The following is a 57,143-nucleotide window of genomic DNA, read 5'->3' on the forward strand; positions in this document are numbered from 1 at the left end:
CGAAGACCAGGGCGCGCATCAGGCGCCGTCCCTCGTTGTCTTCACCGAAGTAGCCCACGGACCACGGTTCGAAGCAGACCAGGCCCATATCGGTGATGCCCCGCTTGGCGAGGGCCGCCTGGACCTCGGGGTTCTTCCGGCAGCTCTCTTCACCCTCGGCGAACTCGTCCAGCATGAAGGGAGGATGAATGTTGGCAGCTAACTGCGTCCACTTCGAGACGATGCCCGAGTCAAGGTCGACAATCGCTTCGTAGGAACGTCCCTCGGCACGGTTGACGAGAACTGCATCTGCCTCGCGCACCGTCTTAGCGCCGGTCCTGAGCAGTTCCTTGTCAGGCTCGCGCAGCTCAATACTGATGAAACGGAACGTTTCTGCCGCGGCCGGGCCATCCTTCAGGATTGAAGCCGCACGGGAAATCTCGGCCCGGGACAGCGGATCGAGAGCGTGTGCTACCCCTACCCCTACCTCGGTGTGGATTTCAGTGTTCAGAGTCATGGTTTTCTCCTTGGTTCTTTCTTCAAAATGAAGGTCCCTGTGGGATGACGGCCGAAGTGCCCCGTAAACCGGCCTGGAAGAAGCCGAGCTGTCCTCGCTGTCGCAGACCAGCAGGTTCCTGGTCTGCCGGAGGGATCGTCTGCAACCCGACATCCTCTATCTAGCTAGAGGATCAACCGAGCTCAGCTCCGAGCCCCGCTGGTGTGATGCCGCTCACGTACATTCCGTCCGTGTAGAAAAAACTACGTCACTGAATTCATTTAGGCGAGCCTTTCGTGAAAATTTACTTGAGAAATTCGAGGTCGCATTTTCCCATCTCCGTTAACATGCTGGAAACATTCAGAAACACGCGCTCGACCATTTGCAATGGGAAATTCGAGGCCACATTTTCCCATTGCAGTTAACATGCTAGAAACATTCAGAGAAATGTTCACGATCGTCATTGGCGGCCGGGAATGCTAAGGTTTTGCACCTCGGGCCGATGACTTGCGTCCCACATAAGCAAGGCGAGCCTGCCCGATGGAGGGAAAGTTGGTACGCAGTGTCTGCCCGCGGTGATCGCTTCATCACTCCCCGCTCTCCGGTGGAGGGCCTGAGCCGCCGGAAACTTTCCTTCTTGCCGGTCTTCGCGCAGGCAGTAGCCGCCGTGGCGCCCGCCGGTGCAATGTCCGTCATTCCGGCTCTTGTCTTTCCGGGTCTTGTCTTTGGATCCTCTGGACCGAATCTTGTGCTGACATTCGGGGCAGCCATGGCGGTCATGGTCCTGGTTTCCTTCTGTCTGAGACCGATGGCACAGCGCATGGCTGCCGTCAGCGGCCTCTACAGCTACACGGCCAAGGGACTTGGCCAACGGACGGCGATTACCGTCGGCTGGTCGGCCATATTCGGGTACGGCCTCGTGGCCATGGGGAGTCTGCTGGTTGTTGGCACCTATGTCGCTGAGCTGTTCATCAATCTTGGCGTCCCCCTCGCGGATCCCAAGATTTTCGCGGTGCTGGTGATTCTTGGCGCTGCAGGCGCCGCCTGTTTCCTCATGGTTCGGGGGATCCGGATATCCGCGTGGTCCACGTTGTTGATGGAATCCATTTCAATTGGAATCCTCGCCGTCCTCATGGTTGTCTACTTCGCCTTCAACGCGCCGAAGGCCAGTCTCGGGAGTGTGTTTGCCTGGAACGGAAATTTTGATGCGTTATCGATCGGGATCGTCGTGGCCGTAAGTGCCTTTGTCGGCTTCGAAAGCCCCACCACACTGGGAGGCGAGGCGTACAAACCCTTCGTCAGCGTCCCACGGGCCATCACGTGGACCCCCATCCTGGCGGGCGTGCTTTATCTTCTTGCCGCTACCGCCCAGGAGGTAGCCCTCAAAGAGGCACCGTTAGGCATTACAGCCAGCTCCACTCCGTTGTCTGACCTGTTTTCCCAGACTTCCCCGGTGTTCGCCGCCGTCCTTGACCTGGGAATCGCAGCATCGTGGTTTGCGTGCGCGATCGCATCTGTGAACGCCCTTGCCCGGATATTTTTCTGTATGGGCAGAGAAGGCGTTGCGCCGCGAATATTCGGCCGGACCCATCCCGTCTTTCGAACCCCGTCGATGTCAATCATGGTCGTAATGCCGGTAGTTGCCATCGTGCCCATCGCGGTCATCATCTCCGGTGCCAGTCCTGGGCAGGGCCTTGCGCACCTCTTCACGCTGGGCGCCTACGGATACCTCGGGTCCTATATTCTTGCCAGCGCGTCCCTGCCGTTCTTCCTGCGCCGGATAGGGGAGGACACTTACGCCAGCTGGATACTGGGAGCAGCAACCTCCCTGGTCCTCGGTGCGGTGCTCTGGACGGCGGCGACGGTATCGATTCGAACAGGCAACCTGCAGACGTTCATCTACGGCGGTGTGCTCCTCGCCAGCGTCATTTACGCCATGTTCCTGCACCTCCGGTTTCCTGAGCGTCTGGCGTCCGTGGGCATCTACGACGAGACCCGGGGATTGGACCTGTTTCATGGCAGGCCCATCCCATGAACTACAGGCCCGCACACTTCAGACCCAGCACAGCGTCAAACTCGCTCAGGATCTTGGAGATCGTGGCACGGTTCGGCACCGGGACAACGGCAAAAGAGATCACCGACGCCCTGCAAATGCCCCCGGCAACCGCCTACCGGATACTGAATGCGCTCGTCGGGGACGAATATCTGGCCCGCACATCTGACCTCCGCGGATTCGCACTCGGACACGCGATTTCAGGCCTGATTACCGCTGCGACCCCGCCAACCGTTCCCACCGCAGCCCGCACCGCAATAGCAGAGTTCCGGAGCGGAAACCGTTTCGCCGTGCACCTCATCATGTTCCGGAACGCTTCCCTCAGAATCGCCGATGAAGATCCGGATTATCCGCTCCAATCGGCATTCGAAATGCTCCGGTATCCACACGCCTCCGCCGCAGGGAAACTGATGCTCGCTGAACTCGGCGATTCGGCCTCCCCACTCCCGAGAGGGCCGCTGGTGAAGCTGACACAGCACACCATCACAGAAATTGGTCCACTGGAAGAGCAACTCGCGGAAATAAGGCTTAAAGGGCAGGCCTCGGAAATCAACGAGCTAGAACCAGGATCCGCCAGCCTCGCACTTCCAGTAAGAATGCCCAATGGGACCGTCGGCGCAGCCCTCTGCCTCGCCGGCCCGGCAGAACGGTTCGCCGCTATCTGCGAACATGCGGAAGCAGCCCGCGAACTGACGTCACGACTCGCACCTTTCCTGTTCTGATCGCGTCCGACGCCCCCATTAGGCTCACCCGCCGACTTCGCCCCCAGAACTCCCGAGACGGTTTAATTGGGGCGGGCAGCTCAGCCGAACAGTACGGCTGCCTCGTCGTAGCGGTGCTGCGGAACCGACTTCAGCTTGCCCAGGGCCTCCTCGAAGCCCACCTGTTCGATCTCCGTGCCCTTCAGGGCAACCATAGTGCCCCAGAAGCCTTCCACCACAGAGTCGATGGCCGCCATGCCCAGCCGGGTTGCCAGGACGCGGTCGAACGCGGACGGAACGCCGCCCCGCTGGATGTGGCCCAGGATGGTCGCACGGGTTTCGAGGCCGGTCCGGGCTTCCAGTTCCGGGGCCAACTGGTCCGCGATCCCACCGAGCCGGGGACGGCCAAAGGTATCCAGCCCGCGCTCGGAGTGGGGGGATTCCATGTGCTCCGGAACAAACCCTTCGGCCACCACTACCAGCGGTGCGCGGCCACGGGCGTGGGCTTCCTTCACCCACTGGGTAATCTGCTCGATGCTGACACTCTGCTCCGGGATGAGGATGGCGTGGGCGCCGGCCGCCATGCCGGCGTGCAATGCGATCCAGCCCACGTGACGGCCCATCACCTCGACGATCATGCACCGGTGGTGCGATTCTCCGGTAGTGCGAAGCCGGTCGATCGCTTCCGTGGCGATCTGCACCGCGGTGTCGAAGCCGAAGGTGTAGTCCGTGGCGTCAAGGTCGTTGTCCACAGTCTTCGGGACGCCCACGATCTTCAACCCGGCGTCGGTCAGGCGTTTGGCCGCAGCCAACGTTCCCTCACCGCCGATCGCGATGATCGCGTCGATGCCCAAACGGTCCATATGCGCCCTGATGACCTCAGGGCCGCCGCCGTTTTCGAAGGGGTTGGTGCGGGAGGTGCCCAGAATGGTGCCACCCTGCTTGGCGATACCACGGACCATGATGCGTGGAATATCGATGATGTCCCCCTCCACAACACCCCGCCAACCGTCAAGGAAACCCACAAATTCGTGACCGTGGATGGCAATGCCCTTCAACACGGCGCCGCGGATAACGGCGTTTAATCCGGGGCAGTCGCCGCCGCTGGTGAGAATTCCAATTTTCATGTTTCGGCTCAAATCATAAGAAAGGGTTTACAGGCAGGGCGCCACGCTGCCACGACTCAGGCCCGGGGTGTACCCCCGGGTCTGAATCGGCAGATTTCCCGCGGTCAGGCCGCGAAGATGACAAAGAACTTTCTGATCCGTTCTTGGATATCCCAGGTTCCCTGCCACCCGATGGGGAAGACGGCGGCAGTCCCGGCCTCCAGGGTGACGGGATCACGGCCGTCCTCAGTGACCACCATCCGGCCTTCAAGGACGTTAATCACCTCACCGCGCTCCAGGAACTCCCACCGGGAGAGGCCTGGTGCGGCTTCCCAGACTCCGGAGACGATGCGCGAGTCATCGCTGGTGAAGGGAACGGACATCCTCACTGCAATGTCGTCGCTCAGCACGTCGGCAAAGGGCGGGCCAAGCCAGGACTTTTCCAGGTCCTCTTCAAAAAGTTCGCTGGGCTGGAAAGTAATGCTCATCTGGATCTACCTTTCTTCTTCCACCCGCCCGTAACGTCTCCGGCGGGCTGGCGGTGATGGCCGCGGCTCGATTGAGCAGCGGTTGATCTATCCCACGGCGGCAAGCACCGACATGGCCTCCTCAACGACATCCGTGGCGTGGAAGACCGGCCGGTTCACGCCGGCCATCTCTTCCATGACCCGGACTACCTGGCAGCTGTAGCCGAACTCGTTGTCGTACCAGACGTAGAGGACCAGGTTCTTGCCGTTGGAGATGGTTGAGAGTCCGTCGACGATGCCGGCGCGGCGCGAGCCCACGAAGTCCGTGGAAACCACTTCGGGCGAATCGATGTAATCGATCTGCCTGCGCAGGTCCGAGTGCAGCGACATCTCGCGGAGGTAGTTATTGATCTCGTCCTTGGTGGTGCCGTTTTCGAGGCTGAGGTTCAGGATGGCCAGGGAGACGTCAGGGGTGGGGACGCGGATGGAGCTGCCTGTGAGCTTTCCGAGCAGCTCGGGCAGGGCCTTGGCTACGGCTTTGGCGGCGCCGGTTTCGGTGATCACCATGTTCAGCGCGGCGGAGCGGCCGCGGCGGTCGCCGTTGTGGAAGTTGTCGATCAGGTTCTGGTCGTTGGTGAAGGAGTGGACGGTCTCCACGTGGCCGTGGATTACACCGAACTTGTCGTTGATGGCCTTCAGGACCGGCGTGATGGCGTTGGTGGTGCAGGACGCTGCGGACACGATCTGGTCCGTGTCCTCGATGGTGCGGTGGTTGATGCCGTGCACAATGTTTTTGAGTTCGCCCTTGCCCGGTGCCGTGAGGAGAACGCGGGCAACGCCCTTGCTCTGCAGGTGCTGCGNGCCGGTGTTGTCCACCAGCAGGGCGTTGTGGATGCCGTAGGCGGTGTAGTCGATGGTGGCGGGATTGTCCGAGTAGATGACCTGGATCTGGACGCCGTTCGCGGTGATGGTGTTGGCAGCCTCGTTGATCCGGATAGTGCCCTGGAACGGACCGTGGACCGAGTCTCGGCGCAGAAGGCTGGCGCGCTTGGTGAGGTCGTTGTCCGAACCCTTGCGCACCACGATGGCACGCAGCCGCAGGCCGTGCCCGCCACCGGCCTTTTCGATCAGGAGGCGGGCCAGGAGCCGGCCGATCCGGCCAAAGCCGTAGAGCACGACGTCGGTGCTGCTGCGGTCATCAGCGCCGCGCCTGCCCACAATGCCGGCGAGTTCCGTGCGGAGGAAGTCCTCGAGGGTGGCACCGTTCCCCTTTTCCTTAAATTTTTGGTTCAGGAGGGCGATGTCGATCGCGGCCGGGCCGAGCTCCAGCTGCGCCAAGGTGTTCAGCAGCGGGGCAGTCTCCTCCAGGAGCAATTCGTCCTTATCAACCCGGCGCGCGAAACGGTGTGCCTTGAGGATGTTCATGGTGGACTTGTTGACCAGGCTCCGGCCATGAATGCTGGTCACCACGTTGTTATCGCGGTACAGCCGGCCGATCACCGGAATCATGGCCTCGGCGAGAGCCTCCCGGACCATCCACGTGTTAAGACTAGAATCTGAGGTCTGTAGCATCGGGCTGCCTTTCCAAAATGCGTCGGGTCTGATTGAGCTTCAGCTCCTGGGATGCTCCAGGGGCTGCAGGGATGTGACGGCTCCTTGCCCAGGTGCCGCCTTGCTGTTTTGGCCCGATGAGATCCTGACCGGATGTCCAAAAAAACTCCCTCATACCTTCACTGCTCCTCCAGAGGTGGGCCTAGCATCCATCGTCCGTTCATTTGCGGGTAGGGGAAACGCTAATTCGGGATGGTTAAAACAACCCGTTTGAGTAGGCCGTTGCTTGGATAGCCCCGTCCGAGAGCAACTGGAGTTATGTAAGGAAGCCGCCCGGTAAGACCGGGGCGGTCAGGCCGCCGTCGCGCATCACGGCGACGGCGTCGGTCAGCGGAACGAACTCCGTGTCGTGCGTGACCATCACCGTGGCCACCTGGAACTCGTCGGTGACCCGGCGCAGCAGCCCCACGATCGACGCGCTGCGCGCGTGGTCCAGCGCCGCCGTCGGCTCGTCCACCAGCAGCACTTTCGGACTGCCCATCAGGGCCCGGGCAATGTTCACCCGCTGCCGCTGGCCGCCCGAGAGCTGGTGCGGACGCTTGTCCGCGGACGCAGCCAGCCCCACCAGATCCAGGAGTTCCACGGCGCGCGAACGCGCGGCCTTCAGCGGCTTGCCGCGCAGGTGGTGGCCAATTATCAGCTGCTCGACGGCGGTCAGGGACGCCAGGAGGTTGGGCTGCTGGAAGATGATGCCCACCTTCTCCCGGCGCAGCGCGGTCAGTTCCTTCTCCTGCAGGCCCGCCGTCTTGGTCCCGTCAATCACCACGTCGCCGCTGCTGGGCCGGACCAGGGTGGCGGCGACGGCCAGGAGGCTGGATTTGCCCGAGCCGGACGGGCCCACGAGCGAGACCATCCTGCCCGCTGCGACCTGGAGGCTGACGCTGTCCAGGGCCTTGATGGTTCCGCCTCCGTCCGGGTATTCGAGGGTGACGTTGGTGAGGGTCAGCGGGTGGGCGAGGGTGGAGCCGGCAGTTGGTGTGGGGATTAGTACAGGTGTGACAGACATGGGAACTACCTTTCGGGAGGGGTGAAGGACAGGAGCTAGTTGCCGCCGAGGGCGATCAGCGGATCGACGGTGGTCACCCGGCGGACTGCCAGCGCGGCGCCCGCCAGGCCCAAGGCCACAATTCCCAGCACGGGCAGCAGCGTGGTGGCCGGCGTGACCAGGAAGGGCGCGGCCTGGGCTGCGGCGAACCCGCACGCAACTCCGATTGCCCCACCCAGGCCAGCGCCGACCAAGAGCACAATGGCGGCCTGGGTCATGGCATCGCGCAACACGTAGCCGCCTGACGCGCCCATGGCCTTGAGGACGGCGATATCGCGGGTGCGCTGCACCGTCCAGACCGTCAGGAACGCCACGATTACCAGCGCCGAAATCCCGTAGAGGAACGCCTGCATCAGCATCAGCGATCCGTTTTCGCTCTTGAAGGAACCCAGCGCCTGGAACGAACCGGTGCGGCTGGTGCTGACCGTGCGCGCCATCGCGTTAGCAGCCGTCTCGTTCACCACCGCCCCGTACTGGTAGGTGACGGCGACGACGGTCGCCACCGGCATGCTCCCCGGCGCGCTGCCCGCGGCCGGCGTCAGGTGCGCCACCTCGGCCCAGGTGGGCAGCGCCGTCCACACCACGCCGGTGTGCGAATACCACTGGTCATCGACGACGGCGGTGACGGTCAACTCGGCGCCACCTACCGTGGCCGTGTCTCCGACCTCGAGCGAGAGATCCGCGGCGACGGTGGTGCCGACCACCACCGACCCTGCCCGGACCGGCGACGGCGCCAGCAGCCCATCCGCGGCAACGCCGAACACCGCTACGTTAGTGGTGCCGCCATCGCCGCCTTGGAGCCGGGACTGGGTGATGCCCAGGGCCTCGGCCCGGGCCACCCCCGCGACGTGCCTCCAGCTGTCCACCTGTGCGGCCGTCACTTCGCTTTCAGTGAAGGACGCCGTGGGCTGGTTGGTGCCGGGTGCGCCAAAAACTATGCTGTCCACCGGCCTGGCCTCAGTACCGGACCCGGACCCGGCACCGAGCTTCCCGACGGCCGATGTGGACTGGTCGCCCAGGCCTGCGGTGAGTCCGGAGAGCAGCACCAGCAGCAGCGTCACCAGGGCCACCACGCCGCCCATCAGGGCGAACCGTCCTTTGGCGAACCGGATATCGCGAATAGCGAGAAACACGTTGTACTTCCTTCAGTCGGGGTGGATTCCTTCTGAATCCACTCTCCGGCGCATCGGCCCAACCCACATCGGGGACATGGTTGAGCCGGGCAGGACAAAGGGCTGACCGGGCGATCAACCTTTTGGTTGATCCGCACGCCTCGGCGGCACATAAGCTGATGAAATGCCTGCCGCGCAACCACAGACCACCCCGTCGGGGGCTGCCATCCTGCGGTTCCTGCGGGTGACGCTTCATGTCAGTTTTGCCGTGCTGCTGCTGGTCGCCATCCTGCGGCTCCACTTGGCGGCGGGTGCGGACGGCGTGGACGGCGCCACCGGAGTCACTCAGCCCGAAACCCCAGCAGGGACAGCGGCCGGCCAGCGCATCGCCTGGTCCGCACTCGCCCTTGCCCTGGCCGCCGCCTATCTCGCCGGCACCGTCCTGGAAAAGCGCTTCGCCGCCGGCCGTTCCAGCTTCAACCCGCACCCCTACGCCGCCCCGTGGCTGGGCCTTGTCACGGTGCTGTGGGGCGTCCTCCTGGCGGGAAGCGCCGAGTTCTCCTGGGTCGCCTTTCCGCTCTTCTTCCTCCACCTGCATGTGCTCCCGCGCCGGATTGCGCTGTTCACCATCGCCGCAATGACGGCCGCCGTGGTTGCCTCGCAGTGGGTGGCCAGCGGCCTGCCGTCGCCCACCCTGCCCATGGGCCTGGGACCGGGGCTGGGTGCCGTCTTCGCTGTGGTCACCGGCCTGGCTTACCGGGCCCTCTACCAGGAGAGCGAGGCGCAGCGGCTGGCCGCGGACGAACTCCGGCGCACCCGCGCAGAACTTGCCAAAACCCAGCACGAGGCAGGAGTTCTGGCTGAGCGGGAGCGACTGGCCCGCGAAATCCATGACACCCTCGCGCAGGGCCTGTCCAGCATCGTCCTGGTGGCGCGGGCGGCAGAGAAGTCCCTGGCCGGAGGCGATCTTGCCACCGCCGCCGAGCGGTTCGCACTCGTGCAGCAGACGGCGTCGGAAAACCTTGCGGAGGCCCGCACCTTTGTCCGCGGGCTCACCTCGCCCCAGCTCCACGAGTCATCCCTCCCGGAAAGCCTGCAGCGGCTCTGCGGCGAGACCGAAACCCTGGCCGCCGCGCGCGGCGACGGACTCCGCTGCCGCTTCGAGCTGGTGGGCGACCCGGCGGAGCTGCCGCCGCAGTACAGCGTCACCCTGCTCCGGGCCGCCCAGGCTAGCCTGGCCAACGTCAGGCTCCACGCCAAGGCGAGCACCGCCGTCGTCACCCTCGCGTTCCTCGGGGACGAGGTCACCCTGGACGTGTACGACGACGGCACGGGCTTTGTGCCCGAAGCGACGGGTCCCGGGGTGGCCGGCCGGGCGGACGGCAGCGGCTTTGGGCTGCGCTCGCTGGCTGCCCGGGTGGCCGGGCTGAACGGCTCCCTGGACGTGGAGACAGCGCCCGGCGAGGGGACCGTCGTGGCCATCCGTCTGCCGCTCTCCGCAGCGGAGCTACCGGGGCAGGCCCTGCCTGGAGGGCCGCTAACTGGTCGGCCGCCGGTAAGCCCCGAACTGCCTGGCCCGGAAGGGGCGCGGGGCTGATGGGCGAGCTCCGTATTCTCCTGGTGGATGACCACCCGTGGTCCGCGCGGGCCTGCGCGCCATGCTCACTGAATTCGAGGACTTCAGCGTGGCTGCCGAGGCCGCCGACGGGGACGCGGCGTTGCGCGAACTCGCGCGGCTGCGGACCCCGGGGGAGCGCGTGGATGTGGTGCTGATGGATATTCAGATGGGCGCTGGCATGGATGGTGTTACCGCCACCGCCGCGATCCGGCAGCTGGACTCCCCACCGCCGGTCCTGATCCTGACCACTTACGACACCGAGGCGGACATCCTGGCCGCCGTGGAGGCAGGCGCCAGCGGCTACATGCTCAAGGACGCCCCGCCGGAACAGATCCGCCAGGCGGTACTGTCGGCGGCGGCTGGCCAGACGGCGCTGGCACCCAAGGTCGCGGCACTGCTGATGTCGCGGATCAGCAGCCCGGAAACCGCCCTCACAACGCGCGAGGTCCAGCTGCTTGAACTGCTGGCCACTGGCCTGACCAATCGCGCCATCGCCAGGCGGCTCTTCATTTCCGAGGCCACAGTCAAAACCCACGTGGTGCACATCTACGGCAAGCTCGGCGTGGACAACCGGACCTCGGCCATCGCCCTGGCCACGCAACGACGGATCATCCGGTTATGAGACGAAAATGTCCGGCGGCGGTGCAATACTGAGATTTGCATCACTCGGCAGCCGGGGGAACTTCTGAAATGGTCTTGGATACAGCGACGCTGCGGGTCGCGTTCGGCCTGATGTCTTTGGTCCTGGTGCTGCTGTTCTACTTTTCGGCCTACCGCTACACACGCTCGCCGTACAGCGGCTGGTGGTGCCTCGCTCTGGTGTTCTTCCTGTCGGGATCCGCCGCTTTCCTGCTCAACGGAACCCCACACCAGTGGTGGGCCAACACTCTGGGCAACGTCCTGCTGGTCCTCGGCGGTGTAGCCGTCTGGGCCGGCGCACGCTCGCTCCGGGACCTGCGGCCGCTCCGTTGGATCTTCACCGGGCTGCCGGTGGTCACGCTGGTGGCATCCGCCGTCGACCATCCCGGCACCAACACCTGGTCCGGCGGCCCGGTCTTTCTCGCCGCGATGTGCCTGACGGTGGGGCTTGCTTCCCGGGAACTCTGGCGGCTGGAGCCGGGATATTCGCGCGTCCGGGTCCCCATGGCTGCCGCGGCGGCCGGGTTGTCCGCGTTTTATTTCGGCCGGCTGGTGTACTTCCTCCTGGAGGGCCCGAACGGACCCACGTTCGTCACGTATTTCGGGTCCGCAGTGACCACGTTGGTGACCATGGTGCTGCTGGTGGTGGTGTCCTTCAGCATGGCCGCCTTGAGCACCGAACAGCAGACCCGTGCCCTGCGGATGGTGGCCACCCGGGACGATCTCACGGGGCTGCTCAACCGCAAAGCTTTCCTGGACCTGGCCGCGGAGCTGTTGAATGACAGAGCCGTCACCCAGGGAACGGGCGCCCTGATCCTCGCTGACCTGGACCACTTCAAGGCAGTCAACGACACCCACGGCCATGCCGCCGGCGACCTCGCGCTGCAGGCCTTCGCTGGCGCGTGCCGGGACACCGTCAGGTCAACGGATCTTGTGGGCAGGTACGGCGGGGAAGAGTTCATCCTCCTCATCCCGGGCGCCTCCGCCGACCGGGCGCAAAAAACAGCGGGGGAGGTCAGCCGGCGCCTGGCTGAGGTCCCCACTGCCGACGGGCTGGAGATGCCCACCGTCAGTTACGGTGTGGCACTGTACGACGCCGGGACCTCCGACCTGGAGGACCTCATCGCCTCCGCCGACGGGGCTCTCTATGCGGCCAAGTCATTGGGTCGGAACCACACCGTTCACAGCAACCGCATCAGCTGAGCCCTGGAGGAATCGTGCGCAGGTTGCCGGGCGCAGCCCGGCGTCAGGATCTGGGTTGTGTCCGAAGGCGTTGGCGGAGGCCAGGGATTGCGAAGTCAACCTTTCCGTGGGCGGTGGATTCTATGAGGCCGGCTGCCAGCAGTCTCGAGCGGTAGTTTGCCACGAGATTTGTCCTGGCTCCGATGCGCCGGCCGATGTCTCCGGCAACAGTAGGTCCGTCGTCCTCTGCCAATTGCATGAAGGAAGTCCAGGTCTTTGGGGGAGGCAGTGGCGAGGGCTGCTTCGATGACGGTGCGTGAGTTGTGACGGTTTGCTGCCTCGATGGCGCGTACGACTGTTTCGGGAGTGAGGTTTCCATGGTTGTTTTCCGCCTCCTTCCAGAGGAAGTATCCGACGAGTTGGACGAGGAACGGGTAGCCTCCGGTGGCTTCTGCTGCCTGGCGTACGAGGTCGGGGGAGACTTTAAAGGCTGCGAAGGTGCCGGCGAAGGACTCCTCCACTTCCCGGACGGCTGCGGCGTGGAGATCGATCTTGTCGGCCCGGCGAAGGAATGTCGCCACCCCTTCGTTGAGCAGGTCGGACACGGCAGCGGGCAGCCCGGCGAAGACCAGGCCAATAGGCAGCCGGTCCTGGATGAAGTGCTGGACACTGGCGGCCAGTTGGGCAAGCTCGCTGCGGTCGGCAGCATGAATCTCGTCCACCGTGATGACGAGCCCATTGCCGCGTTCATCCAAGAGTCTGAGGAGGTCCTCACCCAGTGTCCGCCACGCGACCTGGCGTTCGGGTGGCAGTTGGGTGGTGATACTGAAGCCTGCGGCGGCGATCGCTGTGATCCGTCGGTTCGCCGGGCCGGCGCCGAGCTCTTCGGCGAGACGGCGCATGGACTCTCCGATGCGCCCATGAAGCCTGCGGTGGCTGTCTCGGCAATCACTGCCCAGCCCTTTTCGCGGGCGATGTCGTGGGCGGCGCCGATCATGACGGTCTTACCGATTCCCCGGGCGCCGGTGAAGATGGTCAACAGGCCTGGAGCGCCGGATCCCAGGCGAAGCCCGTACTCGAGTTTCCTCGCGCGCTGTGAGTTTATATGAGTTTTGTGAGTTCATATGGAGTCGCGAGTAAGGAGACACGCTTTAACTGTCCGAGTTAAGCTTTCCCGCCAGCCGCTCCCGCATGACGACGCTGGCAGCATTCAGTCCGATCAGCTCCACTGCCCGCCCGTGCCGGCGGTACTTCTCGGTCACGGCGTCCAGCACCGCGATGGTTGACGCATCCCAAAGATGCGAAGCGTGCAGGTCCACAATCACCCGGCTGATGTCCGGCTCGGCGTCCAGGGCGTACTCGAACTGCGTGTACAGGTCGTTGGACGAGGCAAAAAACAGCTCGCCGTCCACGGTGTACGTGGCCACGTTCTCGCCGTTAAGTTCGACGACGGTCCGTTCCACCGTGACGAAGTGCGCCACCCGCCGGGCGAACAGGGCCATGGCCGCCAGCACGCCGGCCCCGACGCCGATGGCCAGGTTGTGGGTGGCTGACACCACTGCGACGGTGATCAGCATGACGGCGGTCTCCGACTTGGGCATCCGGCGCAGGGTCCGCGGGGCGATGGAGTGCCAGTCGAAGGTGATGGCGGAAACGAAGATCATCACGGCGACCAGGGCTGCCATGGGGATCAGGCCCACCACATCGCCGAGGACCACCACAAGAACCAGCAGGAAAACGCCGGCCAGGAACGTGGATACCCGGCTCCGTGCTCCGGATCCCTTGACGTTGATCATGGTCTGGCCGATCACGGCGCAGCCGCCCATGCCGCCGAAGAAGCCGGTGACAATGTTCGCTACGCCCTGGCCCCAGGACTCGCGGGTCTTGTTGGAGCGGGTGTCCGTAATGTCGTCCACCAGCTTGGCGGTCATCAGCGATTCGAGCAGCCCCACCAAAGCCATGGACAGCGAGAACGGCGCGAGGACCTGGAACGTCTCCCATGTCAGCGGGACGTTGGGCAGGAACAGGGACGGCAGGCTTTCGGGGAGCTGGCCCTTGTCCTGGACGGTGGGGACGTCCACGCCGGCCAGCACTGCAAACAGGGTGAGCACCACGATGGCCACCAACGGTGAGGGCACCGCCGTCGTAATTCTTGGCAGTCCCACCACGATGGCCAGTCCCACCGCGACCAGCGGATAGACCATCCACGGCACGCCGATCAGTTCGGGAATCTGGGCCATAAACACCAGGATGGCCAGCGCGTTGACAAAGCCCACCATCACCGAACGCGGGATGAACCGCATCAACCGGGTGACGCCGAGGACCGCCAGCAGGATCTGGAAGACGCCGGCCAGGATCACCGCCGCGATCAGGTGGTCCAGGCCGTGGCTGCGCATCAGCGGGGCGATGACCAGGGCGACGGCGCCGGTGGCGGCGGAAATCATGGCGGGCCGGCCGCCCACAAAGGAGATAGTGACCGCCATGGTGAACGAGGCGAACAGACCGATCCGCGGATCCACGCCCGCGATCACCGAGAAGGCGATCGCCTCCGGGATCAGCGCGAGTGCCACCACCAGGCCTGCCAGCGCCTCGGTCTTCAGCCGCCGCGGCGAGCGAAGGGTGGCGCGGACTGATTGGAGCTGCTGGGGCGTGCCGGTCCGGGCATCGGGGACGCTTCGTGCGGCCATGGCTGGGTCCAATCGTGCTGGTGAAGCCGGCAGTGGTGGCTTCATTCTTAGGCGGGGAGGGGGCGTCGCGACGCCTCATTGCGAAATAGGGGGCACGTCCGCCCCTACCAGTCTGGGGCACGCGCTAAGCCAACTGCTAAAATGACTGGGTTGTAGACCGGCCTATAGCTAGTCCAGCCAGCGCCGTAACGTAAGTAGGGGACCAACAAGACATGACGGCAGGCGGTTCACACATCAGCACTTCGGAGAGCGTCCCCGGTCCGTCGAAAAAGACAGCGGCCGGCGCGGAGCTCCCGAAGTCTGCTGCGCCCGCCGTAGCTCCCCCCACGAAGCGGCGGGTGTACATCGCCACCTGGCAGGGGTTCCTGGGCGCCCTGATGATGTTTGTGGGTTCGATTGGAACTGGCTGGATCGCCAACGGCTCACCGATGATCCGCCAGCCGGTGGTCATCGCCCTGCGGACCGAGGGCTGGGGCGTGACGCTGTCCACCGTGCTCCTGACGGTGGGTGCCATGCTCCTCATGCGCTCCTGGCTCCGGCTCGGCCAGCGGCTGGGGGACTGGGGCGAACATTCCCTGCGGTCGGTGGTCATAGCCATCTCCGCCTGGTCCCTGCCGCTCCTGCTGGCCGTCCCGATCTTCTCCCGCGATGTCTACGCCTATACGGGCCAGGGCCGCCTGGTCATGGAAGGGCAGAACCCCTACAACGTGGGCATCTCCACGCTGAATAACTGGTTCGCCCTCGGCGCGGACCCGGCCTGGGCCGAGAACAGGACGCCGTACGGGCCCTACTTCCTGTGGCTCGCCCGCGGCGTGGTGGGGCTGACAGGGGCACAGCCCGACGCGTCCGTGCTGATGTTCCGCCTGCTCGCGGGCGTCGGGGTTCTGCTCTGCGTCATTTACGTGCCCAAGCTGGCCGAACTGCACGGCATCAACGGCGCGCGGGCACTCTGGATCGCGGTGGCCAACCCGCTGTTCCTGATCAGTTTCGTGGCCAGCGCCCACAACGACGCGCTCATGGTGGGCCTCGCCGTCGCCGGTGTCTACTTTGCCGCGACGAAGCGCTACCTGGCCGGAATCCTGCTGGTCACCGCCTCCATTGGGATCAAGCCGATCACCGTGCTGCTTCTCCCGTTCATCGGCGTCATGTGGGCGGGGCCGGCCGCCTCGTGGACGCGGAGGTTCCTCATTTGGGGCGCGACGGCGGGAATCAGTTTCGCCGTGCTGGCCGTCAGCGGGATCCCGTACAACCTCGGGTTGGGCTGGGTGTGGGCCATCATGGACCCGACGCCGGGTTACACCGGCTATTCGCCGTCAGGTTTCCTGGGGCAGCAGGTTGAGTTCCTCGGCAACGGGCTGGGACTGCCCGGCGGCACCATCGCGGATCTGCTGCGGACCGGCATGAAGTGGGCGGCCATCGGCCTGGTCCTGCTGCTGATGTTCCGCGGCGACTACTCGCGGGCGGTGCGCCGGCTGGCCCTGGCGTTCGCCGCCGTCGTGATGCTCTCGCCCATCATCCAGCCCTGGTACATCCTGTGGTTTGTGCCGTTCCTTGCCGCCACCGGCATCCGGAACGACTGGCAGATCCGGTGCCTCTACGTGGGCGTGACGTTCTTTGTGGTGTTCGGCGCGCAGGACCAGCTTTCGGTCTGGTCCTTTGTGAAGCTGACCGTGGACGCGTCGTCTTTGGCGTTCGTGACGGCGCTGCTGTTCACGTTCTACCTGCTGGTCCTGGACATCCACACGCGGAAGCTGCTGATCGAGGGCAAACCCTCGGACTGGGCCCGGCGTGGCTGGCGCTGGGTCCTGGACCAGCGCCGCAGCGCCCGCTGAGGCGAGATCCCGCCGCATGACTGCCAAAAGGTAGCTGACAGACCGACACTACTAACTCGAGGGCTTCCGGACCCGCCATCACCAAGGGCTCCTGCCATTCTTGCGGCAGGAGCCCTTGGGCAGGAACTCGGCGGTTTGCTCAGGCCCTGCCGTGTGAGGATCGGGACCGGCGGGAGACTGAGTCGAGGGTTACTGCCAGGAGCAGCACCACACCTGTGACCATGAAACGGAATGACGAGTCGAGATTCAGCAGGGTGAGGCCGCTGGAGATTGACTGGATGACGATGATCCCCAAGATGGCGGCGAAGGCGCTGCCACGGCCCCCGAACAAGCTCGTTCCGCCGATGACAGCCGCAGCGATTGCGTTCAGGTTTACGTCGCCGGTGCCGCTTCCCTGGTTGGCGGCTGCGAGGCGGGCGGCTCCAAGGAGTCCTCCTACCGCTGCGAGGGTTGAGCAGGTGATGAAAACGGATGTGTAAATGGCTTTGACGTTTATGCCGGCGCGGCGGGCTGCTTCCGGATTGCCGCCGACGGCGTAGACGGAGCGGCCCCATTTGGTTCGCTTGAGTAGGTAATTAAGGATCAAGGTCAGTGCGATGAAGAAGATGAACATCCAGCCGACTCCGCGGCTTTGGTTCAGGTAAAAGACAGCTACTCCGAGGAGTACCAGCAGGAGAATGGCGCGCAGGGCGATGTTCTGCATGGACATGGCGGACAGTCCGGCGTTTCTGCGGGCACGTGAGTGGAAGTAGTCGGTGGCGAACAGGGCCGCTGCTGCGCCTGCTACCAGTACGTAGGACAGCCAGATGGGCACGAAGGCCAGTTGGGCGAAGTACACCAGGGGTGAGTCGAACGGCAGGTTGATGGATCCCTTGGCGCCCAGGATGTAGAGCTGCAGTCCCAGGAATCCGAGTAGCCCGGCGAGGGTGATGACGAAGCTGGGAACGCCGAACCGGTTGAAGATCTGTCCGTAGATCCAGCCGATGGCTGCTCCGAGGGCAACTGTGGTCAGGATAACCAGCCAGACGGGCCAGCCCATGTTGACCGAAGTGACTGCGACGACAGCAGCGGCCAGTCCGCTGACGGAGCCGACCGAAAGGTCGATTTGGGCTACCAGGAGGACGGAGACGATGCCGAGGGCGATGATCCCTACGGCTGAGCTTTCCATGGTGAGGTTGACCAGGTTTGCGGGGGAAAGAAAGATCGGGTTCAGGGCCTGGAGGACTGCCCAGATCACGATCAGTCCGCCGATGACGGGCAGGACACCGAGGTCGCCGGAGCGGGTTCGGTCCAGGAATGCCTGGAACTGGCCTTTGAGTCCTGTCCGGTCCTGCAGCCGTTCGTCCTGCAAGTCCATGGCGAGGGAGGCGGGAGCGGTTTGTGTCTTGTTTTTCATGATGCGTCGGTCTCCTGGGTCGGTCCCTGGCCGGTGCCGCGTGCTGCGGACCGTCGTGAGACGACGTTGTCCGTTGCTCCGGTAATGGCGGCGATGATGTCCTCGGTTGAGACGTCGCGGACCCGGAAGTCTCCGTTGTTGCGGCCAAGGCGCAGTACAACCACCCGGTCCGCGACTGCCTTCACGTCCGCCATATTGTGGCTGATCATGATGACGCCGTGGCCGCGTTCGCGCAGTCTTTCAACGAGGTTGAGTACTTCGGCGGTCTGGGCGACGCCGAGCGCTGCGGTCGGCTCATCGAGGATGACGATTTTGGGCTCTCCGAGCAGGGACCGGGCGATGGCGACGGTCTGCCGCTGGCCGCCGGACAGCGCTGCAATGGGTGTCCGGACAGAGGGGATCTTTGCCGAGAGCTGCCTCAGCAGCTCCCATGAACGGACTTCCATGTCCACTTCGTTCAGCCGGAGCGGTGATATTTCCCGGCCAAGGAAGAGGTTGTCGACGACTGTGAGGTTGTCGCAGAGCGCCAGGTCCTGGAAGACGGTGGCGATGCCGAGGTGCTGGGCGGCCGCTGGACTGGAAATCGTTACTTCCCGGCCTTCAAAGGCGATGGTGCCGGAGTCGGTTGAATGTACCCCCGAGAGTACCTTTACCAGCGTCGATTTGCCGGCGCCGTTGTCACCGACGACAGCGACAACTTCGCCTTCGGCTACGTCCAGCTCAATGTCCATGAGCGCGGCGACGGCACCGAAGGACTTGTTTATGCCGCGCAGTGACAGCAGTTGGGGGCTTCCTGCTGCGGCGATGGGTTCTGATGGCATGTTTTTTCCCTGTTGTTTCTGGGGCTAGTGATGGTGGGGTTGGAGGTTCCGGTGTCCGGACCGGGACACCGGAACCTCCTTGCCTTGATGCCGGCTCTACTTGATGCCGGCCTTGGCACAGGCTGCCGCGTAGGCGGAGGTGCAGAGCTCGGACGCCTTCACGATTCCGGTGTCCACCAGCGACTCTTTGAGGTTTTCCGCGGTGACCACTGTCGGGACGAAGAGTTCCGAAGGGGTGTTGAACAAGGTGGTTTTGCCTGCAGGCTTCTCGCCCTTGGCAAATGAGTAGGCAATCTGTGCGGCTGCTTCAGCCACGGTCTTGATTGGCTTGGAGATGGTGTTGTACTGGTCCCCGGCCACGATGCGCTGGGCGGCGGCGAGCTCGGCGTCATTGCCTGTTACGGGGGGCACTTCGGTTCCGGCAGCTTTGAACGCCGCGATGGCGCCGCCGGCCGTGCCGTCGTTTGCCGCGACAACTCCTGCGATTTTCCCGGAGAACTGGGTGATCTGGCCGCTGACCCAGTCCTGGGCCTTGGTCGGTTCCCAGCCCGGGGTGTCAAACTCGGCGAGGAGCTTGAACCCGCTCGGGTCAACTGCGGAGTGGATGCCCTTCTTGATCAGCCCGGCGGCTGCGTCAGTAGGGGAACCGTTGACCTGCAGCAGTCCTCCCTGGACATTGCTCGCCTTGAGGTGGTCGACCAGGGACTGGGCGATCATCGAACCGATTTTTTCGTTGTCGAAGGAAACGTAGTAATCGGCGGGGGCATCAGGGATCGGGCGGTCGTAGGCGATGATCGGCACGTTCTGCGCCTTGGCTGAGTTGACGATCGTCGCGGCAGCTGCGGAGTCGACCGGGTCAATCACAATGGCCTTTACGCCCTGGGCGAGTGCGGAGTTGGCCTGTTCCTGCTGCTTTGCCGCGCTGGCGTTGGCGTTTGAGTACACCACGGTGCATCCTCCGCAAAGCTCCTTGATCTTTGCCTCAAACAGGGGCTTGTCGAACAGTTCATACCGGGTTGAGGCGATATCCGGCATCAGAAACGCTATTTTGGCGGCCGAGGCGTCGCCCGTGCCGGCTCCTGCAGTGCCCTGGGAACCGCAGCCGGTGACGGCGAGGCCGAGAATGGCAGCCGTGGCGGCTGCCGTCATGATTCGCGCGTAGAAGTTCTTCATTGAGTTCTCTTTCGTGAGGTGAGCCAAGCGAGTCGGGTCCCCCATGACCTCAACTTGTATGTCGAGAATAACAGAAAAAATGTGAAATAGGTCACGAGGTTTGATAAATTGTTTCATGGCTTGTGCGGGGCATATCCTGAGCACAGGCCTGCCGTAAGGGTCCACGCAGTGGTGGAAACCCGCGCGCAGCGACGAAAGTGAGCATGATGAACGACAACCCCGGACTCAAAAAGCCGCGCATCACCCGGCAGCGGCGGATCATCGAACATGTTGTGGGCGCAGGGTTTTCCAGTGCCGCCGATCTTGCGACCCTCACCAACGTCAGTCTGATGACCATCCACCGCGACATCGATGATCTGGCAACCCGGGGAATCCTGCGCAAAGTCCACGGCGGAGTGTCGGCACTGCCCTCCACTGTCTTTGAGGCGAGCTCTGAGATCCGGATGCAGATCCAGCCGCAGGCCAAGACGGCGCTTGCGCGCAAGGCCCTGGAGATGGTCGAGCCAGGCATGTCCGTGATGCTGGATGACTCCACCACCGTGTTCGCCCTTGCCCGGTTGCTCAACGATGTTGGACCCCTGACGGTCATCACCAACTACAGGCAGGCGATAGAGCTGTTCCGGGAGAACGATGACATCCGGCTGATCGTGACCGGAGGCCAGTACTCACGCACCCATGACTCTTTCATTGGCCTGCCGAACGACGGCTCGTTCAGCTCCTACGCGGTGGATGTCGTGTTCCAGTCCACCTCAACGATGGGATCTGAGATGACGTATCACCAGGAGCAGGATGTCGTTCACATGAAGCGGGCCATGCTGAAGGCCGGCACACGACGCGTGCTGATGATGGACGGGTCCAAAGCGGGGCGGACATCGCTCCACCACTACGTTCCCGTGAGCGATTTCACCGACCTCATTCTTACTGACGATGTCTCTTCCGAGTTCAGGGAAGCAGTATCTGAGCACACCACCTTACACATCGCCCCGCTGCATTCCACGCACAGCCAGACAGGTTAATCCGGTCTGCAGGAGGGCATTCTCAACGATTCCGATCCGGCACCGAAATCCCGCCGTGGGGTGCGGACGGGGCCAAACGACCATGCCGGCCCCGGAGCCACGGGAGCCGGCGTGCCCGGGGTGCCAGCGCGGTTCTAGGCCGTGCGTGCTGGCATGAGGGCTTCGGGGTTGGCGCAGTGGGCGAGGGGTTCCCCGTTCAGGTACCTCCGCACATCTGCGGCCACGATCTGTGCCGCCTTGTTCGCCGTCGCTTTGCTGGCTCCGGCCAAGTGCGGGGTCATGACAATGTTTGGGGTGGTCAGCAGCCTGGAGGCTGCGGGAATGGGCTCCTCGGGGAAAACGTCAAAAGCGGCGCCGAAGAGGTGGCCGGAGTCGAGGGCGTCGCAGAGTGCGTCGTAGTCCAGCAGGGCGCCCCGTGCGCAGTTGACGATGATGGAACCGGGTTGCAGGGCGGTGATCTGTTCGGCTCCGATCATGCCGGTTGTCTCGGGCGTGACACGGGCATGAAGGGTGACGACATTCGAGCGGGCCAACAATTCGTCAAACTCGACCTTTTCGGCCTGCCCGGCCAGTGCGTCTTCTGTGACGTACGGGTCGTGCACCAGGACTGTTGCCCCGAAGCCTTGCAGCATGCGGGCAACGCGGCTGCCGATGGCTCCGTAGCCGACCAGGCCGACGGTGCTGCCTTCGAGTTCGGGGCCGACGTTTTCGTACATGTAGTAGTCACCCCGCCACGTTCCGGCGGACAGATCGGCGTTGGTCTGGGGGATGCGGCGCATCGCGGCCAGCATCATGCCCAGGGTGTGCTCGGCTGTTGCTGCAGCGTTCCGTCCCGGTGCTGACGTTACGGCTACACCGTGCCGGGTTGCTGCTTCCAGGTTTGCGTTGACGGGGCCTCCGCGGCTGATGCAGAACAGTTTGAGGTCGGGGCATGCTTTCAGGACTTTTTCGGTCAGGGGGGCCATCTGCGTGACGCAGATTTCCACCCCTTGCAGGGCTTCGATGAGTTCATCTTCGGTCCCGGAGGCTTCATCGACTTCTGCGACCCGGCCGAAGGGCACGACGGGCCAGGGCAGGGTGAGCTCGGTGAAGGACACGCTGCGGTCGGTGACTTCCTTGGCTACGGCGCCAGTGAGCAGGTCATTGAGTACGAAGTGGTCGCCTGCGGCGAGAATGCGGGTGGTCATGATGGGGATCTCCTTGCTGGATCAGGGCTGGGGCTGGGAGGCCGGCACGATGCTGGCCGCGACGGGGGTGTTGAACTCGAGCACGGAAACGTAGCCGTCCCTGATGCTGATTTCAGTGAGTGAGCAGTTCCGGATGGCGGGGAAGACCCGCCGGTATTCCCGCAGCGGGATGCCGATCAGCTGGCAGAGGGCGAGCCGGATTGCCGTGGTGTGGGCTACTACCAGCACCCGTCCGTCCGGATGCTCCTTTGTGATGTCCTGAAGGCAGTCCACGAATCGGTCAGCGGCTTTGAAGGGGTCCTCTCCGCCGGGGAGATGGTGCTTCGCCGGATCAGACCGGAAATGGGCCAGGGCCTTCGGGAAACGCTGTTCCATCTCCTCGGTTGTCACGCCTTCGCCTTCACCGAAGTCCAGTTCACGCAGGCGCGGGTCCACCTGCACGCTGAGGCCGGTGGCCTTCGCGCTGGCCCCGGCCGTGGTCTGGGCGCGGCTCAGAGTGGAAGTGTAGATCGCGGAGAGCCCGGCTGTTTGGGCCCAGTTTGCGAGCTGGGCCGCCTGATCATGGCCTCGGGGAGTCAGGTCGATGTCGCTGATTCCGGCGTAGCGGTTTTCGGCGTGCCAGACGGTCTCGCCGTGGCGGCACAGGATGATGTTGGTCATGCGTTAGTCCTTTTGATGGCGTGTTCAGCAGCGGCGGGATCCAGCCAGCCGCGTTGTTCCAGTTCGGTGATGAGGCGGATGTAGGAGTCGTCGAACCGTCCGGCTACCTCCGAGCGGGGCTCTATGACCTGGCGTACCTTGACCATTTCTGCTGCGACGTCAGCGGTTTCCCGGTCCGGGGAAGCGGCGAGGACAGCCATGCCCAGGGCGGGTTCTGCATTTTGGGGGAGTGTCACCGGGCGGCCGAGGACGTCAGCACGTAACTGGTTCCAGTAGGGGCTTTTGGTGGCGCCGCCGGTGAGCACGAGGCTGCCGTCGGTGGGGGCACCCAGGAGGTCCAGATAGTCAAAGCAGAGCCGTTCGATGAACGCCACGCCCTGCAGGGCTGCGGCGTAGCGGTCGCCCTCATCTTCGGATGTTCCAAGAGTGAAGCCCCGGGCCTGTGGTGCCGCGAACGGGAACCTTTCCCCGGATGACACCAGAGGATAGGTCAGGACGGGCGCGGGTTCCCGTGTTTTTGCCAGGGCCTCCAGGATGCTCAAGTCCTTTCCGGCGAAGTCACGGGAGATCACACCGGCTCCGGTGCTGGAGGCGCCTCCCGGCAGCCAGTCACCGTCAGGGCTTTTGTGGGAGTAGACCACCCCGAGGGGGTCCTGGATCAGCTTTCGGGTGACCCCTTTGAGGATCAGGGTGGTGCCCAGGACGGAATTCCAGCTGCCGACTTTCAGAGCGCCGGAGCCCAGCTGTGCTGCACATCCATCGGTTGCCCCTGAGATGACAGGGGTGCCGGCCGGGATGCCGGTGGCGCGGGCAGCGTCGGCGGATACGGTCCCGATCCGGGTGCCTGAGCGGACGAGACCCGGAAGCATTTGGCGAGGGACGTCCAGCGCGTCCAGCACGTCTTCCGGCCATTTCTCCTCAATCAGGTGTGCGCCCGTTTTGAGGGCGCTGCTCAGGTCCGTGGGGACCGGATGGCCCGTGAGGCGCTCATTGATGAAGTCTGACTGGTGCAGCAACCGTGTCCCGGCAGTCGGCGTTCCTGGATCGTTGAGGAGCCAGAGCAGCTTGGGAAGTGCCCAGGGAGTCTGCATCCGCTGGTAGCCCAGCTCGCTCCAGACATGGGATCCTGCCTGGTTCACCCGGTCGGTTTCGCCGCCGGCACGGCCGTCGTCATACATGAGTCCGGGTGTGACAGGGTTGCCCCGGGCATCGGCGAGGAGGATCGTTCCGGAGGTGGCGTCCACTGCGACGCCAAGGACGTTGCGGTGTTCAAGGCCTTGGAGTGCTTCCGACGCCGCCGCTGAGACGGCTTTCCACCATTGGTCCGGGTCCTGCTCATGCCTATGTCCGTCGCGGCGGCTGGTGAGCTTTTGGGTGCCGGAGCCGAGGACGTCGCCGTCGGCGTTGACTGCCAGGGCGCGCACGCTCTGTGTTCCCAGGTCCAGGCCGACCCAGATGCCGCCGCCGTTCGTTGCTGTCATGATGTTCCTTCTAGGGTGGCCGGGTACTTCTTCCCGGGAACAGTCAGGTCGTCGGATCCTTCGGACGGGTGTTCCGGGACGATGACCGGCAGCGGGTCTATGGTCTTTGTCTGCGGGCTTCGGCCCCGCATGGCCGCAAGTCGCGGCCAGGTCTGGCTCACGGTGGTTCTGAGAGACAGGAAGTCCTCGTAGAGCTCCGAGTATTGAGTGGCCTTCTGCGGGTCCGGGGTGAAGGTGTCCCGGATCCTGACGTACCAGGAGGAAACGTCCTCGACGCGGGCGGCTCCGCCGGTGGCGACCAGTCCGACGAGGAAAGCTCCCTTGGCGCCTACTTCCGTGTCAGTGGACCTCTGCACCGGAACGCCCGTGATGTCGGCGATGAGCTGAAGCCAGATGGGGTTGGCGGCCCCGCCGCCGCAGACCCGGAGTTCGGTTGGGGTGACTCCTGAAGTGCTGAGGCAGTCGCGGATGACCAAGGTCAGGCCTTCCATCACCGCGCGTGCGATATGTTCACGTTTGTGATCGAAGGAAAGGCCCAGGAAGGACCCCCGCGCCTGCGCGTTCAAGAAGGGTGCGCGTTCCCCGGCCGGCGACAGATATGGTATGAACGCCAGGCCGCCTGCCCCCGGGGGGCATGTATCGGCGAGGTCGGCCAGCTCTGTCGGGTTATCCAGATCCAATAGCTGACAGGCCCATTGGATGACTTCACCGCCCGCCAGCGTCGGAAAGGCATTGAGGTATTTGCCGGGAAGGCCCAGGGCCACAGTCAGCCCGGCGGATTTTCCTTCCGTGCTCACAGTGTCGGCGACAATTTCCGTGCACAACGTCGTGCCGAGGATGCAGCAGGCCTGGCCGGGTTCTACCGCCCCGACTCCTATTGCCGTGGATGCGATGTCGTACGAGGACATGACGACCGGCAGGCCGGCGGGCAGACCCATTTCCAGTGCCGCGTGCTGTGTCAGCGAGGCAACCCGGCGGTCGTCTCCCAGTAGCTCCGGCAGGAAGGGCAGAGCCCACTCCATGTCATAGAGCTTCAGCAGTTCCGGTGAGTACTGGCGGGTGCGGATATCCATGAACGGGGCAGCGCCGTCTGATTCATCGATGGCGAACTGTCCAGTCATCCGGGCAAAGAGCCACCCTCCGCAGGTGAGGGTGACGTGGGAGCGTTCGAGCCTCTCGGGGTCGTTCTGCTGTAGCCAGGTGAGTATGGCGTTAGGCAGACCTGGGAAGGTCTGGGATCCGTTGATTTGGAATGCCTGTTTGAGCAGTCCCTGGCGTGACCATTCCTCCACGATGTCGGCGGCGCGTCCGTCGTTCCACAGGATCGCGGGCCCTGTGGGTTCCGCTGCCTCGTCAACGAGCCAGCATCCGTCACCTTGGGCGGTGATGGCCAGGAAATCGATGTCCGACTTCAGTTGGCGCTGGACGCTGCGGACGCTGAAGACGACGGCATCCCAGACGGCGAGCATGTCCTGCTCGGCCCAGCCCGGGTGCGGGCGGCTGACGGAGGTCGACTGGCGGACGACCACCACTTCTGTGCCTTCTTCGTCGTAGCCGACTGCCTTGATCATTGTGGTGCCGGCATCAACAGCGATGACCGCCATGGCTTGGGCCTTTCTATTGGTGGAAGTATCTTCCTCGTGCGGGTGTGCTTTGGAGTTTGCGGTGCTCGTGGCCGGGCATGCCGTACGGGATGTGCCGGCAGGAGTTCGCTCGCAGCCACTTCAGGTGTAACGGAAATTAGTGAGTGTTGCTAGGTACAGCGTGGCGGGAGGTGGCGGGGAGCTTCAGTTGCCAGGTCAGCACGGCGCTGAGCAGGTAGAGCCTGCGAAAATCCACATAACGCCGCCGACTCCGATCAAGGAAAGGAACAGCGTTGCGATCAGCGGGCCAAGGAAGACCGACATGCCGGCGCCGAAGTTCAGGGCGGACATGGCTGCGCCTTTGTGTTCCGGTGCCAGTGACGGCATCAAGGCTGACAGCGGGACGAACCCGGCCAGGGTGGCGCCGTAGGCGGCACCAACAGCCATTGCCACGATCAGGTTCGGACCGGCAGCGAGCGGGACGTAGTAGAACGCCAGAGTTGTCACGGCGCACCCGACGCCGCCGAAAAGTGCGATCGTCTGCCGCCAGCCAAACTTGTCGCCGACGATTCCGAAGATCAGGTTGAAGAAAATGTTGGTGAGGAACACCACGCTGAGGATCTGAAGCCACTCGCTGAGTTCGAACCCGATTTCCTTGGTGAAGAAGACAGGGAGGAACACCAGGAAACCGAACTGGGAGGCGGTGTTGATGGCCCGGACAGCAGCGCCCATGCCGATTCTCGGATTGCGCCAGAGGATGGTCAGGCTTGAGGTCAGCGTCGCAACGGGCTTCTCGCCCTCAGGAGCCAGCCGTGAAAAGCCTGTGCGTTCCCGGACCGTAGTGAGAACGACGAGGCCGCCGACAATGACAAGCCCAAGAGCGATCCAGAGTGTGTTGAACGCCCCGAGCGCCGGAATAGTGGCGCTTGCCAGCAAGGATCCGAGGGTTGGCAGGCCGCCGGTAAACGCGAACCAGAACCATCCCACTGCCGAGCCCAGTCGGTTTGATGGAGTGCAGGCCGCGATCCACACCAGGAAGCCATAAGCAAAGAGCGGATACCCCAGCCCTCGCAGTCCGTAGCTGACCAGCAGCAGGGTGAAGTCCAAGGACGGGAGCGCGATCGTAAGAAGGACAAGCTGGAATGTCACCCAAAGGACGAGTCCCAGGATCATGACGCGGCGGGGACCCCAGAGGTCCGACAGGGCGCCCGAAGCCCAGGCGGCAACGCCGGCTGCGACCCCGTACACCGTGAACAGAAGCCCCACCTGGCCCTGTTCCAGCCCCCGGTCCAGCAGGAACGTCGAGAGATACCCGGACTCGACTCCGTCGCCGATCATGAAGATCAGCAGCCCGACAAAGCCCCAGCGCAGCAAGTGGGGCATGCCGAGCCGGTCTGCCCAACTGCGGGAGGGCGTCTGTTGCGAAGTTGACGGAAGGGTGGAGGAAACGGAACGTGCGGCCATTGCAATCTCCTGGGTGGTTCGGCACGAACCGCTTCGTTGCGGAAGGCTTCTGATGCCGATGGGAAACTAAAGAGTATGTGATCTATCTAACGTCAGATACGCTTTTCTGTCAACTTAAACGTTAAAAATAACATTTTTAATGTTAGTCCGAACGACCGCCGACCTGACCAGATGCGATCCAGCAAGGAGGGAGCTGACGTGAAATTGCGGTGACCGTTTTTCCGGTGAGCGCCTTGGTGACCTCAGGGATCTTTGAACCCCCTCACGGCAAATGAAGGTGGCGCTGACGTCTGGGCCATCATGGACCCGACGCCGGGTTACACCGGCTATTCGCCGTCAGGTTCCTGGGGCAGCAGGTTGACTTCCTCGGCAACGTGCTGGGATTGCCGGGCGGCACCATTGCGGACCTGCTGCGGACGGGCATGAAGTGGGCGGCTATCGGGTTGGTGCTGTTGCTGATGTTCCGTGGCGATTACTCGCGGGCGGCGCGCTGGCTGGCCTTGGCGTTCACCGCCGTCGTGATGCTTTCGCCCATCATCCAGCCCTGGTACATCCCGTGGTTTGTGCCGTTCCTTGCCGCCACTAATCGGGCTCTGACAGTCAACGAGCCTTGCGCCGAAGACCCAGGCGGTAACCCAACCAGAACGCCAATGTCAGCGGGCCCACTGCCATCAGCAAGTAACCGGTCCGTGCCCCGCTGTCCATCAGGACCATCGTGTCCGATGTGAAGGTCTGGTTAGCCAGGGGCGCGTAGGTGAACCACCCGATTTCCTGCCGGGGCGCCAGGACTGCAGCAAGTCCGGTGGCAACCGCTGCTGCGGCAAGGAGCGGTGCCAGCAGCGGCCGCCAACGGCGGAGCCCCGGCCTGATTGTATTGTCTTCCCCCATAGTCATGGGCACTACCCTAATGCGGCTCGGGTCAGGCCGTCCGCGCCTCGGGAACCGCCTGGGACTTCCGGCCGAGCTCGGCGGTCCGCTTCACCGACCACCACAGCAGCACCACCAGGAGCACGTTGCGCGTGGTCAGGATGGCAGCCATGACCGGGTGGGCGTGGATGAGCGGTGTGTAGAACAGCGGGTAGATCACGAAGGTGGTCACCGCGATTCCCATCAGCAGGGCCGCCGGGACCTTCCACCGGTCCCAGTCGTGCGTGAGGCCAGCGATGATCACCGGGGCAAGCCAGATAATGAACTGCGGCGACCCCACCTTGTTGAACACGATGAACGCCGTGGTCATCATCAGCGCGCCCTCGAGGAAGAGTTCCTCCCGCTCTGCACCGCGGTTCAGTGCCCGGACCAGCAGGACAGCTGCCACCACGGCGGCGAGGATCAGCAGCGGCTGCATCAGGAAGGCGGCAGCGTCGGCGCCCGGGCCGTAGACCTCGGTGGAGTTGATGGCCGTGTTGTCCGCCATCTTGGACCCGGCGATGTTGAACACGCTGAGCCACACCCACGGCGTGGAGAACGTGGCTTCAAGCTGCATCCCACGTTCGCCCTGGTTGGTCAGGAAGTCCATGATGTGAGGCAGGCCGCCGGACAGATACGTGCCCAGGCCCACGACGGCGGTGACCGCCACGCCGGAGGCCAGCACCTGAAGCCGCTGCCGGCTGGCAATGACGAACGGCACCAGCACCGCTGCCGGCCAAACTTTGAGCCAGGTGGCCACGCTCAGCAGGATCCCCGCCACCACAGGGCGTTCGGCCGCGTACAGCAGCGCAATCAGCACGATGGGGGCGGTGATGCCCTCCACCCGGGCGAAGCTGAGGTAGCCCATAAATACGGTGAAAAGCAGCCACCACCATGCGGGGGCGATGCCCTTCACCTTCCGCGGCCCGCGCGTCAGGAATGCAAGCCCGACGGCGTTGAGGGCTGTGATGATCAGGAACCAGCACAGGAGGTACAGGCTGGGTCCGGCAATGTTCGCAAGGAAGATGGGGATCTGTGCCAGCACCGGGTACACCCAGGGGCTGATCTTGCCGTTGAGGCTGTCCGGGTTGTAGCCGTCCATGGCCCACTGGCGGTACTGCTCGGTGTCGCTGAACGTATCGCCGTTGAGGAAGAACGACGCCATCCAGCCCAGGAAATACAGGTGGATGACTGCGAAGCCCCACCAGACGCTGGAGGGACGGGCGAACCAGTCCACCACGCGGGCGGGCAGGACGGTGCTGCGGACGCTGACCAGCCGGTCGAAGAACTTCGTGGAAATCTCAGGACTCCTTGAGCGCGGGGACGGACGCGGAAGTCTTTTTGCCCAGCGAGTACAGGCGCCGGACCGACCACAGGAACAGAACCACCAGGAGGACGTTGCGGATGGTCAGCACGCCGGCCATGAGGGGGTTGTTGTGGCTGAGGGCGTCGTAGAACAGGGGGTAGATGAAGAATGTGGCCACGGCGATGGCGATGAGCATGGCCGCGGGGACCCGCCATTCGCGCCAGCTGTGCGCCAGGCCCACCGCTACGGCCGGGGCAAGCCACACCATGAACTGGGGTGAGCCCACCTTGTTGAACACCACAAAGGCGGTGGCCAGGGTGAGCGCTCCGGCGAGCAGCAGCTCGGTGCGGTCCACGCCGCCGTCGGCCTTGCCGTTGCCGTTGAGCTTGCCGTTGTGCAGCGCCCAAAAGGTCAGTCCGGCCACGAGCAGCGCGGCAAGGATGAGGAGCGGCTGCATCAGCACTGACATCACGGCGGTGCCGGGGCCGTCCACCTGCATGGAGTTGATGTCGGTGTTCATGTACATCCGGGAGTCGCCGATGTTCAGCACGGACAGCCACAGCCACGGGGTGGTGAACGTTGCCTCGAGCTGCATGCCCCTGTCACCCTGCTGGGTCAGGAAGTTCAGCAGCTTGGGCACGCTGCCAATCGTGGCGGCGAGTGCCACCACCACCGCTGACGTGGCCACGCCGGCCAGCACCACCAGCAGGCGGTTCTTGACGACGGCGAAGAGGGCCAGCATAACGGCCGCCGGCCACACCTTCACCCAGGTGGCGGCGGCGAGCAGGACCGAGGCGATGAACGGCCGGCCCACGCCGTATGCCAGGGCCACCAGGACGATCGGTGCGGTGAGGCCATCCACGCGTGCGAAGCCGAGCCAGCCCATCAGCAGCGTGAAGATCAGCCACCACCAGCCCGCCGGAATCGCATCCTGGTTGCGGCCGCGGTCCGTGAGCTTGGCCAAACCCCAGCCGTTGAGGATGGTGGTCATCAGCACCCACAGGAAGAAAAACGGTCCGGGGCCGGCAAGCCCTGCCAGCGCCATGGGGATGAGCGCGAGGATGGGGTACACCCAGGGGCTGGGGCCGCCGCTGAGGTTCGCTTCGTCGAAACCGGCCCGGGCCCAGTCGCGGTAGATGAACGTGTCGCTGAACGCTTCGCCGCGCAGGGACAGCAGCGCCGCGAAGATCAGGAAACCCAGGTGCACCAGGATAAAGCCCGTGAGCAGTCCACGCGGCGTGTTCAGCCAGGACCGTGCGGCCGCAGGCAGGATGACGTTGCGGATCCGGGTGAGCGTGGCGAAGAATGCGTCCGTGGAAATGGCGGAATCCTTGTCAGAGAGGGGCAAAACAGGTGCCGGATCTTGCCGCTGGGCTGGAACCGGGAGCATCGGAGGTCCGTTTACAACAGCCTCCACCATGAGTCAAGGGTAGTTGAATGTCAGCGGCGCCCAATAATCCTGCGGCGCCGCGAGTGGCCTACTCGGACTTGGTCTGGCGGTAGCGCTCGATCTGTTTGAGCCGCCGCAGGAGGCTGTCGCGCCGCGGGTGCGGGACGGCGTCGGGCGCTTCTGCGGTGAGGTCAATGTGTTTGGTGCCGTACTGCCAGAGCAGGAGGTCATCCAGCAGGCGGTCCGGGCCGGGGGAGTAGCGGTGGTCCAGCGCCTTGCGGACCTCGGTGATCCGCTGGGCGCTGAGGAGGCCGGCCAGCTGGACGGTCTGGTTGAGGCCGTGGGCGGCCATGAGCTCGGCGGCCCAGCCCCAGTCGTCATCCACTTTGCGGTCCACGTGCGGCAGCAGCGTGCGCCACACGTCACGGATCCGGTTGGGCGTGAGCTGCGCGGCGCCTTCACCGTCCATGTCCCAGTAGCTGCGGACTTCCTCATAGCGTTCATGGAGGTCCGCGAAGGCGCTTTCCACTGTTTCCAGCATGGCGGCGGTGGCGGTGAACTGGCGGTCGAAATGCGGGGTCCAGGCGCGGGGGTCCTCGGCCTTGAATCGGATGTCGTGCTCGATCTCGCTCCAGGCGTGGGCAAAAACGGTGCGGATCTGGCATTCGAAGAAATAGCTGCCGTTGGCCGGAATATCCGGGTTGAAGGCCCGCTGGTAATCCCTCACCGCCTCGTTCTGGATGGTGCGCAGGATCAGGTGGCGGCTGGAATAGCCGTACGTGCCGGACTCGATGGAACCGATGTCCTTCTCCCGGTCCCCGCGGCAGTCGAACACCTGCCGCTGGCGCTTGATGATGTTGGCCACCAGGGCATTCTCGGTTGGCAGTTTGGTGATGACGCGCACGCCCACCATGTCGTTGAGGGTGCGGAACGGGTCCGGGAACTTCAGCACCGGGGGTCCGCCGGGTTCCAGCGGTTCCTCAATCCGGGAAATCTTCTCCCGGAAGGATTCCACCGACTTGGTGCGCCCGGTGACAAAGAGCGGCGTGACCTCGGTGTCCTTCAACATGTCGCGGAGGATGTGGAGAACGTCCTTGGTGACCAGCTTCAGGGCAGGGCGGACGCGCTCGTAGATCTCCACGTTCTCCTGCACGGATTCACGCAGGCTGATGTCCAGGCTGTCCCAGTTACTCGGCATGCCCCCAGCTTACGGCGGGGGTGTGACAGCGGGTTGTCATGCTCGGCTCAGTGTTATGCCGACGTGGAGTTGCGGACCACCAGGGAGCTCTCCAGCGTCAGCTGCGGCTCCTCCAGCCGGTGGCCTTCCATAAGCCGGCGCAGCTGCCCGCCTGCCTTCAGCCCCAGGGAAGTTGCCGGCAAATGCACGCTGGTCAGGCTCGGATTGCTGGTCGCGGAGTACGGCAAATCATCGAAGCCGGCTATGGCCAGCTGGTCCGGAATCTGCACGCCTGCCACCCGTGCTTCCTGCAGCACGCCGTAGGCGTGGGTGTCCGTACAACAGACGACGGCGGTGACCCCGGCCTGCTGCCACGCAGGCCAGGCGGCGGCGAACGCGGCGGCGGCGGCACCGACGTCGACGGTGGCACTGATGATGCCGTCAGCCGGTACTGACATTCCGCGCGCGCCGGCCTCGGCCAGGAAGGCGCGGCGTCTGACCTCGAACGTCGCCGTGCCGGTGACGCTGTCCACGTAGGCCACCCGGCGGTGGCCCGCCCCGGCCAGGTGCGCGGCCAGCTGCCGCGCGCCGTGGGCAACGTCCAGATTGACCGACGGGGCATACGCCTCCAGCCCCGGAGCGTCCAGCAGAACCACGGGGCCGGCCGCGGAAAGTTCTTCCAGGAATTCGGCGTTGGGGGCGTCAACCAGAAGCCCGGCCGGCCGAAGTGCCATCAGCTTCCGGACGTCGTCCGCCTGCGGGAACTCCCCGGCGTCAGTGACGGACAGCAGCAGCTGGTAATCCGCCCCGAGTGACTCCCGGACCCCGGCGATCACCTTGGCGAAAAACGGGTTGGAGATGTCCGGGGCAACGAGTAAGACGATGGAGCTGACGCCTTTGGCCAGCGAGCTGCCCACGCTGTCCACGACGTAGCCGAGTGCGGAAATGGCTTCCCGCACCTTGGCGATGTTGTCCTCAGAAACGCGGCCGGCAGTCTTGCCGTTGGCCACCAGGGAAACCGTCGCCGTCGAGACGCCGGCGCGCGCAGCGACCATTGCCGCCGTGATCCGCCGCGAGCGGACGGATTGCTGCACCTGCTCCGCGGATTCCATACCTCGATGGTAGTAGGCGTGGAGGACCCGTGCTGCACGCCGGTGTTCTAGCTCAAGGTCGCCGTGTCAATGACGAACCGGTAGCGCACGTCCGAGGCGAGGACGCGTTCGTAGGCGTCGTTGATCTTGTCCGCCGGGATGACTTCGATCTCGGCACCGAGATGGTGCTCGGCGCAGAAGTCGAGCATTTCCTGGGTTTCGCGGATCCCGCCGATCATGGAGCCTGCGAAGGAGCGGCGGCCCATAATGAGCGCAAACGCGTTCACCGGGAGCGGTTCGGCGGGGGCGCCGACGTTGACCAGGGCGCCGTCGAGGGTCAGCAGCTGCAGGTAGGAGCTGATGTCGATCGATGCGCTGACGGTGTTGATGATCAGGTCGAAACTGCCGGCCAGGTCCATGAAAGTGGTCTCGTCGCTGGTGGCGTAGTAGTGGTCCGCGCCGAGCTTCAGCCCGTCCTCCTGCTTTTTCAGCGACTGGGAGAGTACGGTGACGTCCGCGCCCATGGCGTGGGCGAGTTTGACGGCCATGTGGCCAAGGCCGCCGAGACCCACGACGGCGACTCTCTTCCCGGGACCGGCGCCCCAGTGCCGCAGCGGGGAATAGGTGGTGACGCCCGCGCACAGCAGGGGAGCGGCGACGTCGAGCTCGATGCCTTCGGGGATCCGCACAACAAAGTCTTCGGTTACGACCACGTGCGTGGAGTAGCCGCCCTGGGTGATGGTGCCGTCGCGGTCCACGGCGCCGTAGGTGCCGATGTTGCCTTTGAGGCAGTACTGCTCTTCGCCCTTGAGGCAGTTGACGCATTCGCGGCAGGAGTTGACCATGCAGCCGACGCCGACCCGGTCGCCGATAGCGTGCTTGGTGACGGCGGAGCCGATCTCGGTGACGATGCCGGCGATCTCGTGGCCGGGGGCCAGCGGGTAGGACTGGGGACCCCAGTCGCCGCGGACGGTGTGGATGTCCGAATGGCAGATGCCGGCGAACTTGATCTCGATCAACACATCGTGCGGGCCGACGTCGCGGCGTTCGATGGTGGTGGGGATCAGGTCCCCGGCGGCGGACGGAGCGGCGTAAGCGTTAGCGGTAAACAATATTTTTCTCCTGTTTTGGATTGCCTTCCATCAATATCACCCCATTTCCATCGGCTGAAGAAGGCTGCGTTTATGGGGGGACAAATTCTCCCCCCTTAAGCCTGGTGAACCGGGGCTATCGTGGATTCATGGACAACCAGCCCGACAACCGCGCCGACATCCGGGACTTCCTGGCCACCCGCCGCGCCAAAATCCGCCCGGAGCAGGTGGGCCTGCCCGCGGGCAGCCGTCGCCGCGTTCCTGGACTGCGCCGCGAGGAGGTGGCGGTCCTCGCCGGGGTTAGCACCGAGTGGTACGCGCGGCTGGAGAAGGGCAACATCAGCGGCGTGTCTGACGACGTCCTCAAGGCCGTCGCTGGGGCACTGCACCTGAACGATGAGGAATGCCTGTACCTTTTCGAGCTGGCACGGGCCGCCCGGCCCATGCGCCGGACGCATTCCCGCCGCAAGGATGCGGGGCTGGCGGTCACTGTCCATTGGCTGCTTGACTCCATCACCACGTCGGCCGCGTTCGTCCGCAATGGCCGGCTCGATATCGTGGCCTCTAATGCCCTGGGGCGGGCACTCCACGCACCCATGTTTGCCAGCGACACCACCACTGCCAACGGCCAAGCAAACTTCGCACGCTTTCACTTCCTCGACCCGGCCGCACGGGAGTTCTTCGTCGACTGGGACGCCGGCGCCGCGGCCACCGCCGCCCTGCTGCGTGCCGAAGCCGGCCGTGAGCCCAACGACCGCTCTCTGCGCGAACTCGTAGGCGAACTATCCACCTTGAGCCCCGAGTTCCGCACGCTGTGGGCATCGCATGACATCCGTTTCCGCCACGAGGGAACCAAACGGTTGCGACACCCCGTGGTCGGCGACCTGGAGCTGACCTACCAGTCCCTGGCGTTGCCTACCTCCCCGGGTGTCGTCAGGGACGTCAGCTTCTACACCGCCGAACCCGGGACGACCCACGAAGAGCGCATCAAACTCCTCACCAGCTGGGCGGCCACGGCGGTTTCGGAAGCAGCAAAACCCAACAATTAACGTGTGCGAACACGCGTGACGAGCTTTGACTGAAAGGACACCATGGAACTCGCCGATCTCCTTGATGCGCTGAATGCCGGACACACCGTTACCGGGGACTCGCCGTTGCATGAGGTCATGCACCGGGTCAGCCAGGATGCCCTGCGCATCACTGGCGAACTCAATGGCGGATATCAGGAACCGGTGCGGGTACGTGAGCTGTTAGCTCAGCTGACCGGCAAGCCGGTTGACGAATCTGTGACGGTTTTTCCGCCCTTCTACTCCGACTTCGGGAAGAACATCTCCCTCGGGGAACGGATCTTCATCAATTCCGGGTGCAAGTTTCAGGACCAGGGCGGTGTGGTCATCGGGGACGACTGTCTGATCGGGCACAACGTGGTGATAGCCACGCTCAACCACGACCTCATGCCGAGCCGTCGCGCGGACATGCACCCGGCCCCTGTGGTCATTGGCCGCAATGTTTGGATCGGGGCCAACGCCACAATTCTGCCGGGCGTGACGATCGGGTGATGATGCTGTCGTTGCGGCTGCGGCTGCGGCTGCGGCTGCGTCCGTGGTCACGAGGGACGTACCAGAAAGTGCCATTGTTGTGGGGTCGCCTGCACGAGTAGTGCGCTCGCTAGCCAACTGAGGCCACACGGGTCCGAAGGCGCCCACCGAGACATCAAGCGCTTGACGTGCAAACGTCAAGCGCTTGACGCATGCTCCGGGCAGGTGTCATGATCACTCTGAATACTTTCGCCCACTGCTCCGGCAGGCCCCAATGACGTGGAGATTTAACGTGGAATCCAAACCGATGAAACCCGCCCCCAAGAAAATCATTCTTGACTGCGACCCCGGGCATGACGACGCCGTGGCCATCCTGCTCGCGCACGGCAACCCGGACATTGAACTGCTGGCCGTCACCACCGTGGTGGGCAACCAGACGCTCGAAAAGGTCACCCGGAACGCGCTCGCCGTCGGGACCATCGCCGGCATCACCGGCGTTCCTTTTGCCGCCGGATGCGGCCGGCCTCTGGTCCGCACCATCGAAACCGCACCGTCCATCCACGGCGAGACGGGCATGGACGGCCCCGCGCAGCCCGAGTCCACCATCGAACTAGACCCGCGCCACGCCGTCGACCTCATCATTGACACCGTGATGGCCCACGAACCGGGCACTGTCACCCTCGTTCCCACCGGCGGCCTCACCAACATCGCGCTGGCAGCCCGCAAGGAACCGCGCATCGTGGAACGCGTTAAGGAAGTTGTCCTCATGGGCGGCGGCTACCACGTGGGAAACTGGAGCGCCGTGGCCGAATTCAACATCATCATCGACCCCGAAGCCGCCCACATCGTCTTCAACGAAAAATGGCCCGTGGTGATGGTGGGCCTGGACCTTACCCACCAGGCACTCGCCACTCCGGACGTGGTGGAGAAGATTGCGGCGGTGGGTACCGGACCCGCCAGGTTTGTGATGGAACTGATGGAGTTCTTCACCCAGACCTACAAGGACGCCCAGGGCTTTGATTTCCCGCCCGTCCACGATCCCTGCGCCGTGGCCTACGTGATCGATCCCAGCATCGTCACCACCCGCAAGGTTCCGGTGGATATCGAACTGCAGGGTACGCTGACGCTCGGCATGACCGTGGCCGATTTCCGCGCCCCCGCACCGGACGACTGCACCACCTCCGTGGCCGTTGACCTGGACCATACCCGTTTCTGGGACCTCGTCACGGATGCCCTCGTGCGCATCGGCGAACCGGCCGTTCTTGAAGCGGCAGGCCTTGCAGCAGCCACGGGAGGCAAGTAAATGAGTGCCACCCTCACCGAGGCAAAGACCAGCCGCGGCAACGTCACCGCCCTGATGATTGCCCTGCTGGCGGCGTGCGTTGCCTTCCAGCTCAACGCGTCCATGCTCAGCCCGGCCCTGGTCACCATGGGCAAGGAACTCCAGACCGACCAAGCAACGATCGGCCTCTCCCAGACCTGGTTCTTCACCGCGGCCGCCCTGTTCTCCCTCTTCCTGCCCCGCCTGAGCGACATCATCGGACGCAAGAAAATCCTGATCGGCATGATGCTCCTGATGGCCGTCGGATCCGTCATTGCGGCCATGGCCCCCGACGTGACCTGGCTCTTTGTGGGCCGCATCATCCAGGGCGTCAGCGGCCCCACCGTGCCGTTGTGCCTGATCATGCTGCGCTCCGCCGTCAGTAACCCGCGCAAATACGGGACGCTCATGGGCCTCATTACGGCCGTAAACGGCGGCGTCGCCGGCGTCGACTCCTTTGTGGGCGGCTACTTCGCCGAGCACTTCGGGTTCCGCAGCATCTTCTGGCTCATGGTGGTCCTGGCCCTCGTCGCCACGGCCCTGATCGCCTTCCTCGCCGGCGAGAGCAAGCCGGCCGCCGGCACCTCCATGGACTGGCTGGGTGTGTTCTTCATCGTTGTCGCCGTGGGTGCCCTCCTCACGGCCCTCAACGAGGGCTCCAAGCTGGTGGGCGCTTTCGCCCCCGGGACGCTCATGCTGGCCGTCGGGCTGGTGGTGGTTGCCGCCGTCGCGTTCTACTGCTTCTGGACCGTGGAAAAGCGCGCCAAACAGCCCATGGTGGAAACCGTCCACCTGGGCCAGCGCTCCACCTGGGCGCCGCTGCTGACCACCACGCTGACCATGACCGGTATCTTCGCCGTCATCAACGGGATCGTGCCGGCGTACGTGCAGGCGGCGGACCCGGGATTCGGCATCGGCCCGACCGAAATGTCGCTCATCATCCTCACCCCGTACGCCCTGCTCGGCTGGCTGGTGGGTCCCATCAGCGGCAGGCTCGCGCCGGTGCTCGGCTACACCAAGGTCCTGCGCATCGGCATGCTGGGCAGCATCGCCGCGCTGGCCATCATCGCGTTCTTCGGCCTCAGCAGCCTGCCCATGATGATCGCCGGAACGGTCTTGCTGGGCATCATGTACGCCGGTACGGTCAACATCATGCTGAACGGACTCGGAGTTGTCCTCTCACCCGCCGGAAACCCGGGATTCCTGCCCGGCATGAACGCGGGCGCCTTCAACCTGGGCGCCGGCCTGAGCTTCCTGGTGCTGCCCGCCGTGCTGGTGGCCACCTCGGCCCTCGGCGACGCCAAAGCGTCCTACCTCTCCGTGGTTGTGACGGGCCTGGTCATCACGGTGGCCGCGTTCGCCGCATCGCTCCTCATCCCCAAGCCCGTCGAGGCCGAGGTGACCGAATGACTTCCGCAACAGCCGGCTCCCAAGGCCGGATCGTCGTCGTCGGGTCCCTGAACGCGGACCTGACCATCTATTGCGAGCGGCTGCCGCTGCCCGGTGAGACGGTGCACGGCAACGGTTTCGCCGTAAACCCGGGTGGCAAGAGCGCCAACCAGGCCGTCGCCGCCAGCCTGCTGGGCGGGGCCGTCAGCCTGGTAGGTGCCGTCGGGGTGGACGCCAACGGTGACATGCTCCTGTCATCGGCCGCCGGCGCCGGGGTGGACATCTCCGGCGTGCGGACCTCAATGACTGAGGCCACCGGCGTCGCCGTCATCGCCGTGGACGCCAACGGCGAGAACAACATCATCATTTCGGCCGGAGCCAACGGCACCCTGTCCCCGGCGGACGTCGCCGCCGCGGCGGAAACGTTCGACGGCGCCGCGGTGGTCTGTCTCTGCCTGGAGGTCAGCCTTGACACGGTTGAGGCCGCCGCCCGGGCAGGGCACGACGCCGGCGCTACAGTTCTGCTGAATCTCTCGCCTTACGCGGAAATCCCGCAGCAGCTGGCGGACCTGACCGACGTCCTGCTGGTCAACGCCCATGAGGCGTCGCTGTTCCTTGGCTCCGCCGCAATTCCCGGCAGCGACGCCGAAGCTGGGGACTGGGAAGCGGTCAGGCTGCGCTTCGCCGAACGGGGGCTCCAGCGGGTCCTGGTCACGTTGGGGGCCCACGGCTCCGTGGTGCTGGATTCGCTGGCCGTTCCCGGGCAGCAGCTGATCCGGGTGGCACCCATCAAGGTCAAGGCCGTGGATACCACCGGCGCCGGCGACGCCTTCACGGGGGCGGTGGCAGCCCGCCTCGCAGCCGGCGCGCCACTCGCTGACGCCGCCGCCTTCGCCTCGATTGCCGCCGCGCTGGCCACCACCCGCAAGGGAACGCAGGCAGCCTATCCGGAAGTGGCGGACGTGGAGCGTGTGCTCGCTTCGGGTGCCCGCTCTCTGTGACGTACTGACCCAAATGCAGGAAACGCCGACGGCGACAGGTGACTGTCGCCGTCGGCGTTTCCCGTTTTAGGGGTTGCGGAGCCGGGGTTACCGGCTGTGGCTGCCGGCCGGTTTCTGCTGCCGGACCGCGGCCGGCGTGAACCGGGCTCCCGTGTCCGGGAAGGAAGGGACCTCAATCCGGGCGTGGGTGTGGACCGCCTCGACGGTCCTGCGGGTGTGCTCGGCGATCTGCTCCATGGTGGTGACCCACATGCCGTCCATTGATTTCACGCGGTCAATCAGCTTTTCCAGGGCAACGGCCTTGGACGGCCGCCCCGAGATGAACGGGTGGTTGGTCAGGACAAAGCAGCTGCCCTGGGCGTGGTGTGCCTCCGCCTCCAGGGTCCACATTTCCAGGACCTTGGCCGGGCTTTCGATGACGCCGCTGCCGGTGACCCCGGGGTAGAACGCGTACTGTTCCCAGTCGTCCAGGGTCCAGTCAACCGGGATCTCCACGATGTCCCTGTTATCGCCCGGGGCGACGCTGAAGCGGTACGGTACGTCGCCGTCGAGCAGGCTCGAATCGTAGAGGAAGCCGCGGTCCGCCAGGAGCGCCGGGGAGTGCCAGTTCAGTTCCCACCACGGCGCGCGGTACCCCACCGGTTCCACGCCGACCTTCGCGAGGGCCTCCAGCCCGCGCTCGATGTACCGGGCCTCGGTCTCGGCGTCAATCCCCTGCATGGGTTCGTGCAGGTACCCGTGGTGGGCCACCTCGTGCCCGGCGTCCACGATGCGCCGGACCGTGTCCGGGTAGCAGTCTGCCGTGAAGCCTGGAACGAAGAAGGTGGCCCGGATGTCCTGCCGCTGGAGAATCTGAAGCAGCCGCGGGACCGCCACCTTGGGCCCGTAGGACTGGTGGGTCATCAGGGACATCCGGCGCGTGCTCTTCGGATCGTGGGCGATGGTGCAGGATTCGGCGTCGACGTCGAATGTGAACGAGGCTGCTGCCCGCTTACCCTCAGGCCAGGCGATGGGATGGGCGGAATCCGGGAATGCTTCAAAGGTCATGTCTGGTTTCCTTGAGTTTCAGTGTCCGGCAGAGTGTCGGTGTTTCAGAGTCCGGCGGGAGCGCTGGGCTGGGTGGCGAAGCCCAGGTCGGCAGTCGCCTGGTGCACAGTGGCGGCCGGCAGGGCGGAGTCAAGGTATCTGCGGTGGAACCTCGGGCCAAGGACGGCGTAGCTGCCGGCGCTCGCAAGACCGCCTGCGAGCCAGGAGAGGTCCCAGCCGCCCAGGGCCACGGCAATGGGGCCCTGCATCGCCGGAACGAGTCCGTACATAAACAGCCAGGTGGCGAAGATGCCGATCAGGAGGGAGACGACGCCGGCCCAGTTGACGCCGGGGAGGCGCTTGGTGCCCACGGCATCGAAGAGCCTGTCCGGGTTGCCCGGCCAACGCTTCTCAAGCCAGAAGTAGTGGACCAGCATGACTCCGCCCCAGGCGGCAACCCAGGCTACGAGCCCGATGAGCCACGCGTCCAGGACTGCGGCGAAGTCTTCCTGGAAGATGAAGAATACGACGGCGGCGAGGGAGAAAACACCGACGAACAGGTTGAGCTTGCGTCGGCTGATAGTGATGTCCAGCGACTGGGTTGCGACCGAGAAGGTGTAGATGTTCAGGATGTTGGTGGCGATGGGGCCGTGCAGCACCATCAGCAGCACCGGCAGTGCGAGGACGCCGAAGTTCTGGACGATGAGCTTGCCGGGGTCGATTTCACCGCTGTTGGTGGCCAGGCTGGCGCCGAGGATTCCCAGCCACACCACCGGGATGAACTGGCCCAGGACGGATGCCAGGTAGACCTTGCGCTTGGGAACTTCGGTGCTCACAAACCGGGAGTAGTCGGCGGCGTAGGTGAACCAGGTGATGCCCCAGCCGATGCCGATGGCGGTCATCACGGCGCTCATGGCCGCGATCCGTTCGGAACCTTCCAGGATGTTGCCGGCGGGGCCGGCGTAGCCCCAGTCGATCTTCATGCCGAACCAGGCGACGGCCGACATCACGGCCAGGATGATGATGGTGGGCGGGACGGTCCACTTTTCGAAAGCCGCGATGGCCTTGTAGCCGAACCAGGCGATGGCAACCTGGGCAGCCATGATGGTGGTGGCAACGCCGATCTTCCAGCCGTAGTTGTGTGCTGTGGGATCCACCCAGCCGAGCGTGCCGAAAAGGGCCATGACCAGGTCCAGGATGATCCACGTGTTGACCGCGCACCAGCCGATCACCAGGAGCGCCTGGATAGCGGCCGGCAGGTAGTTGCCCCGGCGGCCGAAGGCGGCACGGGCCAGGACCATGCCGGTGGCGCCGGTCTTTTGGCCGAGGAGTACAAAGCAGCCAAAGAGCAGCATGCCGATCAGGTTGCCCAGCACCAGGACGATGACGGTATCCGCGAAACCCAGCCCCAAGTGGATTCCGAGGGCACCCAGCACCCAGTTGATGGGCGCCAGGTTGGCGCCGGCCCAGATCCAGAACTGTCCGGAGACCTTGTGTGTCCGCTGGGATTCGGGGATCGGCTGGAGCCAGGCTTCGCAATCCTCGGTCGGCGTCATTGCCGATCCCGGCTGCGTTGTGGAGAGGTTGTCGTGCATGGGGGAGCCTCCATAGGTGAAAGGGATAGATCCAGATTATGTGCGCCAGGCCACATGCACCACATACAATGTGTCTTGAAGTTTATGAGAAAACGCGACGGAGTGTCATGCCCATACGCCTGCAGGATGTTTTGAAACATTCCACCCTCACCCCCGCGGATCCCGTGATCCGTGCCGCGGCGGCCATTGCGGCCCAGACGCAGCTGCGCTGGATTCATTCCAGTGAGGTATTGGACATTGCCCCGTTGCTTGGCGGCGGTGAACTGTTGCTCACCGGCGGCCAGGCCCTCGCCACGGCAACGGATAAGCGGCGTATTGGCTACATCTGGGAGCTGGCGGAACGTGGAGTGGCTGCGCTGGCCATCGAGACGGGTACCGAGCTGCCGTCCATTCCGTCCTCGATGGTGGCAGCAGCTGAAGCCGCCGGGCTTCCCTTGATAGAGCTTCGCAAAGTGGTGCCCTTTGTCGGCGTCATGGAAGCGATCAACTCGCTGCTTGTGAGCGAGTCAGCTGCCCACTTGCAGCGGGCTGACCAGGCCAGCCATGCCATGGCGGTGGAGCTGGCCCATGGCGGCAGTCTTGATCGGATCCTCGCTGTCCTGGCGGACGCTACCGGCGCGGAAGTTGTCCTGACGTCCACCGCGGGCGCCCCGCTGGCCAGTGCGCTGCCGGCTGATCATGCGGAGGAGCAGGAACCCGCAGCGTCCAGCGAGGCCGCGCCGGATCGTGCTCGAATCATCCAGGTTGACGTGTCCGTGCGTGGCATCCCTTCAGCCCGCCTCACCCTTCACGCCCTGGCGGGCGCCGATGTGAACCTGGCGAGGATCGCTGGGAACCGCTCGGTGGACATTCTGGCGTTGGCCCTGTTGCAGCGCATGCCCCCGGGCCTGAAGGAGATGGCGGGTGCGGCGCTGATCCGCGCCGTCGATTCAGGAACTCAAAACTGGCGGCTTCAGCAGCTCGCCCCGGCTGCCGGGATCCCGTTGTCCGCGCAGGTGGTGGCCGTTGTGGTTCGTTCCCCTGGCTCCAGGCAACCCCGGATGGCGGTGGAGCACCTGCTGGAGCGGGTGGGACATCACAGTGCAAGCTACGCCGACAACGCGGAACTGTTGGCGCTGGCCGTCCTGCGCCCCGGCAAGTTGCAAGAGGACCGGGACGCAATTGTTGCCGGTCTGCAGTCGCTTGCATTGCCGGAGGGAACAGTCAGCGCCGTCGGTCCGGTGGCCGCCGGAATCTCCGCCGCACCATGGTCCCTGACGGAAGCCCGGCTGACACTGGACCTTGCAGCGGGTGCCGAGCCGCGCACGGCCGGGCCCGGACAGTCCGGAGCGGTACTCGACTCCGAGGCGTTCGCGGTGGAGCGGCTCGCGTTCCATTCCTTGGATGACACCGAGCGAACGGACTTTGTCAGCCAGCAGCTCGGTGCCCTCCTGGTCCACGATGCCCAACGAAATTCCGCGCTGGTTGAGACGCTGCGGGTGTGGCTGGATTCAGGGTGCAACACGGCGCAGGCCGCGCGTGAGCTGCACCTGGAGCGGCAGTCCATGCATCAGCGACTGCAGCGGATCTTCTCCCACTGCGGCGGCGATCCCCGCGGAACGGGCAGGCTCGCCGCGCTGCACCTGGCCACCCGGCTCGCCGCACTGTAGCCCCGACCCGGAAAACGCTCTTTCACTTAATGTGGGTTTTTGGGCGATCCTCTCGCACTTCCTGCAGCCAAATAGCCACCTGTGGATAACTTCTGCAGCATCACACTGTTTCGGGTCACAATGCCAGCATGCGAAAGCAAGATTTTCTGCCCCAGCCGTTAGCGACGGCTCCGTTCACCATCGGCTCAGCTCTGACCTCCGGCGTCACTTTGAACCGGCTTCGCCGGAAGGATGTAGTCAACGTGGGCCGCGGTCTCTACCGCCCCACGGACTGGGACTTTGATCTGGAAGGCGCCGCCAGGGCTCTGTCGGCTGCGTCGCCCGGAGCCTGGATCTCACACGTTACCGCGGCCCGGCTTCGGTGCCAGCTGCTGCCTCCCTGGCTTGCGGATTCCACAGAGCTTCATCTGAGCAAACCGCGTTCGCTGCCGTCGGTTCGCCGGAAGGGCGTGTTCGGCCACACCGTCCTGACACGGGACGACGAGATCGAACTGATCGACGGCATCCGCATGAGCACACGGTCCCGGACTTGGCTCGATTTGGCACGAACCCTGCCGCTCAAAGACCTGGTGAGCATGGGTGATGAACTGATCCGCATCCCGCGGGTGGATTTCGAGGGACGGACGCAGTCCTACGACACGATGGCGGGGCTGCGCATGCTGGTGGGACGCCACCCGAATCTCCAAGGCATCGTCCGGGCCCGTGAAGCGTTGGATCTGATGCGTGTGGGTGCTGACTCCGCACCCGAGTCGCTGCTTCGGTTGGCTATCGCCGACGCCGGGCTGCCCGAGCCCGAACTCCAGGTGCCATTGCGCGCCGGAGACGCGCGATCGCCGTCGGCCGATCTCGGCTACCGTCATCGCCGGCTCGCAATACAGTACGACGGCGGACATCACCTCGGTGACGCACAGATCCTCAGCGACAGGAGACGAGATAGGGCGTTCGAATCAGCTGGCTGGACGGTTCTTGTTTTCGACAAGATCGATCTTGCTGACGATTTTCAGCGTGCAGTCACAAAAATCAAACGGGCGCTGCGCAACGGCTGGCTTGACCACCCCCACGCTGCTGGTTTTGCCAGCAGCGACTGAGCTTCCACGGAAACGTGCGTAACCCGGATGGCTCTTAATGCCGCGACGCTCCCTCACCGGGGTGAGAGAGCGTCACGTAAAACCCACATTAAGTGAGAGGGCGTCACGTAAAAACCCACATTAAGTGAGAGAGGATCGCCCGAAAAGCTGCAGAAAGTGAGAGAGCGTCCTGGGGGAGGGGGAGGGGGAGGGGGAGGGGGAGGGGCAGGGGCGGACGGGGGGGTAGAGCTTAGCGGAGCACTACCGTCCTGTTGCCCTGCAGGATGACCCGGCCCTCGCAGTGCCAGCGCACGGCGTTGCTGAGCGCCTTGCACTCGGTGTCCCGGCCGGCGGCAACCAGGTCTTCGGGACCGTAGGTGTGGTCCACTTCCACAGTCTGCTGGGAGATGATCGGGCCTTCATCGAGCTCGGCATTCACATAATGGGCAGTTGCCCCCACTGTTTTCACGCCGCGCGCGTAGGCCTGGTGGTAGGGCTTGGCGCCCTTGAAGCTGGGCAGGAACGAGTGGTGGATGTTGATGGCGCGCCCGTCGAGTTTGCGGGTGAGGTCGTCGCTGAGCACCTGCATGTAGCGGGCCAGCACCACCAGCTCCACGTCGAACGTGTCCACGAGTTCCAGCAGCCGGGCCTCGGCGGCCGGCTTGGTGGCGGCGGTGACCGGCACGTGGAAGAACGGGATGCCGTGCCATTCCACCAGGCCCTGGTGGTCCGTGTGGTTGGAGACCACGGCCGCGATCTCCACCGGAAGCTCGCCGGTCCTGGCACGGAACAGCAGGTCGTTGAGGCAATGACCGAACTTGGACACCATGATCAGCACGCGGCGCTTGGAACCGATCCGCTCCAGCCGCCAGCTCATCCCGAACCGCGCGGCCACCGGGCCAAAAGCGGAACGCAACGTGTCCGCAGTGGAGGTATCGCCGTCGGACGCGAAGTGCACCCGCATAAAAAAGTGCGCCTCCGACCGTTCGCCGAACTGCTTGCTGTCCACGATGTCGCAGCCATGCTCCAGCAGGAAGCCGGAGACGGCGTGGACAATCCCGGGCTGCTCCGCGCAATCCAAAGTCAGGACGTGTTCCACGGTGGTGACAGGCAACGGAAGGGGCTTTTCAGTCTGAATGTCGGTCATGGCTAGCACTCGATCACGTTGACGGCGAGGCCTCCGCGGGAGGTCTCCTTGTATTTGGTTTTCATGTCCGCTCCTGTCTCACGCATGGTTTTGATGGCCTTATCCAGCGACACCTTGTGGCTGCCGTCCCCGTGGAGGGACAGCCGCGCGGCGTTGATGGCTTTCACGCTGGCGATGGCGTTCCGTTCGATGCAGGGGATCTGCACCAGGCCGCCCACCGGATCGCAGGTCAGCCCGAGGTTGTGTTCGATCCCCACTTCGGCGGCGTTTTCCACCTGCTCCGGCGTGCCGCCCAGGACCTCGCACAGGCCCGCGGCCGCCATGGAGCAGGCAGAGCCCACCTCGCCCTGGCAGCCCACTTCAGCGCCGGAGATCGAGGCGTTGATCTTGAAAAGAATCCCGACGGCGGCTGCCGCGAGGAGGAAGCGGACCACACCGTCGTCGTCGGCTCCCGGAACAAACTTCATGTAGTAGTGCAGCACGGCAGGCACGATGCCCGCCGCGCCGTTGGTGGGGGCGGTGACGATCCGCCCGCCGGCGGCGTTTTCCTCGTTGACGGCGAGTGCAAACAGGTTCACCCATTCCATGGCGCGGAAGGGGTCGGTGACGCCGGTATCAGCGGTCAGCGTGCGGAATAACGACGGCGCCCGGCGCCTGACGTTCAACCCGCCGGGAAGGATCCCTTCCGCGGCGCAGCCGTTGTCCACACATTCGCGCATGACTGCCCAGAGTCCCAGCAGCTTTTCACGGAGTTCCGCCTCGCTGCGCCACACCAGCTCGTTGGCGAGCATCACGTCCGAGATGGACATGCTTTCGCGGCGGCAGATCGCCAGGAGTTCGTCGGCGGTGGTGAAGTTGTACGGCAGCACGGTGTCATCAGCCACCACGCGTTCGCCGGCGTCGGCATCGCCGTCCACCACAAAGCCGCCGCCGATGGAGTAGAAACTCCGTTCGCTGAGGACGGCGCCGGCGTGGTCCAGAGCCCGGAACGTCATGCCGTTGGGGTGGGCGGGCAGGGATTTGCGGCGGTGCAGCAGCACGTCCTCGTCCCAGTTGAAGTCCACCCGGTGGTCCCCGCAGATCCTGAGTTCGGCGTCGAGAGCGGCGGCGGCCACTTGGTCGTCGGCGGTGGAGGTGTCCACCGTCTCCGGGTCCAGGCCCTGCAGGCCCAGCACCACCGCCTTGTCGGAGCCGTGGCCCCGGCCGGTGGCTCCGAGCGAGCCGAACAGCTCGGCCTGGACCCGGGTGGTTGAGCTCAGGAGCCCGCCGCCCTTAAGCCCGTCGGCGAACAGCTTTGCCGCCCGCATCGGGCCCACCGTGTGCGAAGACGAGGGCCCGATGCCAACCGAAAACAGGTCCAGGGCGCTCAGCGCCATCAGGGCACCTCGGGGGAAGCGAACTCCCTCATGGCGTCCAGGAGCCACCGGCCCAGGAAGTCCGCGAACGAGGCCCGGGGGAAGAGTCGGAAGCTCTCCCCGCCGGTCTTCTGCAGGACCACCGGGATGTTGCCGATCTCCGTGGACAGGGCTGCTCCCGGGGTGAAGCTGCGCGGGTGCAGGTCCAGGGCGCAGCCCTTTTCCAGGACCGCACGGGCCCGCGGCCCGGAAAGCTCGAACGTGGTGCGGTTCGCGGAGAGGTCCACCACCTGGCCGGGAGCGTCGCCCAGCGCGTCCACGAGGGAGCCGATGAGGTCACCGCCCAGGGAATCGTGGTCCTCTTCCGGTGCCACCACCAGGAACTCGGATGGTCCCAGCCAGAGGACGGTGACGCGGTCCGTGCCGCCCACGTCGCCGCAGCGTGCCGGCAGGCCGCCGGCAACGGCGGCAATCCGTGCGCCTTCCTCGGAGCGGGGGTCCACGCGGACGCCGGCCATGGTCTGGAACGGGCCCTCTTTCAGTACCACCGTTCCCTGGATGGAGCCGGCCGCCAGGGCCGCGGCCAGGTGCGAGGCCGGGCTGCGGCGGATCTCCCGGAGTCCATTGATGCCATTGATTGCTGCTGTGTTAGCCATCTTTGCGGGTCCCTTCGGGGTCAAAAAGTACGGTTTCTGCGACAACAACGTCAACCAGCTGGTCGCCGGCGGCGGCCACCAGCGTCTCGCCGATGCGGTTGCGGCCATTCTTGATCAGTGCCAGCGCGAAGGATCTGCCCAGCGCGGCGCTGTGGTAGCTCGAGGTCACGAAGCCCTGCATGGGCACCGGGCCGTAGGCGGGGTTCGTGGCGATCCCCTTCTCCACGAGCTGGGTGCCTTCGGGCAGCCGCAGCGTCCCGTCCACGGGCAGGACACTGACCAGGTGCTTGCGGTCCGCGCGCTGGGCATCGGCCCTGGCGTAGGAGCGCTTGCCGATGAAGTCCTTGGCCTTCGATACCACCCATTCCATGCCGGCGTCCTGCGGCGTGACGGTCCCGTCGGTGTCCTGGCCGACGATCGGGTAGCCCTTCTCGGCGCGCAGCACGTGCATGGTTTCGGTCCCGTACGGGGTGATGTTGAACTCCGCCCCGGCCGCTGCCACGGCTTCCCAAGTGTTCAGCCCGTACCAGGACGGCACGTTGATCTCGTAGGCCAGTTCGCCGGAGAAGGAGATCCGGCAGATCCGCGCCTGGACGCCGGAGGCGAGGGTGGTTTCGCGGAACGTCATGAACGGGAAGGCTTCCGCCTCCAGCCCGCCGTCCGCCGCCGGCTCCGGCGCCAGTTTGGCGAGCACCGCCCGGGATTTAGGCCCGACGACGGCAATGGTGGTCCACTGTTCGGTCACCGAGGTGCAGTGCACGTCCAGCTCAGGCCATTCGGTCTGCAGCCATTCCTCCAGCCAGTCCAGCACCTTCGCGGCGCCGCCGGTGGTGGTGGTCATGAAGTACCGGTCCTCGTCCAGGCGCAGGGTCACGCCGTCGTCGAAAATCATGCCGTCCGCCATGCACATCACGCCGTAGCGGGCGGAACCCGGGGCGAGCTTCTTGAACGCGTTGGTGTAGATCCGGTTGAGGAATTCGCCGGCGTCCTTGCCCCGGATTTCGATCTTGCCGAGCGTGGTGGCGTCCATAAAGCCGACGGATTCGCGGACGGCGGCGCACTCGCGGAGCACGGCAGTGTCCATGTCCTCCACGGCCTGCGGGTAGTACCAGGGCCGCTTCCACTGCCCCACGTCCTCGAACAGTGCGCCCTTGGCCACGTGCCAGGGGTTGATGGATGTGACGCGGGCGGGGTCGAACAGTTCGCCGCGCTGGCGTCCGGCCAGGGCGGCGAAGGCCACCGGGGTGAACGGTGCGCGGTAGGTGGTGGTGCCGATGTCGCCGATGCCACGGGACGCTTCGCCGGCCTGGCGGAGCGCGGCGGCGATGACGCCGATCGCGTTGACGCCGGAGGTCTTGCCCTGGTCGTTGGCGGTGCTGATGGAGGTGTAGCGCTTGATGTGTTCCACGGACCGCATGCCGGCGCCGGTGGAGCGTAGGACGTCGGCCACGGACTGGTCGCGCTGGAAGTCCACAAAGTGGTGGTGCCAGTCATCGGGTGTGCCCGTCTGACCGGGGACCAGCCAGAGCTGGCGCGTGGGACCGGACGCCTTCGGCTCGCCGAACGGGGAAGGCTCGACGGCGGCACTGAAGCCCGCCACGATGGCGGCCGCCGCTCCGGCGGAGATGCCTTCAGCCAGGCAGTCCTGGAGTTCAAAGCTGCCGCGGCCGGAGCCAACGGTTTGCTGGTTCGGCACCACGGTGCTCGGCACGAACGCTGCCAGGTCCTCGTCCCAGCGCAGCTTGCCCTGCCGCTGCGAGTGGAGGTGGACCATAGGGCTCCAGCCGCCGGAGACTGCCAGCAGGTCGCAGGCGATTTCCTCGACGCCGGAGGTGAGTTCGCCGTCGTCGTTGATGCTGCGGACCGTCACGGCGTTTAGCCGGCCGGTGGCGCTGACCCCGGCGGCGGTGTCCGCCACAGCGCTGCCGATCAGCACCCGGGTGCCGGCTTCGACGGCGGCAGCTGCCACTTCAGTGAGGGCGGGACGGGCGTCCACCACGGCCTGGACCTTGACGCCGGCGGCGTGCAGGTCCGCGGCGAGGGCGTAGGCGCTGTCGTTGGTGGTGCTGATGACCACGCGCTGCCCAACGGCGACGGCGTAGCGGTTGAGGTAGCTGCGGACGGCCGAGGCGAGCATGATGCCGGGGCGGTCGTTGTTCTCGAAGACCAGGGGCCGTTCGTGGGCGCCGGGAGCCAGCACCACCTGATTAGCACGCACGTGCCAAATCCGCTGCCGGGATACGCCGGGGGCGGCCGGGCTGGACAGGTGGTCGGTGCGGTTCTGGACCGCGATGACGTAGTTGGCGTCGTAGGCGCCGAAGGCCGTGGTGCGGTTCAGGACGGTGCACTCGGCGCCGGACACGAGTTCGGCTTCCACGTCGGCCACCCATTCCAGGGCTGGCTTGCCTTCGATGGCCTCGGCCAGTCCGGGCGCAGTGGATCCGGACAGGAGCGCGCCGCCCAGTTCGGGCTGGTCGTCCATCAGCATCACGCGGGCACCGGTGCGGACCGCTTCGCGGGCGGCGGCCAGGCCGGCGGGGCCGCCGCCGATCACCAGGACGTCGGTGTGCACGTACTTCTTGTCGTATTCGGCCCGGTCTTCCTCGGGATCCAGGCGGCCCAGGCCGTTGAGCATGTCCGCATTCAAGCCGTCCACCAGGGTGACGGTGGTGGCGGGGAGCATGGACTCGGCGACGTGGCCGGGGAAACGGGGTTCCACCCTGACCAGCGCGTTGGCTTCCTCCACCCCGGCGGACATAATGCCGCGGGGCCGGTCCTCGTAGAGCGAGTTGCCGGCGGCGATCCGGCCGTTGGCGAGGAGTGCGGAGGCGAGCGTGTCGCCGGGGTGTCCGGTGAATTCCTCGCCGTCCACGGTGAAGCGCCAGGAGATGGTGCGGTCGATGCGTCCGCCGGCGGCGAGGCGGGCGTTCTGGGAAGTCACTTGGTTGCTCCTTCCGGGGCGGTGGTGCTGGAGGCGGTGATGCTGGTTGCGGAGGCCCGTTGCTCTATCAGTTGTGGTTGCTTCCGGGCCCCGATAGGGACAACAACTGATAGGGCATCAGGGGAGGTGCTGGCCGTGGCCGGCCGTTGCGCGCCCATCGGGTAGACGGCCTGGATGTCGTAGGTGACGGTGTCGCGGAGCATGTTGAACCACTGGCGGCAGCCGGTGCTGTGCAGCCAGCGCTCGGCGAAGGCGCCCTTGGTGTTGTCGCGGTAGAACAGGAATTCGGACCATTCGCCGTCGTTCAGCCCGCTGGGGTTTTCCGGGTAGGGCACGTGGGCCTGGCCGCCGTAGTGGAACTCGGTCTCGTCGCGCGAGCCGCAGTTGGGGCATGGGATAAGCAGCATGTGCGTCTTCTTTCTAGGGGACGGCGGCTAGTGGGCGACGGCGGCTGCGCCGTGTTCGTCGATCAGGGCGCCGGTTTCGAAGCGTTCCAGCGCAAACGGCTTGTTCAGCTTGTGCGGGGTCCCGGTGGCGATGGTGTGCGCGAACGTGAGGCCGGCGGCCGGGGTGCCCTTGAAGCCGCCGGTGCCCCAGCCGCAGTTCACGAACATGTTCTCCACCGGGGTAGTGCCAACGATGGGGGAGGCGTCCAGGGTGGTGTCCACAATGCCGCCCCACGTCCGGAGCACGTGCGCCCGGGCAAAGATGGGGAAGAGTTCGACGGCGGCAGCCATCTGGTGCTCGATCACGTGGAAGGAGCCGCGCTGACCGTAGCCGTTATAGGAGTCCACACCGGCGCCCATGACCAGTTCGCCCTTGTGGGCCTGGGAGACGTAGACGTGCACATGGTTGGACATCACCACCGTGGGGTGGACCGGTTCGTGCAGTTCGGAGACCAGCGCCTGGAGCGGGTGGGACTGGATGGGGAGCCGGAAGCCTGCCATTTCGGCCAGGACCGAGCTGTGCCCGGCGGCGCACAGGCCCACTTTTTCGGTGTTGATGGTGCCCTGGTTGGTCTTTACGCCCACCACGCGGTTGCCGTCCTTGACGAAGCCGGTGACTTCACAGTTCTGGATGATGTCCACGCCCAGCTCGTCGCACTTGCGGGCGAAGGCCCAGGCCACGTGGTCGTGCTTGGCGATGCCGGCGCGCGGCTGGTAGGTGGCACCCATGACGGGGTAGCGGATGTTGTCGCTGATGTTCAGGATCGGGCAGAGTTCCTTGACCTGCTGCGGGTCCAGCCATTCAGCGTCCACGCCGTTGAGCTTGTTGGCGCCGACACGCCGGATGCTTTCGCGGACGTCACCCAGGGTGTGGGCGAGGTTCATAACGCCGCGCTGGCTGAACAGGAAGTCGTACTCGAGCTCCTCCGGCAGGATTTCCCAGAGCTTGAGGGCGTGCTCGTAGATGGCCGCGCTCTCGTCCCAGAGGTAGTTGGAGCGGATGATGGTGGTGTTCCGGGCCATGTTGCCGCCGGCCAGCCAGCCCTTTTCCAGGACGGCGATGTTGGTCATCCCGTGGTTTTTGGCCAGGAAGTAGGCCGTGGCGAGGCCGTGCCCGCCGCCACCCACAATCACGGCGTCGTAGGAGGACTTGGGCTCGGGGTTCCGCCAGAGGAAATCCGGGTGTTCCGGGAGCTGTTGGGTGCTCACTGGGCTGCTCCAATCATTGCTGTTTCGAAGGCGGCGATCTCGGCGCCGCTGTCGTCCTGGGAAAGATGCGCGTAAAGCGGGAACTGGCCGGCCAGGGCGGTGACCCGGGCGCGGAGTACGACGGCGGCGTCGTCGCTGAGTGAGGACCCGCCGGAGGTGCCGTCCCCGGCGTCGTTGTTATTGGTGCCGCTGGTTGCCGCGGTGACGAGCGCCGTCGCGATGATGTCCGCCACCTCGGCGAATTCCACGGCGCCGAAGCCACGGGTGGCAAGGGCGGGCGTGCCGATCCTGAGCCCGGAGGACACCATCGGCGGGCGGGGGTCGAACGGTACCGCGTTCCGGTTGACCGTAATGCCGATCCGATGCAGCGCGTCTTCGGCCTGCTGCCCGTCCAGTTCCGAGTTCCGCAGGTCCACCAGGACCAGGTGCACGTCGGTGCCGCCGGTGACCACGGAGATGCCTGCCGCGGCGACATCGTCGCGGAGGAGCCGTTCGGCGAGCAGCTTCGATCCCTGCAGGACGCGTTCCTGGCGTTCCTTGAATTCGGGGGTGCCGGCGAGTTTGAAAGCCACGGCCTTGGCGGCGATGACATGCTCCAGTGGCCCGCCCTGCTGGCCGGGGAACACTGCGCTGTTGATCTTGCGGGCGTACTTTTCCTTGGCGAGGATGACTCCGCCGCGCGGGCCGCCGAGGGTCTTGTGCGTGGTGGTGGTGACGACGTCGGCGTACGGCACCGGGTTCGGGTGCAGCCCTGCCGCCACCAGGCCGGCGAAGTGCGCCATGTCCACCATGAGGTAGGCGTCCACCAGATCAGCGATCCGGCGGAACTCGGCGAAGTCCAGCTGGCGGGAGTAAGCGGACCAGCCGGCGACGATCAGCTTGGGCCGGTGCTGCAGGGCCAGTGCCTCAACCTCTGCCATATCGATCCGGAGGTCCGATTCGCGCACGTGGTACGGGACTACGTTGTAGAGCTTGCCGGAGAAGTTGATCTTCATGCCGTGGGTGAGGTGGCCCCCGTGGGCCAGGTTCAGGCCCATGATGGTATCGCCCGGGTTCAGCAGGGCAAACATGGCGGCGGCGTTGGCCTGCGCGCCGGAGTGCGGCTGGACGTTGGCGAATTCCGCCCCGAACAGTGCCTTGACCCGGTCGATGGCGAGCTGCTCGATAACGTCCACGTGCTCGCAGCCGCCGTAGTAGCGCTTGCCGGGGTAGCCCTCGGCGTACTTGTTCGTCAGGACCGAGCCCTGCGCCTCCATGACGGCGGACGGGGCGAAATTCTCCGAGGCAATCATTTCCAGCGTTGACTGCTGGCGGACCAGCTCGTTGTTAATGGCCTGCTGGACCTCGGGATCGACTGCGGAAAGTCGCTCGTTCAACTGCTCAACCACGGATGCTCCTTTTGAAATACCACTGTTGTTATGACTGATATATCAGTGTGAGGTCAATGGTATGATTGGGATCACAGCAGAGTCAATAGCTGGAACCAAAGTGGCATGGAGCTTCCGCTTGTAGGTCGGAGCCTGAACAGTGAAGAACGGAGTGGCGCCTTGAATGCACTTCCTGTAATGCCTACCGCCGAGGCTGAAGCGCCGTCCCAGGCGGAGGCCGCCTACCGGCAGCTGCGCGACAAGCTGATCATGCTGGAGATCCGGCCCGGTGAACCCATCAATGACGGGCAGCTGGCGGTCGAGCTCGGTTTCGGCCGCACTCCGGTGCGCGAGGCGATCAAGCGGCTGGAGGTGGACCATTTGGTGGTTTCCTATCCGCGCCGCGGGACCTTTGCCACCAATGTGGACTTCACGGAGCTCGCCGACGTCTCGGAGATCCGGGAGCTGCTGGAGCCGCTGGCTGCGCGCCGGGCCGCCAAGAGGGCAAGCGAGTCCATGCGCCGTGAACTGCTGCAGGTGGCCGATGCCATCGCGGAACTGGATCCCAGCCCGGGGGAGTCCCGCGACCTTATGCGCTACGACCTGACCGTGCACCGGCTGATCTACAAGGCGGCCGCCAACCCGCACCTGGAAGACACTCTGATCCGCTACGACAACCTGGCCACGCGCATCTGGTGCCTGGTCCTGGACAAGGTGCCCTCCGTGCGCGGCCACATCACCGAGCATGTGGACCTGCTCAAGGCGGTGGCTGCGGGGGACGCCGACAAGGCCGGCGAACTGGCCCTGCACCACGTCACCAGCTTTGAGGAAACCATCCGCAAGGTGCTTTAGCCCAACCGGAACGCTCTCTCACTTTCTGCAACCAAAACGGAAACGCTCCCTCGCTCACTTCCCGCTTGAAAAACTGCGGTCGTCAAGTTCTGAGACAGTTTCATCGTTGCTCTCTCATGGGTGCTAGAGAGCGTTTCGTAAATCGCGACAGGTAGTGAGAGAGGGTTACGTGAATTGCTGCAGGTGGTGAGAGAGCGTTTGGAAGAGGTCGGCGGTCCCCACCAAAGACGTGGGTACCGCCGTCGGACATCTCCTCGCCTGGCTTGCGCTGGCGCACCCGGGTCAGATGATCGCTTCCCGCAGCTCCTTTAGCAGCGAGGGCGGGATCGTCCGCGCTGTAGATGGCGCACGCAGTGGGATTGCGACGGCGAGAACCTCCTGGTCAACGTCCACGACGACGGTCCCGGCGAACTGTCCGCGACAGCACCGTCCATGGCCCGCCTCGCCCAGGGCGTCGAAGCCTTGGACGGCAGCGTGTCGGTGGACGTGATGCCTGGCTGGGGTGCCGACGCCGCCGTCTCCCTCCCACTCGACCTGCCAGCGAGGCAACTGGCCGACGTCTCCGACCGGAAGCTCGGGGACCGCGAACTGGAGGTCCTCCAGCTTCTGGCCGCCGGCCAGCGCAACCGGGCCATCGCCGCCAAACTCCACATCAGCGAAAACACGGTGAAGTTCCACCTCCGCACATCTACCGCAAGGTGGGTCTCCTCGCGAACGGAAGCCGTCGCGATGGCCCACAGTAGCGGTCTGCTGATCCAGCCGCCGTAACGCAATGCCGGCTCCCATGTGCCTGGCGGCATAGGATCGGAAGCGTCGAACTAACCGCGAGGACGCTACGGCGGCCTCGCGGCGGGTAAGCAAGCCGCACACTACTTGAGAGTATGGATCATGGCTTCGAACAATGACCGCGAATCCGACGTCGATGCGGACACAGGCCAGCACGGCGGTGTCCAGTCCGTGGACCGGGCCCTCGCGGTCCTGGAGATCCTGGCGCGGGACGGCCACGCCGGCGTGAGCGACATCGCCGAAGAGATGGGCATCCACAAGTCCACCGTCTCCCGGCTGCTGGGTTCGCTGGTGAGCCGGGAAATGGTCCACCAGAACAGCGAGCGGGGGAAGTACCAGCTGGGCTTCGGCATCCTCCGGCTGGCCAGCTCCATTCCCGGGCGGCTCAGCCTGGTCCGCGAAGCCCGGCCGGTGCTGGAAAGCCTGGCGGAGCAATTCAAGGAGACGGTGAACCTCGCGGTCCTGCGCTCCAACTACGCCGTCAACGTGGACCAGGCCATGGGCCCGTCCACGCTTGCCACGTATGACTGGGTGGGCAGCCTCACGGCCCTGCACGCGACGTCGAGCGGGAAGGTCCTGCTGGCGGCGCTGCCCGCGGACGAGCGGGACCGCGTCCTGAAGGAGACCGGGCTGCCACCGCGGACTCCGCGGACCATCACCAACAGGAAAGAGCTCGAAACCCAGCTGCTCGACGTCGCCCGCGACGGCTACGGGGTGGTGCGGGAGGAGTTTGAGATAGGACTCAACTCGATGGCCGTGCCCGTGTACAACCATCTGGGTGCGGTCATCGGTGCGGTCAGCATCTCCGGCCCGGCCTTCCGCTTTGATCCGGAAACGGCGCCGGGACTCCTCGAGGCGCTGAAACAGGCCGGACTGCAGATCAGCGCAAAGATGGGCCACACGGGGCGTTAACGAACTGTGGTCGAGCTTGTCGAGGGTCTCTGACAAGCTCGACCACCGGATGTCCCGGGGTTACGCTCAGGAGGTGGGCGTGACGTCCCCCACCTTCTCCTGTACCCAGTCGTGGAACGCGCCGATGTGGTGCTCGCTCGGGACCAGCACGCCGCCCTTGGCATAGACCTTTGAGCCCATGGCTGGCTGGCAGCGCTCGCAGGCGTCGAAATCCTGCTCGTTGACGCGGTGGAAAAGTTCCACCGAGGCGCTGACATCCTTGCCGCTTTCCACAACGCTGGGAAGGTACAGCCAGTCGCATTCAACGATGGTGTGGTCAGCGGCCATGGGAAACATGCGGTGGATGATCACGTGGTCCGGAACCAGGTTTACAAAGACCGTCGGCTTGATGGTTACCGCGTAGTAGCGGCGGTCCTGGTCCTCGCCGACGCCCGGAATCCGGTCCAGACCTTCGGAGCCGTCGATGGTGAAGCCCTTGATGTCCTCGCCAAATTCGGCGCCGTGGCCCACGAAGTACTGGGCGGCCAGGCCGTCAGCAAATTCAGGCAGCACCTCCGTGAGTTCGGGGTGGATGGTGGCGCAGTGGTAGCACTCCATGAAGTTCTCGATGATGAGC

46 protein-coding genes and 4 pseudogenes (1 of these 50 running past the window's edge) are annotated in these 57,143 nt (G+C 64.9%); 18 read left to right on the forward strand and 32 right to left on the reverse strand.

Features of this window, described 5'->3' with window-relative positions; genetic code table 11:
• Positions 1–496 (reverse strand): annotated as a pseudogene (locus tag AC50YA_RS19445) (primary-amine oxidase); the annotation flags it as partial.
• A gap of 481 nt (positions 497–977) precedes the next feature.
• On the opposite strand from AC50YA_RS19445, the gene AC50YA_RS19450 reads away from it, so the two are divergent.
• The gene (locus tag AC50YA_RS19450) at positions 978–2,510 is read left to right on the forward strand and encodes an APC family permease (protein ID WP_494983846.1); all 1,533 of its coding nucleotides are present in this window, start codon (positions 978–980) and stop codon (positions 2,508–2,510) included.
• Positions 2,507–3,250, forward strand: coding sequence for an IclR family transcriptional regulator (locus tag AC50YA_RS19455; protein WP_494983847.1), 744 nt, complete (start codon positions 2,507–2,509; stop codon positions 3,248–3,250). Before AC50YA_RS19450 ends, AC50YA_RS19455 begins: the two co-directional genes overlap by 4 nt.
• Before the next feature lie 80 nt (positions 3,251–3,330).
• Here AC50YA_RS19455 and AC50YA_RS19460 read toward each other — a convergent pair whose 3' ends face one another.
• From AC50YA_RS19460 to AC50YA_RS19480, 5 genes are all read right to left on the reverse strand, one after another.
• Entirely contained in the window at positions 3,331–4,356 is a 1,026-nt protein-coding gene (locus AC50YA_RS19460; RefSeq protein WP_494983848.1) for an ATP-dependent 6-phosphofructokinase, read from the reverse strand.
• A gap of 104 nt (positions 4,357–4,460) precedes the next feature.
• Positions 4,461–4,823: a cupin domain-containing protein gene (locus AC50YA_RS19465; protein ID WP_494983849.1), complete on the reverse strand. Its 363-nt coding sequence runs from the start codon at positions 4,821–4,823 to the stop codon at positions 4,461–4,463.
• An 87-nt stretch (positions 4,824–4,910) separates the two neighbouring features.
• On the reverse strand, positions 4,911–6,374 hold the full coding sequence (locus AC50YA_RS19470) for a glyceraldehyde-3-phosphate dehydrogenase (RefSeq protein WP_494983850.1): 1,464 nt from the start codon (positions 6,372–6,374) through the stop codon (positions 4,911–4,913).
• A 295-nt stretch (positions 6,375–6,669) separates the two neighbouring features.
• Positions 6,670–7,419, reverse strand: a complete 750-nt coding sequence (locus AC50YA_RS19475) for an ABC transporter ATP-binding protein (RefSeq protein WP_494983851.1) — start codon at positions 7,417–7,419, stop codon at positions 6,670–6,672.
• 35 nt (positions 7,420–7,454) lie between these two features.
• A complete protein-coding gene (locus tag AC50YA_RS19480; RefSeq protein WP_494983852.1) occupies positions 7,455–8,591 on the reverse strand; it encodes an ABC transporter permease in 1,137 nt (378 codons plus the stop codon).
• Positions 8,592–8,754: 163 nt separating this feature from the next.
• On the opposite strand from AC50YA_RS19480, the gene AC50YA_RS19485 reads away from it, so the two are divergent.
• From AC50YA_RS19485 to AC50YA_RS19495, 3 genes and pseudogenes are all read left to right on the forward strand, one after another.
• Entirely contained in the window at positions 8,755–10,167 is a 1,413-nt protein-coding gene (locus AC50YA_RS19485; protein WP_494983853.1) for a sensor histidine kinase, read from the forward strand.
• Positions 10,167–10,810: pseudogene (locus AC50YA_RS19490) on the forward strand (response regulator). Before AC50YA_RS19485 ends, AC50YA_RS19490 begins: the two are co-directional and overlap by 1 nt.
• Before the next feature lie 68 nt (positions 10,811–10,878).
• A complete protein-coding gene (locus tag AC50YA_RS19495; RefSeq protein WP_494983854.1) occupies positions 10,879–12,030 on the forward strand; it encodes a GGDEF domain-containing protein in 1,152 nt (383 codons plus the stop codon).
• Positions 12,031–12,073: 43 nt separating this feature from the next.
• On the opposite strand, the gene AC50YA_RS19500 is transcribed toward AC50YA_RS19495, so the two are convergent.
• Positions 12,074–13,006 carry a DUF8462 domain-containing protein gene (locus AC50YA_RS19500; RefSeq protein WP_494983897.1) on the reverse strand — a complete coding sequence of 311 codons (933 nt, stop codon included), beginning with the start codon at positions 13,004–13,006 and terminating at the stop codon, positions 12,074–12,076.
• 154 nt (positions 13,007–13,160) lie between these two features.
• On the reverse strand, positions 13,161–14,696 hold the full coding sequence (locus AC50YA_RS19505) for a SulP family inorganic anion transporter (RefSeq protein ID WP_494983855.1): 1,536 nt from the start codon (positions 14,694–14,696) through the stop codon (positions 13,161–13,163).
• A 212-nt stretch (positions 14,697–14,908) separates the two neighbouring features.
• On the opposite strand from AC50YA_RS19505, the gene mptB reads away from it, so the two are divergent.
• Entirely contained in the window at positions 14,909–16,528 is a 1,620-nt protein-coding gene (mptB, locus tag AC50YA_RS19510; RefSeq protein WP_494983856.1) for a polyprenol phosphomannose-dependent alpha 1,6 mannosyltransferase MptB, read from the forward strand.
• 139 nt (positions 16,529–16,667) lie between these two features.
• Here the strand turns inward: mptB and AC50YA_RS19515 are convergent, their stop codons facing one another.
• The 3 genes from AC50YA_RS19515 to AC50YA_RS19525 form a co-directional block, all read right to left on the reverse strand.
• The gene (locus tag AC50YA_RS19515; protein WP_494983857.1) at positions 16,668–17,924 is read right to left on the reverse strand and encodes a sugar ABC transporter permease; all 1,257 of its coding nucleotides are present in this window, start codon (positions 17,922–17,924) and stop codon (positions 16,668–16,670) included.
• Entirely contained in the window at positions 17,921–18,745 is an 825-nt protein-coding gene (locus AC50YA_RS19520; RefSeq protein WP_494983858.1) for an ATP-binding cassette domain-containing protein, read from the reverse strand. The genes AC50YA_RS19515 and AC50YA_RS19520 overlap by 4 nt, the downstream gene beginning before the upstream one ends.
• Positions 18,746–18,841: 96 nt before the next feature.
• The gene (locus AC50YA_RS19525; protein WP_494983859.1) at positions 18,842–19,918 is read right to left on the reverse strand and encodes an ABC transporter substrate-binding protein; all 1,077 of its coding nucleotides are present in this window, start codon (positions 19,916–19,918) and stop codon (positions 18,842–18,844) included.
• Between the two features lie 206 nt (positions 19,919–20,124).
• Between AC50YA_RS19525 and AC50YA_RS19530 the strand changes: the two genes are divergently transcribed.
• Entirely contained in the window at positions 20,125–20,934 is an 810-nt protein-coding gene (locus AC50YA_RS19530; RefSeq protein ID WP_494983860.1) for a DeoR/GlpR family DNA-binding transcription regulator, read from the forward strand.
• A 134-nt stretch (positions 20,935–21,068) separates the two neighbouring features.
• Here the strand turns inward: AC50YA_RS19530 and AC50YA_RS19535 are convergent, their stop codons facing one another.
• The 5 genes from AC50YA_RS19535 to AC50YA_RS19555 form a co-directional block, all read right to left on the reverse strand.
• Positions 21,069–22,121 (reverse strand): 2-hydroxyacid dehydrogenase, encoded by a 1,053-nt coding sequence (locus tag AC50YA_RS19535; protein ID WP_494983861.1) that lies wholly within the window; start codon positions 22,119–22,121, stop codon positions 21,069–21,071.
• A gap of 21 nt (positions 22,122–22,142) precedes the next feature.
• A complete protein-coding gene (locus AC50YA_RS19540) occupies positions 22,143–22,781 on the reverse strand; it encodes a histidine phosphatase family protein (protein ID WP_494983862.1) in 639 nt (212 codons plus the stop codon).
• Positions 22,778–24,262 carry an FGGY-family carbohydrate kinase gene (locus tag AC50YA_RS19545; RefSeq protein ID WP_494983863.1) on the reverse strand — a complete coding sequence of 495 codons (1,485 nt, stop codon included), beginning with the start codon at positions 24,260–24,262 and terminating at the stop codon, positions 22,778–22,780. The genes AC50YA_RS19540 and AC50YA_RS19545 overlap by 4 nt, the downstream gene beginning before the upstream one ends.
• A complete protein-coding gene (locus AC50YA_RS19550) occupies positions 24,259–25,866 on the reverse strand; it encodes an FGGY family carbohydrate kinase (RefSeq protein WP_494983864.1) in 1,608 nt (535 codons plus the stop codon). Before AC50YA_RS19550 ends, AC50YA_RS19545 begins: the two co-directional genes overlap by 4 nt.
• A 195-nt stretch (positions 25,867–26,061) precedes the next feature.
• Complete coding sequence (locus AC50YA_RS19555; RefSeq protein ID WP_494983865.1) at positions 26,062–27,309, reverse strand: MFS transporter; 1,248 nt, start codon at positions 27,307–27,309, stop codon at positions 26,062–26,064.
• Positions 27,310–27,594: 285 nt separating this feature from the next.
• Here AC50YA_RS19555 and AC50YA_RS19560 point away from each other — a divergent pair.
• Positions 27,595–27,893, forward strand: a pseudogene (locus tag AC50YA_RS19560) (polyprenol phosphomannose-dependent alpha 1,6 mannosyltransferase MptB); the annotation flags it as partial.
• Between the two features lie 16 nt (positions 27,894–27,909).
• Here the strand turns inward: AC50YA_RS19560 and AC50YA_RS19565 are convergent.
• From AC50YA_RS19565 to AC50YA_RS19590, 6 genes are all read right to left on the reverse strand, one after another.
• On the reverse strand, positions 27,910–28,203 hold the full coding sequence (locus AC50YA_RS19565) for a hypothetical protein (RefSeq protein ID WP_494983898.1): 294 nt from the start codon (positions 28,201–28,203) through the stop codon (positions 27,910–27,912).
• 25 nt (positions 28,204–28,228) lie between these two features.
• Positions 28,229–29,455, reverse strand: a complete 1,227-nt coding sequence (locus AC50YA_RS19570) for a glycosyltransferase 87 family protein (protein WP_494983866.1) — start codon at positions 29,453–29,455, stop codon at positions 28,229–28,231.
• Between the two features lie 61 nt (positions 29,456–29,516).
• On the reverse strand, positions 29,517–30,869 hold the full coding sequence (locus tag AC50YA_RS19575; protein ID WP_494983867.1) for a glycosyltransferase family 87 protein: 1,353 nt from the start codon (positions 30,867–30,869) through the stop codon (positions 29,517–29,519).
• A 130-nt stretch (positions 30,870–30,999) separates the two neighbouring features.
• Positions 31,000–32,109 (reverse strand): GTP pyrophosphokinase, encoded by a 1,110-nt coding sequence (locus tag AC50YA_RS19580; protein ID WP_494983868.1) that lies wholly within the window; start codon positions 32,107–32,109, stop codon positions 31,000–31,002.
• Positions 32,110–32,162: 53 nt separating this feature from the next.
• Positions 32,163–33,200 carry a LacI family DNA-binding transcriptional regulator gene (locus AC50YA_RS19585; protein WP_494983869.1) on the reverse strand — a complete coding sequence of 346 codons (1,038 nt, stop codon included), beginning with the start codon at positions 33,198–33,200 and terminating at the stop codon, positions 32,163–32,165.
• 47 nt (positions 33,201–33,247) lie between these two features.
• Complete coding sequence (locus AC50YA_RS19590) at positions 33,248–34,291, reverse strand: NAD(P)-dependent alcohol dehydrogenase (RefSeq protein WP_494983870.1); 1,044 nt, start codon at positions 34,289–34,291, stop codon at positions 33,248–33,250.
• Between the two features lie 128 nt (positions 34,292–34,419).
• Between AC50YA_RS19590 and AC50YA_RS19595 the strand changes: the two genes are divergently transcribed.
• The 5 genes and pseudogenes from AC50YA_RS19595 to AC50YA_RS19615 all read left to right on the forward strand — a co-directional run bounded on the left by AC50YA_RS19595 (position 34,420) and on the right by AC50YA_RS19615 (position 39,519).
• Entirely contained in the window at positions 34,420–35,319 is a 900-nt protein-coding gene (locus AC50YA_RS19595; RefSeq protein WP_494983871.1) for a helix-turn-helix domain-containing protein, read from the forward strand.
• A gap of 42 nt (positions 35,320–35,361) precedes the next feature.
• Positions 35,362–35,950: pseudogene (locus AC50YA_RS19600) on the forward strand (DapH/DapD/GlmU-related protein).
• 132 nt (positions 35,951–36,082) lie between these two features.
• Positions 36,083–37,111: a uridine-preferring nucleoside hydrolase UriH gene (gene uriH, locus AC50YA_RS19605; RefSeq protein WP_494983872.1), complete on the forward strand. Its 1,029-nt coding sequence runs from the start codon at positions 36,083–36,085 to the stop codon at positions 37,109–37,111.
• Complete coding sequence (gene uriT / locus AC50YA_RS19610) at positions 37,112–38,539, forward strand: uridine transporter UriT (protein WP_494983873.1); 1,428 nt, start codon at positions 37,112–37,114, stop codon at positions 38,537–38,539.
• The gene (locus AC50YA_RS19615; protein ID WP_494983874.1) at positions 38,536–39,519 is read left to right on the forward strand and encodes a ribokinase; all 984 of its coding nucleotides are present in this window, start codon (positions 38,536–38,538) and stop codon (positions 39,517–39,519) included. The genes uriT and AC50YA_RS19615 overlap by 4 nt, the downstream gene beginning before the upstream one ends.
• Before the next feature lie 87 nt (positions 39,520–39,606).
• On the opposite strand, the gene AC50YA_RS19620 is transcribed toward AC50YA_RS19615, so the two are convergent.
• Together AC50YA_RS19620 and AC50YA_RS19625 are read right to left on the reverse strand one after the other, a co-directional pair.
• Positions 39,607–40,566, reverse strand: a complete 960-nt coding sequence (locus tag AC50YA_RS19620; RefSeq protein WP_494983875.1) for a polysaccharide deacetylase family protein — start codon at positions 40,564–40,566, stop codon at positions 39,607–39,609.
• 44 nt (positions 40,567–40,610) lie between these two features.
• Positions 40,611–42,140 carry a purine-cytosine permease family protein gene (locus AC50YA_RS19625; RefSeq protein WP_494983876.1) on the reverse strand — a complete coding sequence of 510 codons (1,530 nt, stop codon included), beginning with the start codon at positions 42,138–42,140 and terminating at the stop codon, positions 40,611–40,613.
• Positions 42,141–42,247: 107 nt separating this feature from the next.
• Between AC50YA_RS19625 and AC50YA_RS19630 the strand changes: the two genes are divergently transcribed.
• Both AC50YA_RS19630 and AC50YA_RS19635 read left to right on the forward strand, forming a co-directional pair.
• Positions 42,248–43,789 (forward strand): helix-turn-helix domain-containing protein, encoded by a 1,542-nt coding sequence (locus AC50YA_RS19630; RefSeq protein WP_494983877.1) that lies wholly within the window; start codon positions 42,248–42,250, stop codon positions 43,787–43,789.
• Positions 43,790–43,917: 128 nt separating this feature from the next.
• The gene (locus AC50YA_RS19635; RefSeq protein WP_494983878.1) at positions 43,918–44,877 is read left to right on the forward strand and encodes a DUF559 domain-containing protein; all 960 of its coding nucleotides are present in this window, start codon (positions 43,918–43,920) and stop codon (positions 44,875–44,877) included.
• 229 nt (positions 44,878–45,106) lie between these two features.
• On the opposite strand, the gene purU is transcribed toward AC50YA_RS19635, so the two are convergent.
• The 7 genes from purU to glyA are packed head-to-tail and all read right to left on the reverse strand — an operon-like array spanning position 45,107 to position 53,998.
• Positions 45,107–46,003 carry a formyltetrahydrofolate deformylase gene (gene purU, locus AC50YA_RS19640; protein WP_494983879.1) on the reverse strand — a complete coding sequence of 299 codons (897 nt, stop codon included), beginning with the start codon at positions 46,001–46,003 and terminating at the stop codon, positions 45,107–45,109.
• A 2-nt stretch (positions 46,004–46,005) separates the two neighbouring features.
• Entirely contained in the window at positions 46,006–47,379 is a 1,374-nt protein-coding gene (locus AC50YA_RS19645) for an L-serine ammonia-lyase (RefSeq protein WP_494983880.1), read from the reverse strand.
• On the reverse strand, positions 47,379–48,014 hold the full coding sequence (locus AC50YA_RS19650; protein ID WP_494983881.1) for a sarcosine oxidase subunit gamma: 636 nt from the start codon (positions 48,012–48,014) through the stop codon (positions 47,379–47,381). The genes AC50YA_RS19645 and AC50YA_RS19650 overlap by 1 nt, the downstream gene beginning before the upstream one ends.
• Positions 48,007–50,955, reverse strand: a complete 2,949-nt coding sequence (locus AC50YA_RS19655; protein ID WP_494983882.1) for a 2Fe-2S iron-sulfur cluster-binding protein — start codon at positions 50,953–50,955, stop codon at positions 48,007–48,009. The genes AC50YA_RS19650 and AC50YA_RS19655 overlap by 8 nt, the downstream gene beginning before the upstream one ends.
• The gene (locus tag AC50YA_RS19660; RefSeq protein WP_494983883.1) at positions 50,952–51,362 is read right to left on the reverse strand and encodes a sarcosine oxidase subunit delta; all 411 of its coding nucleotides are present in this window, start codon (positions 51,360–51,362) and stop codon (positions 50,952–50,954) included. The genes AC50YA_RS19655 and AC50YA_RS19660 overlap by 4 nt, the downstream gene beginning before the upstream one ends.
• Before the next feature lie 27 nt (positions 51,363–51,389).
• Positions 51,390–52,610, reverse strand: a complete 1,221-nt coding sequence (locus AC50YA_RS19665; RefSeq protein ID WP_494983884.1) for a sarcosine oxidase subunit beta family protein — start codon at positions 52,608–52,610, stop codon at positions 51,390–51,392.
• Positions 52,607–53,998 (reverse strand): serine hydroxymethyltransferase, encoded by a 1,392-nt coding sequence (glyA, locus tag AC50YA_RS19670; protein ID WP_494983885.1) that lies wholly within the window; start codon positions 53,996–53,998, stop codon positions 52,607–52,609. Before glyA ends, AC50YA_RS19665 begins: the two co-directional genes overlap by 4 nt.
• Positions 53,999–54,175: 177 nt before the next feature.
• On the opposite strand from glyA, the gene AC50YA_RS19675 reads away from it, so the two are divergent.
• The 3 genes from AC50YA_RS19675 to AC50YA_RS19685 all read left to right on the forward strand — a co-directional run bounded on the left by AC50YA_RS19675 (position 54,176) and on the right by AC50YA_RS19685 (position 56,527).
• Positions 54,176–54,829, forward strand: a complete 654-nt coding sequence (locus AC50YA_RS19675; protein WP_494983886.1) for a GntR family transcriptional regulator — start codon at positions 54,176–54,178, stop codon at positions 54,827–54,829.
• Positions 54,830–55,261: 432 nt separating this feature from the next.
• Positions 55,262–55,597: a response regulator transcription factor gene (locus AC50YA_RS19680; protein WP_494983887.1), complete on the forward strand. Its 336-nt coding sequence runs from the start codon at positions 55,262–55,264 to the stop codon at positions 55,595–55,597.
• Positions 55,598–55,717: 120 nt separating this feature from the next.
• Positions 55,718–56,527, forward strand: coding sequence for an IclR family transcriptional regulator (locus AC50YA_RS19685; RefSeq protein WP_494983888.1), 810 nt, complete (start codon positions 55,718–55,720; stop codon positions 56,525–56,527).
• Between the two features lie 66 nt (positions 56,528–56,593).
• Here AC50YA_RS19685 and AC50YA_RS19690 read toward each other — a convergent pair whose 3' ends face one another.
• A protein-coding gene (locus AC50YA_RS19690) for an aromatic ring-hydroxylating oxygenase subunit alpha (RefSeq protein WP_494983889.1) crosses the window boundary here: on the reverse strand, positions 56,594–57,143 show its 3' end. It continues 587 nt past the right edge of the window; the window shows 550 of its 1,137 coding nt (coding positions 588–1,137); its start codon lies off the right edge, out of view — the gene reads right to left on this strand; its stop codon occupies positions 56,594–56,596.

The sequence above is a fragment of the Pseudarthrobacter sp. RHLT3-21 genome (assembly GCF_059383495.1).

Bases quoted from the DNA above. Each gene is read 5' to 3' on its own strand.
- AC50YA_RS19530 (WP_494983860.1), top strand. From the start codon at position 20,125: ATGAACGACAACCCCGGACTCAAAAAGCCGCGCATCACCCGGCAGCGG.
- AC50YA_RS19505 (WP_494983855.1), bottom strand. From the start codon at position 14,696: ATGGCCGCACGAAGCGTCCCCGATGCCCGGACCGGCACGCCCCAGCAG.
- AC50YA_RS19555 (WP_494983865.1), bottom strand. From the start codon at position 27,309: ATGGCCGCACGTTCCGTTTCCTCCACCCTTCCGTCAACTTCGCAACAG.
- AC50YA_RS19650 (WP_494983881.1), bottom strand. From the start codon at position 48,014: ATGGCTAACACAGCAGCAATCAATGGCATCAATGGACTCCGGGAGATC.
- AC50YA_RS19455 (WP_494983847.1), top strand. From the start codon at position 2,507: ATGAACTACAGGCCCGCACACTTCAGACCCAGCACAGCGTCAAACTCG.
- AC50YA_RS19550 (WP_494983864.1), bottom strand. From the start codon at position 25,866: ATGGCGGTCATCGCTGTTGATGCCGGCACCACAATGATCAAGGCAGTC.
- uriT (WP_494983873.1), top strand. From the start codon at position 37,112: ATGAGTGCCACCCTCACCGAGGCAAAGACCAGCCGCGGCAACGTCACC.
- AC50YA_RS19475 (WP_494983851.1), bottom strand. From the start codon at position 7,419: ATGTCTGTCACACCTGTACTAATCCCCACACCAACTGCCGGCTCCACC.
- AC50YA_RS19535 (WP_494983861.1), bottom strand. From the start codon at position 22,121: ATGACCACCCGCATTCTCGCCGCAGGCGACCACTTCGTACTCAATGAC.
- AC50YA_RS19495 (WP_494983854.1), top strand. From the start codon at position 10,879: ATGGTCTTGGATACAGCGACGCTGCGGGTCGCGTTCGGCCTGATGTCT.
- AC50YA_RS19630 (WP_494983877.1), top strand. From the start codon at position 42,248: ATGCCCATACGCCTGCAGGATGTTTTGAAACATTCCACCCTCACCCCC.
- AC50YA_RS19500 (WP_494983897.1), bottom strand. From the start codon at position 13,006: ATGATCGGCGCCGCCCACGACATCGCCCGCGAAAAGGGCTGGGCAGTG.
- AC50YA_RS19620 (WP_494983875.1), bottom strand. From the start codon at position 40,566: ATGACCTTTGAAGCATTCCCGGATTCCGCCCATCCCATCGCCTGGCCT.
- AC50YA_RS19565 (WP_494983898.1), bottom strand. From the start codon at position 28,203: ATGACTATGGGGGAAGACAATACAATCAGGCCGGGGCTCCGCCGTTGG.
- AC50YA_RS19525 (WP_494983859.1), bottom strand. From the start codon at position 19,918: ATGAAGAACTTCTACGCGCGAATCATGACGGCAGCCGCCACGGCTGCC.
- AC50YA_RS19485 (WP_494983853.1), top strand. From the start codon at position 8,755: ATGCCTGCCGCGCAACCACAGACCACCCCGTCGGGGGCTGCCATCCTG.
- AC50YA_RS19680 (WP_494983887.1), top strand. From the start codon at position 55,262: ATGGCCCGCCTCGCCCAGGGCGTCGAAGCCTTGGACGGCAGCGTGTCG.
- AC50YA_RS19465 (WP_494983849.1), bottom strand. From the start codon at position 4,823: ATGAGCATTACTTTCCAGCCCAGCGAACTTTTTGAAGAGGACCTGGAA.
- AC50YA_RS19645 (WP_494983880.1), bottom strand. From the start codon at position 47,379: ATGGCGCTGAGCGCCCTGGACCTGTTTTCGGTTGGCATCGGGCCCTCG.
- AC50YA_RS19625 (WP_494983876.1), bottom strand. From the start codon at position 42,140: ATGCACGACAACCTCTCCACAACGCAGCCGGGATCGGCAATGACGCCG.
- AC50YA_RS19460 (WP_494983848.1), bottom strand. From the start codon at position 4,356: ATGAAAATTGGAATTCTCACCAGCGGCGGCGACTGCCCCGGATTAAAC.
- AC50YA_RS19595 (WP_494983871.1), top strand. From the start codon at position 34,420: ATGGACAACCAGCCCGACAACCGCGCCGACATCCGGGACTTCCTGGCC.
- AC50YA_RS19660 (WP_494983883.1), bottom strand. From the start codon at position 51,362: ATGCTGCTTATCCCATGCCCCAACTGCGGCTCGCGCGACGAGACCGAG.
- AC50YA_RS19675 (WP_494983886.1), top strand. From the start codon at position 54,176: ATGCCTACCGCCGAGGCTGAAGCGCCGTCCCAGGCGGAGGCCGCCTAC.
- purU (WP_494983879.1), bottom strand. From the start codon at position 46,003: ATGACCGACATTCAGACTGAAAAGCCCCTTCCGTTGCCTGTCACCACC.
- AC50YA_RS19635 (WP_494983878.1), top strand. From the start codon at position 43,918: ATGCGAAAGCAAGATTTTCTGCCCCAGCCGTTAGCGACGGCTCCGTTC.
- uriH (WP_494983872.1), top strand. From the start codon at position 36,083: ATGACGTGGAGATTTAACGTGGAATCCAAACCGATGAAACCCGCCCCC.
- AC50YA_RS19450 (WP_494983846.1), top strand. From the start codon at position 978: ATGACTTGCGTCCCACATAAGCAAGGCGAGCCTGCCCGATGGAGGGAA.
- AC50YA_RS19580 (WP_494983868.1), bottom strand. From the start codon at position 32,109: ATGCCGAGTAACTGGGACAGCCTGGACATCAGCCTGCGTGAATCCGTG.
- AC50YA_RS19615 (WP_494983874.1), top strand. From the start codon at position 38,536: ATGACTTCCGCAACAGCCGGCTCCCAAGGCCGGATCGTCGTCGTCGGG.
- AC50YA_RS19520 (WP_494983858.1), bottom strand. From the start codon at position 18,745: ATGCCATCAGAACCCATCGCCGCAGCAGGAAGCCCCCAACTGCTGTCA.
- AC50YA_RS19545 (WP_494983863.1), bottom strand. From the start codon at position 24,262: ATGACAGCAACGAACGGCGGCGGCATCTGGGTCGGCCTGGACCTGGGA.
- AC50YA_RS19585 (WP_494983869.1), bottom strand. From the start codon at position 33,200: ATGGAATCCGCGGAGCAGGTGCAGCAATCCGTCCGCTCGCGGCGGATC.
- mptB (WP_494983856.1), top strand. From the start codon at position 14,909: ATGACGGCAGGCGGTTCACACATCAGCACTTCGGAGAGCGTCCCCGGT.
- AC50YA_RS19540 (WP_494983862.1), bottom strand. From the start codon at position 22,781: ATGACCAACATCATCCTGTGCCGCCACGGCGAGACCGTCTGGCACGCC.
- AC50YA_RS19515 (WP_494983857.1), bottom strand. From the start codon at position 17,924: ATGAAAAACAAGACACAAACCGCTCCCGCCTCCCTCGCCATGGACTTG.
- AC50YA_RS19685 (WP_494983888.1), top strand. From the start codon at position 55,718: ATGGCTTCGAACAATGACCGCGAATCCGACGTCGATGCGGACACAGGC.